The organism is Spirillospora sp. NPDC048823, assembly GCF_043198445.1.
GTDB lineage: Bacteria > Actinomycetota > Actinomycetes > Streptosporangiales > Streptosporangiaceae > Spirillospora.
Window position 1 is genome coordinate 110,701 of record NZ_JBICUT010000017.1, and the last position, 55,803, is coordinate 166,503.

General features: G+C 71.4%; 55 protein-coding genes (2 of these 55 cut by a window edge). 40 read left to right on the forward strand and 15 right to left on the reverse strand.

The genetic code is table 11. The features are described from left to right. The 4 genes from ACGFK0_RS31105 to ACGFK0_RS31120 form a co-directional block, all read left to right on the forward strand. Positions 1–1,062, forward strand: partial view of a DUF6801 domain-containing protein gene (locus ACGFK0_RS31105; RefSeq protein ID WP_392911299.1) — the 3' portion only. 285 nt of this gene lie to the left of the window's left edge; only the last 1,062 of its 1,347 coding nucleotides appear in the window; the start codon falls outside the window, past its left edge; its stop codon occupies positions 1,060–1,062. Between the two features lie 99 nt (positions 1,063–1,161). Then, on the forward strand, positions 1,162–2,307 hold the full coding sequence (locus ACGFK0_RS31110; protein ID WP_392911301.1) for a DUF6801 domain-containing protein: 1,146 nt from the start codon (positions 1,162–1,164) through the stop codon (positions 2,305–2,307). Next, positions 2,304–3,596, forward strand: coding sequence for a lipase family protein (locus tag ACGFK0_RS31115; protein WP_392911304.1), 1,293 nt, complete (start codon positions 2,304–2,306; stop codon positions 3,594–3,596). Before ACGFK0_RS31110 ends, ACGFK0_RS31115 begins: the two co-directional genes overlap by 4 nt. Positions 3,597–3,621: 25 nt before the next feature. Continuing rightward, positions 3,622–4,140: a hypothetical protein gene (locus tag ACGFK0_RS31120; protein WP_392911306.1), complete on the forward strand. Its 519-nt coding sequence runs from the start codon at positions 3,622–3,624 to the stop codon at positions 4,138–4,140. A gap of 20 nt (positions 4,141–4,160) precedes the next feature. Here the strand turns inward: ACGFK0_RS31120 and ACGFK0_RS31125 are convergent, their stop codons facing one another. Next, complete coding sequence (locus tag ACGFK0_RS31125) at positions 4,161–4,490, reverse strand: hypothetical protein (RefSeq protein ID WP_392911308.1); 330 nt, start codon at positions 4,488–4,490, stop codon at positions 4,161–4,163. Positions 4,491–4,710: 220 nt separating this feature from the next. Here ACGFK0_RS31125 and ACGFK0_RS31130 point away from each other — a divergent pair, with 220 nt between their 5' ends. The 13 genes from ACGFK0_RS31130 (at position 4,711) to ACGFK0_RS31190 (ending at position 17,133) form a co-directional block, all read left to right on the forward strand. Continuing rightward, positions 4,711–5,496, forward strand: a complete 786-nt coding sequence (locus ACGFK0_RS31130; RefSeq protein WP_392911310.1) for an MlaE family ABC transporter permease — start codon at positions 4,711–4,713, stop codon at positions 5,494–5,496. Positions 5,497–5,499: 3 nt separating this feature from the next. Then, positions 5,500–6,327, forward strand: a complete 828-nt coding sequence (locus ACGFK0_RS31135) for an MlaE family ABC transporter permease (RefSeq protein WP_392911312.1) — start codon at positions 5,500–5,502, stop codon at positions 6,325–6,327. Beyond that, positions 6,324–7,598 (forward strand): MCE family protein, encoded by a 1,275-nt coding sequence (locus tag ACGFK0_RS31140; protein ID WP_392911314.1) that lies wholly within the window; start codon positions 6,324–6,326, stop codon positions 7,596–7,598. The genes ACGFK0_RS31135 and ACGFK0_RS31140 overlap by 4 nt, the downstream gene beginning before the upstream one ends. After that, positions 7,595–8,635 (forward strand): MCE family protein, encoded by a 1,041-nt coding sequence (locus ACGFK0_RS31145; protein ID WP_392911316.1) that lies wholly within the window; start codon positions 7,595–7,597, stop codon positions 8,633–8,635. Before ACGFK0_RS31140 ends, ACGFK0_RS31145 begins: the two co-directional genes overlap by 4 nt. 92 nt (positions 8,636–8,727) lie before the next feature. Next, the gene (locus tag ACGFK0_RS31150; protein WP_392911318.1) at positions 8,728–9,732 is read left to right on the forward strand and encodes an MCE family protein; all 1,005 of its coding nucleotides are present in this window, start codon (positions 8,728–8,730) and stop codon (positions 9,730–9,732) included. Next, positions 9,732–10,727 carry an MCE family protein gene (locus ACGFK0_RS31155; protein ID WP_392911320.1) on the forward strand — a complete coding sequence of 332 codons (996 nt, stop codon included), beginning with the start codon at positions 9,732–9,734 and terminating at the stop codon, positions 10,725–10,727. The genes ACGFK0_RS31150 and ACGFK0_RS31155 overlap by 1 nt, the downstream gene beginning before the upstream one ends. Further along, a complete protein-coding gene (locus tag ACGFK0_RS31160; RefSeq protein WP_392911323.1) occupies positions 10,724–11,848 on the forward strand; it encodes an MlaD family protein in 1,125 nt (374 codons plus the stop codon). Before ACGFK0_RS31155 ends, ACGFK0_RS31160 begins: the two co-directional genes overlap by 4 nt. Continuing rightward, positions 11,848–13,113 carry an MCE family protein gene (locus ACGFK0_RS31165; RefSeq protein ID WP_392911325.1) on the forward strand — a complete coding sequence of 422 codons (1,266 nt, stop codon included), beginning with the start codon at positions 11,848–11,850 and terminating at the stop codon, positions 13,111–13,113. The genes ACGFK0_RS31160 and ACGFK0_RS31165 overlap by 1 nt, the downstream gene beginning before the upstream one ends. Next, positions 13,113–13,682 carry a hypothetical protein gene (locus tag ACGFK0_RS31170; protein ID WP_392911327.1) on the forward strand — a complete coding sequence of 190 codons (570 nt, stop codon included), beginning with the start codon at positions 13,113–13,115 and terminating at the stop codon, positions 13,680–13,682. The genes ACGFK0_RS31165 and ACGFK0_RS31170 overlap by 1 nt, the downstream gene beginning before the upstream one ends. Beyond that, entirely contained in the window at positions 13,679–14,185 is a 507-nt protein-coding gene (locus ACGFK0_RS31175) for a hypothetical protein (RefSeq protein ID WP_392911329.1), read from the forward strand. The genes ACGFK0_RS31170 and ACGFK0_RS31175 overlap by 4 nt, the downstream gene beginning before the upstream one ends. Positions 14,186–14,201: 16 nt before the next feature. Then, complete coding sequence (locus tag ACGFK0_RS31180; protein WP_392911331.1) at positions 14,202–14,711, forward strand: hypothetical protein; 510 nt, start codon at positions 14,202–14,204, stop codon at positions 14,709–14,711. 9 nt (positions 14,712–14,720) lie between these two features. Further along, entirely contained in the window at positions 14,721–15,314 is a 594-nt protein-coding gene (locus ACGFK0_RS31185) for a hypothetical protein (protein WP_392911333.1), read from the forward strand. Between the two features lie 118 nt (positions 15,315–15,432). Continuing rightward, the gene (locus tag ACGFK0_RS31190; protein WP_392911336.1) at positions 15,433–17,133 is read left to right on the forward strand and encodes a GMC oxidoreductase; all 1,701 of its coding nucleotides are present in this window, start codon (positions 15,433–15,435) and stop codon (positions 17,131–17,133) included. Positions 17,134–17,139: 6 nt separating this feature from the next. Here the strand turns inward: ACGFK0_RS31190 and ACGFK0_RS31195 are convergent, their stop codons facing one another. The 8 genes from ACGFK0_RS31195 to ACGFK0_RS31230 all read right to left on the reverse strand — a co-directional run bounded on the left by ACGFK0_RS31195 (position 17,140) and on the right by ACGFK0_RS31230 (position 23,493). Further along, positions 17,140–18,318 carry a hypothetical protein gene (locus tag ACGFK0_RS31195; RefSeq protein ID WP_392911338.1) on the reverse strand — a complete coding sequence of 393 codons (1,179 nt, stop codon included), beginning with the start codon at positions 18,316–18,318 and terminating at the stop codon, positions 17,140–17,142. 45 nt (positions 18,319–18,363) lie between these two features. Beyond that, on the reverse strand, positions 18,364–18,849 hold the full coding sequence (locus tag ACGFK0_RS31200) for a hypothetical protein (protein WP_392911340.1): 486 nt from the start codon (positions 18,847–18,849) through the stop codon (positions 18,364–18,366). Between the two features lie 15 nt (positions 18,850–18,864). After that, positions 18,865–19,344 carry a nitroreductase family deazaflavin-dependent oxidoreductase gene (locus ACGFK0_RS31205; RefSeq protein WP_392911342.1) on the reverse strand — a complete coding sequence of 160 codons (480 nt, stop codon included), beginning with the start codon at positions 19,342–19,344 and terminating at the stop codon, positions 18,865–18,867. Between the two features lie 98 nt (positions 19,345–19,442). After that, the gene (locus ACGFK0_RS31210; protein WP_392911345.1) at positions 19,443–20,036 is read right to left on the reverse strand and encodes a TetR/AcrR family transcriptional regulator; all 594 of its coding nucleotides are present in this window, start codon (positions 20,034–20,036) and stop codon (positions 19,443–19,445) included. Between the two features lie 255 nt (positions 20,037–20,291). Then, on the reverse strand, positions 20,292–21,053 hold the full coding sequence (locus ACGFK0_RS31215; protein ID WP_392911347.1) for a hypothetical protein: 762 nt from the start codon (positions 21,051–21,053) through the stop codon (positions 20,292–20,294). 10 nt (positions 21,054–21,063) lie between these two features. Continuing rightward, positions 21,064–22,110 carry a hypothetical protein gene (locus tag ACGFK0_RS31220; RefSeq protein ID WP_392911350.1) on the reverse strand — a complete coding sequence of 349 codons (1,047 nt, stop codon included), beginning with the start codon at positions 22,108–22,110 and terminating at the stop codon, positions 21,064–21,066. 391 nt (positions 22,111–22,501) lie between these two features. Further along, complete coding sequence (locus ACGFK0_RS31225; protein ID WP_392911352.1) at positions 22,502–22,783, reverse strand: DUF397 domain-containing protein; 282 nt, start codon at positions 22,781–22,783, stop codon at positions 22,502–22,504. Further along, entirely contained in the window at positions 22,684–23,493 is an 810-nt protein-coding gene (locus tag ACGFK0_RS31230) for a helix-turn-helix domain-containing protein (protein ID WP_392911354.1), read from the reverse strand. The genes ACGFK0_RS31225 and ACGFK0_RS31230 overlap by 100 nt, the downstream gene beginning before the upstream one ends. A 109-nt stretch (positions 23,494–23,602) precedes the next feature. Here ACGFK0_RS31230 and ACGFK0_RS31235 point away from each other — a divergent pair, with 109 nt between their 5' ends. From ACGFK0_RS31235 to ACGFK0_RS31250, 4 genes are all read left to right on the forward strand, one after another. Next, positions 23,603–24,052, forward strand: coding sequence for an ATP-binding protein (locus tag ACGFK0_RS31235; RefSeq protein WP_392911357.1), 450 nt, complete (start codon positions 23,603–23,605; stop codon positions 24,050–24,052). Further along, on the forward strand, positions 24,046–24,402 hold the full coding sequence (locus ACGFK0_RS31240; RefSeq protein WP_392911359.1) for a hypothetical protein: 357 nt from the start codon (positions 24,046–24,048) through the stop codon (positions 24,400–24,402). Before ACGFK0_RS31235 ends, ACGFK0_RS31240 begins: the two co-directional genes overlap by 7 nt. A gap of 296 nt (positions 24,403–24,698) precedes the next feature. Next, positions 24,699–25,007 (forward strand): DUF1778 domain-containing protein, encoded by a 309-nt coding sequence (locus ACGFK0_RS31245; RefSeq protein ID WP_392911361.1) that lies wholly within the window; start codon positions 24,699–24,701, stop codon positions 25,005–25,007. An 11-nt stretch (positions 25,008–25,018) separates the two neighbouring features. Further along, the gene (locus ACGFK0_RS31250) at positions 25,019–25,522 is read left to right on the forward strand and encodes a GNAT family N-acetyltransferase (protein WP_392911363.1); all 504 of its coding nucleotides are present in this window, start codon (positions 25,019–25,021) and stop codon (positions 25,520–25,522) included. On the opposite strand, the gene ACGFK0_RS31255 is transcribed toward ACGFK0_RS31250, so the two are convergent. Both ACGFK0_RS31255 and ACGFK0_RS31260 read right to left on the reverse strand, forming a co-directional pair. Beyond that, on the reverse strand, positions 25,458–26,897 hold the full coding sequence (locus ACGFK0_RS31255) for a hypothetical protein (RefSeq protein WP_392911365.1): 1,440 nt from the start codon (positions 26,895–26,897) through the stop codon (positions 25,458–25,460). The genes ACGFK0_RS31250 and ACGFK0_RS31255 overlap by 65 nt on opposite strands. A 63-nt stretch (positions 26,898–26,960) precedes the next feature. After that, positions 26,961–28,169, reverse strand: coding sequence for an Ig-like domain-containing protein (locus ACGFK0_RS31260; RefSeq protein WP_392911367.1), 1,209 nt, complete (start codon positions 28,167–28,169; stop codon positions 26,961–26,963). A 536-nt stretch (positions 28,170–28,705) separates the two neighbouring features. Here ACGFK0_RS31260 and ACGFK0_RS31265 point away from each other — a divergent pair. The 10 genes from ACGFK0_RS31265 to ACGFK0_RS31310 all read left to right on the forward strand — a co-directional run bounded on the left by ACGFK0_RS31265 (position 28,706) and on the right by ACGFK0_RS31310 (position 41,243). Beyond that, positions 28,706–30,160 (forward strand): sugar transferase, encoded by a 1,455-nt coding sequence (locus ACGFK0_RS31265; protein ID WP_392911369.1) that lies wholly within the window; start codon positions 28,706–28,708, stop codon positions 30,158–30,160. Between the two features lie 59 nt (positions 30,161–30,219). Next, complete coding sequence (locus ACGFK0_RS31270) at positions 30,220–31,551, forward strand: O-antigen ligase family protein (RefSeq protein ID WP_392911371.1); 1,332 nt, start codon at positions 30,220–30,222, stop codon at positions 31,549–31,551. Continuing rightward, positions 31,548–33,227: a lipid II flippase MurJ gene (locus ACGFK0_RS31275; protein WP_392911373.1), complete on the forward strand. Its 1,680-nt coding sequence runs from the start codon at positions 31,548–31,550 to the stop codon at positions 33,225–33,227. Before ACGFK0_RS31270 ends, ACGFK0_RS31275 begins: the two co-directional genes overlap by 4 nt. Then, complete coding sequence (locus ACGFK0_RS31280) at positions 33,199–33,891, forward strand: polysaccharide deacetylase family protein (RefSeq protein ID WP_392911375.1); 693 nt, start codon at positions 33,199–33,201, stop codon at positions 33,889–33,891. The genes ACGFK0_RS31275 and ACGFK0_RS31280 overlap by 29 nt, the downstream gene beginning before the upstream one ends. Further along, positions 33,888–35,021: a glycosyltransferase gene (locus tag ACGFK0_RS31285; protein ID WP_392911377.1), complete on the forward strand. Its 1,134-nt coding sequence runs from the start codon at positions 33,888–33,890 to the stop codon at positions 35,019–35,021. Before ACGFK0_RS31280 ends, ACGFK0_RS31285 begins: the two co-directional genes overlap by 4 nt. Next, a complete protein-coding gene (locus ACGFK0_RS31290) occupies positions 35,005–35,790 on the forward strand; it encodes a Wzz/FepE/Etk N-terminal domain-containing protein (RefSeq protein ID WP_392911379.1) in 786 nt (261 codons plus the stop codon). The genes ACGFK0_RS31285 and ACGFK0_RS31290 overlap by 17 nt, the downstream gene beginning before the upstream one ends. Beyond that, positions 35,787–36,926 (forward strand): GNAT family N-acetyltransferase, encoded by a 1,140-nt coding sequence (locus ACGFK0_RS31295; protein ID WP_392911381.1) that lies wholly within the window; start codon positions 35,787–35,789, stop codon positions 36,924–36,926. Before ACGFK0_RS31290 ends, ACGFK0_RS31295 begins: the two co-directional genes overlap by 4 nt. Continuing rightward, positions 36,919–38,214, forward strand: coding sequence for a glycosyltransferase (locus tag ACGFK0_RS31300; RefSeq protein WP_392911383.1), 1,296 nt, complete (start codon positions 36,919–36,921; stop codon positions 38,212–38,214). The genes ACGFK0_RS31295 and ACGFK0_RS31300 overlap by 8 nt, the downstream gene beginning before the upstream one ends. A 461-nt stretch (positions 38,215–38,675) precedes the next feature. Next, positions 38,676–39,965, forward strand: a complete 1,290-nt coding sequence (locus ACGFK0_RS31305; protein ID WP_392911385.1) for an ATP-grasp domain-containing protein — start codon at positions 38,676–38,678, stop codon at positions 39,963–39,965. Between the two features lie 27 nt (positions 39,966–39,992). Beyond that, positions 39,993–41,243: an NAD(P)-binding domain-containing protein gene (locus tag ACGFK0_RS31310; RefSeq protein WP_392911387.1), complete on the forward strand. Its 1,251-nt coding sequence runs from the start codon at positions 39,993–39,995 to the stop codon at positions 41,241–41,243. A gap of 73 nt (positions 41,244–41,316) precedes the next feature. Here ACGFK0_RS31310 and ACGFK0_RS31315 read toward each other — a convergent pair whose 3' ends face one another. Then, on the reverse strand, positions 41,317–41,565 hold the full coding sequence (locus tag ACGFK0_RS31315) for a hypothetical protein (RefSeq protein ID WP_392911389.1): 249 nt from the start codon (positions 41,563–41,565) through the stop codon (positions 41,317–41,319). 421 nt (positions 41,566–41,986) lie between these two features. On the opposite strand from ACGFK0_RS31315, the gene ACGFK0_RS31320 reads away from it, so the two are divergent. The 3 genes from ACGFK0_RS31320 to ACGFK0_RS31330 all read left to right on the forward strand — a co-directional run bounded on the left by ACGFK0_RS31320 (position 41,987) and on the right by ACGFK0_RS31330 (position 44,897). After that, positions 41,987–42,820 (forward strand): hypothetical protein, encoded by an 834-nt coding sequence (locus ACGFK0_RS31320; RefSeq protein WP_392911391.1) that lies wholly within the window; start codon positions 41,987–41,989, stop codon positions 42,818–42,820. A gap of 215 nt (positions 42,821–43,035) precedes the next feature. Beyond that, a complete protein-coding gene (locus ACGFK0_RS31325; protein ID WP_392911393.1) occupies positions 43,036–44,169 on the forward strand; it encodes a chaplin family protein in 1,134 nt (377 codons plus the stop codon). Between the two features lie 146 nt (positions 44,170–44,315). Further along, a complete protein-coding gene (locus ACGFK0_RS31330; RefSeq protein WP_392911396.1) occupies positions 44,316–44,897 on the forward strand; it encodes a class E sortase in 582 nt (193 codons plus the stop codon). A 50-nt stretch (positions 44,898–44,947) separates the two neighbouring features. Here the strand turns inward: ACGFK0_RS31330 and ACGFK0_RS31335 are convergent, their stop codons facing one another. Next, positions 44,948–45,943 (reverse strand): matrixin family metalloprotease, encoded by a 996-nt coding sequence (locus ACGFK0_RS31335; protein ID WP_392911398.1) that lies wholly within the window; start codon positions 45,941–45,943, stop codon positions 44,948–44,950. Between the two features lie 381 nt (positions 45,944–46,324). On the opposite strand from ACGFK0_RS31335, the gene ACGFK0_RS31340 reads away from it, so the two are divergent. The 6 genes from ACGFK0_RS31340 to ACGFK0_RS31365 all read left to right on the forward strand — a co-directional run bounded on the left by ACGFK0_RS31340 (position 46,325) and on the right by ACGFK0_RS31365 (position 54,625). After that, positions 46,325–47,320 carry a PRC and DUF2382 domain-containing protein gene (locus ACGFK0_RS31340; protein ID WP_392911400.1) on the forward strand — a complete coding sequence of 332 codons (996 nt, stop codon included), beginning with the start codon at positions 46,325–46,327 and terminating at the stop codon, positions 47,318–47,320. A gap of 471 nt (positions 47,321–47,791) precedes the next feature. Beyond that, a complete protein-coding gene (locus tag ACGFK0_RS31345; RefSeq protein WP_392911402.1) occupies positions 47,792–49,741 on the forward strand; it encodes a glycoside hydrolase family 3 protein in 1,950 nt (649 codons plus the stop codon). A gap of 157 nt (positions 49,742–49,898) precedes the next feature. Beyond that, positions 49,899–50,735, forward strand: a complete 837-nt coding sequence (locus ACGFK0_RS31350) for a patatin-like phospholipase family protein (protein ID WP_392911404.1) — start codon at positions 49,899–49,901, stop codon at positions 50,733–50,735. A 1-nt stretch (position 50,736) separates the two neighbouring features. After that, a complete protein-coding gene (locus ACGFK0_RS31355) occupies positions 50,737–51,711 on the forward strand; it encodes a 1-acyl-sn-glycerol-3-phosphate acyltransferase (protein WP_392911406.1) in 975 nt (324 codons plus the stop codon). Positions 51,712–51,715: 4 nt separating this feature from the next. Then, positions 51,716–52,129 (forward strand): RNA-binding S4 domain-containing protein, encoded by a 414-nt coding sequence (locus ACGFK0_RS31360; protein WP_392911408.1) that lies wholly within the window; start codon positions 51,716–51,718, stop codon positions 52,127–52,129. 987 nt (positions 52,130–53,116) lie between these two features. Continuing rightward, a complete protein-coding gene (locus ACGFK0_RS31365; protein ID WP_392911411.1) occupies positions 53,117–54,625 on the forward strand; it encodes a peptidoglycan recognition protein in 1,509 nt (502 codons plus the stop codon). 314 nt (positions 54,626–54,939) lie between these two features. On the opposite strand, the gene ACGFK0_RS31370 is transcribed toward ACGFK0_RS31365, so the two are convergent. Next, on the reverse strand, positions 54,940–55,662 hold the full coding sequence (locus tag ACGFK0_RS31370; RefSeq protein WP_392911413.1) for a class I SAM-dependent DNA methyltransferase: 723 nt from the start codon (positions 55,660–55,662) through the stop codon (positions 54,940–54,942). A 63-nt stretch (positions 55,663–55,725) separates the two neighbouring features. After that, positions 55,726–55,803, reverse strand: the 3' portion of a protein-coding gene (locus ACGFK0_RS31375) for an MmcQ/YjbR family DNA-binding protein (RefSeq protein WP_392911415.1). It continues 348 nt past the right edge of the window; 78 of the gene's 426 nt are visible here — the last part of the coding sequence; the start codon falls outside the window, past its right edge — the gene reads right to left on this strand; the stop codon is at positions 55,726–55,728.

Sequence of the window (55,803 nt, forward strand, 5' to 3'; positions counted from 1 at the left end):
GGTCTCCGCGCGGTGAAGGCCACCTCCATCGAGGGGACGGCGACGGCCGACGCGACGCTGTCGGTGCCCGAGATGTCCAACCTCCCGGTGGCCGTCGACGCGGTCATCGCGCAGACGGACATCCCGCAGGAGGCGGGCGCGGAGTGGGACCTGATCGCCACGGGCAGTGCCCCGCAGCTGGTCTTCACCCAGACCGGCCACGGCGAGATCTTCGTCGGGGACATGGTCCAGCGCATCAACCCGAAGAAGGCCGACGGCACCCCGGTGTGGGAGGGCGGCCAGAACGTCCAGTGCACCAAGGACCCGGGCCAGGACGACCCGTTCGCCACCTTCGAGATCACGGATGGGACGCCCACCCCGACCCCGACCCCCACCCCCACGCCGACCCCCACCCCGACGCCTACCCCCACCCCCACGCCTACCCCGACTCCCACTCCCACCCCGACTCCCACCCCCACCCCGACTCCGACGCCTACCCCCACCCCGACCCCCACCCCCACGCCGACTCCCACGCCCACCCCCACGCCCACCCCGACTCCCCCCGGCGGTGAGCACTACGAGTTCACCCTCGCCGGTGAGACCTTCGTGAAGGCGGCGAACGGCAAGGCGCCGCTGACGGGCTCCGTCGGCGCGGACCTCAACCTCAACACCGGCGAGGTCGCCGCGGACCTGCAGCTCGCCCCGACCAAGGGCAACTTCCAGGTCCTCGGGTTCCTGCCGGTGACCGCCGACATCGGGCTCGTCACCCAGGGCCCGACGACCGGCCTCTACAAGGACGGCCAGCTGACCACCAACAGCACGGTCATCACCAAGCTGTCGTCGTTCAGCGTGTTCGGCGCGATCCCGATCGGCGGCGGCGAGGAGTGCCAGACGGCCGAGCCGTCCAACATCCAGCTGCAGTCGGCCGCGGGTGAGTTCTTCGACCCGAACGCCGGCGGCGACATGAGCGGCACGTACTCGCTGTCCGACATCGAGAACTGCGGGCCGCTCACCGGCATCCTCAACCTCTTCACCGCCGGTGACGGCAACACCATCGACCTGACCCTCACGCCCAAGGCGTGACGGCGGCGATGAGCTGACGGTCAAAGAAACGCGGCCCCCGCCGTACCGCACATGCGGCGGGGGTCCGTCTCGCCCCTGGCAGCCCCGAGAGGTCGACACGTGAGAACGAAGAAGAGAACGGGCAGGGCCGGCGCGGCCCTCGCCGCGGGCGCCGCCATGCTGGCGTCGAGCCTCGCCGGCGTGGCGGGCGCGGGCCCGGCCGCCGCGGAGCCGGCAACCCTGGGGCTGGACTACCACTGCACGTTCCCGCTGCTCGGGCCGCAGCCGGTCCATGTGGAGCTGAGCGCGGACGTTCCCGGCGAGGTCGTCGTCGGCGAGTCGATGCCCGGGATCGTCGTCGACTCGGTGTCGACGGTGAACGCCGAGTCCGCTCGCGGCCTCACGGCGCTGTACGCGGTGACGCTGGAGGGGAACGCGCTCGCCGACGCGACCCTGACCGTGCCCGAGATGCCGGACGGCCTGCCCGTCGCGGTCGACTCCGTCCTGGAGAAGACGCCGATCCCCGCGTCCGGCGCGTTCGCGGTGAAGGGCAGGGGCCAGGCGCCCGGCCTGGTCTTCACCCAGGTGGGTCCCGCCGAGATCACCGTCGGGAACCTCGTGCTCACCCTGACCCCGAGGACGTCCGACGGCGGCGCGTCCGGACTCGGCACCTTCGAGTCCGAGTGCACCCAGGACCCCGGGCAGGACAACGTCCTCGCCGCCTGGGACATCGTGCCGGCCGGCGGGCCGGAGCCCACCGGGTACGCGTTCGCGCTGAAGGGCGCGTCCACGATCAAGGCTTCCGGCGGAGCCGTCCCGCTGACCGGGGCCCTGGACGCCGAACTCAGCGGAAACTCGATCACCGCCGACCTCACGCTCGACCCCTCCACCACCCAGATGCAGGTCTTCGGCTTCCTGCCCGTGACGGCCGACGTCGCGTTCGCCCCCGAAGGCGGGACGACCGGAACCTACGAGGACGGCGTGCTCACCACCACGTCCAAGGTGACCACCAGGCTGCCGGCGTTCAACGTGTTCGGCGTCATCCCGATCGGCGGCGGCGACGAATGCCGGACGTCCGAGCCGTCCGGCATCACGCTGACCTCCGCGCCCGGCTTCGACCCGGACACGGGCGGCACGCTCAGCGGCACCTATGACCTCTCGGCCCTCACCGGCTGCGGCGCGCTCACCGGCCTCCTCGGCGACTCCATCACGGGCCCGGACAACGAGATCAACGTGACGCTCACCAAGAAGGAGCAAGTGCGGTGACCCTCCACCTCCGCCGAGCCGTCAGTCGTCACCTCGCGGCGTGCCGCCCTCACCGGAGGCGGCATGAGGGCGACACGCCGCGACTCAACGGCGGGTTCCTCCTGTGCGTCGTCGCGGTCCTGCTGTCGCTGACCGCCGCACCCGCCTCCGCCGCGACGCCCGCCGGGGCGCCGGTCAGTGATCCCGGTCCCGCCGGGGACGCGTTCTACACTCCGCCGTCGCCGCTGCCCGCCGGGGCGCCCGGCGACGTCATCCGGGCGCGTCCGGCGAAGGCGGGGCCGCCCACCGCGCGGTCGCTCGCGAACGCGTGGCAGGTCATGTACCTGTCGACGAACGCGCTCGGCGAGCCCGTCGCGGTGACCGGGATCGTCCTCGTGCCGAAGAAGGCGGACGCGGCGCAGGCGCCGATCGTCGGCTTCGGGCCCGGGACCAGCGGGCCCGCGTTCCGCTGCGCGCCGTCCAGGTTCATCGACCAGGGCGCGTTCTACGAGCAGGCCGCGCTGAACGAGATGCTCGCGAAGGGCTACGCGGTCGCCGTCACCGACTACGAGGGCTACCACGAGAACCCCGCGACGACGTACGTGGTCGACTCGATGGGGTACGCGGTCATCGACGCCGTCCGCGCGGCGCAGCGGCTCCCCGACGCGGGCCTTTCGCAGGACGCGCGGGTCGCGTTCCGCGGCTACTCGCAGGGCGGCGCCGCCGCGATGTGGGCGGGCCAGAAGCAGCCCGGGTACGCGCCGGAGCTGAAGCTCGCCGGGGTCGTCGGCGGCGGGGTGCCGGCCGACCTCGCGTCCGTGGGCCTCCCGCTGGAGGGCCAGGATCCCTTCGGGTTCCTCCTCAACTCGATGATCGGCATGGACAACGCCTACCCCGAGCTGAACCTGGAGTCCCATCTCAACGACGCCGGCCGCGCCATGGTGAGCGACCTCGAGGGGAACGGCTGCACGCTGGAACTCCTGCTCGACCACCAGGGCAAGACGATCCCGGACTACTTCACCACCAGCCCGTTCGCGACGGAGGCGTGGCTGAACCGGGTCGCCCAGAACCAGCTCGGCACCGGCCCCGTCGCGGTCCCGGTGCTGCAGTACCACTCGACCGCCGACGAGATCGTCGCGTTCGGGCAGGCCGAGGATCTGCGCGAGAGCTACTGCGCGCTCGGTGTCCCCGTCACCTGGAAGACCTGGGACGGGATCGGCCACATCACGCTCGTCTACCGCGGCAACGAGGACGCGATGGCCTTCCTCTCGGACCGGTTCGCCGGGAAGCCCGCCGCCTCGAACTGCTGACCACCCCGTCGAAAAGGAGAAAAGAATGGTTCGGCGATTCATTGCCGGAGTGGCCCTCGCCTCGGTGGCCGCGTGCTCCGTGGCCGGATGCGGTTCGGAGGAGAAGAAGGAAAGCCCGGAGGTCGCGTGGGCGGGGAAGGCGTGCGGTGTCCTGACGAAGGGCGCCCCGCTGCAGGCGCCGAAGCTGGACAACGCCAGCGTGCTGAAGTCCAAGGCGTCCCTCCTCAAGCTCCTCGAAGGCATCTCGGATCGGATGCGGAAGCTCGAAATGGGGCTGACGGGGCTCGGCGCGCCGCCCGTCGACAATGGCGAGGCGGTGTTCAAGACCGCCATGAGCAATCTGATGAGCACGCATTCGACGGTCACCACCGCGTCCAGGAACCTGGAACGGGCGAAGGTGACCGACAAGAAGACGCTGCAGCGGGCGGTCGGCCAGATCGGGCAGGCGTTCGGGAAGTACAACACCTATCAGGGGCCCGAGCAGGACTTCCGCAAGAGCCCGGAGTTGAACGCGGCGTTCGACAAGGCCCCGGCATGCAAGTAGCGGGGGAGCCGGGCCCGCGGTCAGGACGAGGGCGCGCCGGAACGCCCGATGCAGGCCATGAGGGCCTTCTGCGTGCGCTCGTCCTGCGGGTCCGGCTTCCACGTGCGGACATCGTCGGGGACCTCGACGCCCTGCTTGCGCATGCAGGCGACGAAAGCGTTCACGACCTTGGACGGAACGGCCGAGGGCGTTCCGGGCGCCTCGCCGGGGCCCTCGCCGGTGGGCGGGGCGACGGGCGTGCTGCTCGCCGGCAGCGGAGCCGCCGTCGGCTCGGCGCCGCCGTCGCCGCCGCAGGCGGTGAGCGCCAACGCCGGGACGAGCAGCACGGCCGCCAGATGACGTCGGTTCATTGGGGGGCCTCCAGTGGTCGCGGGGGCCTCGACGATATCCAATGACCGCCCGCCGCGTCCCCCCTCTCGGGCTTTCCAGCGCGCACAATAATTGCGCGCGCCGGCCGAGAACATGTCATCGGCGGATAGAAAACGGCGCACCGTGCAATTAGCGGTGTCCCGCTTCTTGCGGCCAGAATTTACCGACCAGTAGCTTCGTGAATGGGAAGGGAGGTCAATCATGGTGGGTTCCGTTATCGGATATCCGCTTGGCGCGCTGCGCGAAACCGGCCGGATGTTCGCGCTCGGCGCCACCGTGCTCGGCATGATGTTCCGGCGGCCGGTCCAGTTCCGCGAGTTCGTCCAGCAGTTCTGGTTCATCGCCAGCGTGACGATCCTGCCGACCGCGCTCGTGTCGATCCCGTTCGGCGCGGTGACCTCGCTGCAGGTCGGCTCCCTCACCCAGCAGTTCGGCGCGCAGTCGTTCACCGGCGCCGCCAGCGTCCTGGTGGTGATCCAGCAGGCCAGCCCGATGATCGTGGCGCTGCTGGTGTCCGGGGTGGCGGGCTCCACGATCTGCGCCGACATCGGCGCCCGGACGATCCGCGAGGAACTGGACGCGATGGAGGTCCTCGGCGTCTCGCCGATCCAGCGGCTCGTCGTCCCCCGCGTCCTCGCCTGCGTCGCCGTCGCGGTCCTGCTGAACGGCCTGGTGTCGGTCGTCGGGGTCGCGGGCGGCTACTTCTTCAACGTCCTGCTGCAGGGCGGCACGCCCGGCGCGTACGTGGCGAGCTTCTCCGCCCTCGCCCAGCTCCCCGACATCTACGTCGGTGAGGCGAAGGCGCTGCTGTTCGGGTTCGTCGCCGGCGTCGTCGCCGCCCACCGGGGCCTGAACCCCAAGGGCGGGCCGAAGGGCGTCGGGGACGTGGTGAACCAGTCGGTCGTCATCACGTTCCTGCTGCTGTTCCTGCTCAACCTCGTGATCACCGGGATCTACCTCCAGGTCGTCCCGCCGAAGGGAGGCTGAGCGATGGCCGTGTTGCGTGCCGGGCCGAACCGCTGGTTCGCGTGGCTGGACCAGCCCGGCGACCAGGGCACCTTCTACGTCAAGGCGCTGCTGTGGACGCCGCGCGCCGCCCGCCGCTACCGCAAGGAGGTGCAGCGGCTGCTGGCCGAGGTCGCGTTCGGCAGCGGCGGCCTCGGCGTGATCGGCGGGACGATCGGGGTGATGGTCGCGATGACCCTCGCCACCGGCGTCGTCGTCGGCATGCAGGGCTACTCGGCGCTCCAGCAGATCGGGACGTCGGCGTTCACCGGGTTCGCGTCCGCCTACATCAACACCCGCGAGATCGCGCCGGTCGTGTCGGGGCTCGCGCTGTCGGCGACGGTCGGGGCCGGGTTCACCGCGCAACTCGGCGCGATGCGCATCAGCGACGAGGTGGACGCCCTGGAGGTGATGGGCATCCCGTCGCTGCCGTACCTGGTGACGACGCGGATCATCGCGGGCGCGGTCGCCATCGTCCCGCTGTACGCGATCGGGCTGCTGTGCGCGTACCTGGCGTCCCGGACGGTCACGGTCGTGGTCAACGGGCAGTCCGCCGGCACCTACGACCACTACTTCGCGCTGTTCCTGTCGCCCGTGGACGTCGTCCTGTCGTTCTTCAAGGTGCTGGTGTTCAGCGTGCTGGTGATCCTGTCGCACTGCTACTACGGCTACCGCGCGGCCGGCGGGCCGGCCGGGGTGGGCCAGGCCGTCGGCCGCGCGGTCCGCACGTCGATCGTGCTGATCAGCGTCAGCGACTTCTTCTTCAGCCTCGCCGTGTGGGGCACGAACACGACGGTGAAGGTGGCGGGATGAGCGCCCGGGACGGGATGCTGCGCAGGCGGCTCGCCGGGGTGGCGTTCCTGCTCGTCCCGGCGCTGCTGGTGTGGCTGTCGGTCGCCGTCTACAACAAGAGGTTCACCGAGGTCACCCGGGTGACGCTGGAGGCGGCGAGCGCGGGCGGCGAAATGCATCCGCACGCCGACGTGAAGCTGCGCGGTGTGGTGGTCGGCGAGGTCCGCGAGATCTCGTCCGACGGCGGTGTCGCGACGCTGGAGCTGGCGATCCAGCCGGACAAGGTGCGGCTCCTCCCGCGGAACGTGTCGGCGCAGCTCCTCCCGACGACGCTGTTCGGGCAGCGGTTCGTCGCGCTGATCCCGCCCGAGCGCCCGGCGGAGGCGCGGCTCACCGCCGGGAGCGTGATCAGCCAGGACCGGTCGGCCAACGCGATCGAACTCCAGCAGGTGATGGACAACCTGTATCCGCTGCTCACCGCCGTCCAGCCTGCCGAGCTTGCGGCCACCCTCACCGCCATGTCGCAGGCGCTGGACGGGCGCGGCACCGAACTCGGGCAGACGATGGTGGAGCTGGACGCCTACCTCAAGAAGATCAACCCGCACATGCCGGCGCTCAACCGCGACATCAAGCGGTTCGTGGAGGTCACCCGGCACTACGACGAGGCCGCGCCCGACATCATCCAGGCGCTGAACGACTTCGGCTACACCAGCCGGTCGATCGCCGCCCAGAAGAACGACCTCGCGATGCTGTACGCGTCGGTCACGGGCGCCTCGCAGAACCTGTCCGACTTCCTCCACGAGAACTCCGGCAACTTCATCCGGCTGACGGCGCGGTCACGCCCGACGCTCGAACTGCTGCAGAAGTACTCGCCGGAGTTTCCGTGCACGTTCCGCATGCTGACCGACTTCGTCCCGGTGATGGACGAGGTCCTCGGCAAGGGCACGAAGCGGCCCGGCCTGCACGTGAACGTGACCACGCTGCCGTCCAAGGGCCGGTACGTGCCCGGCCGGGACCGGCCGCGATACACCGACAAGAGCGGCCCGCACTGCTACCCGGCGGGCGGGGCCGCGGGTTTCGGCGAGCAGGCCGTGAGATCGGCGCCGCCGGACGCGGACACACCCGTCGCGGTCGCCCCGGGCGCGCTCGGCCTGCCCAACTCGCCGGAGGAGAACCGCCTCGTCAACGAGCTGCTCGCACCCGGCCTGCAGGAGGTCCCCGAGGCGCTGCCCGACTGGAGCGCCGTCCTCGCCGGCCCGGTCTTCCGGGGCACGGAGGTGAGGGTCGAATGAACCAGAAGGGCCTTACGGCGCCGCTCGTCAAGTCGGCCGCGTTCGTGGTGGTGACCGTGGTCGCCACCGCGATGCTGGCGCTCAGCATCACGCGGACGGGCGGCGGCGACACCGTCCCGTACAAGGCGCGGTTCACCGACGCGTCCGGGCTCCGCGAGGGCGACAGCGTCCGGATCGCGGGCGCCGAGGTCGGCCGGATCGCCGGCATCGAGGTCGTCGAGCACCGGGTCGCGCTCGTGTCGTTCTCCGTCGGACGCGGTCACCGCCTGCCCGCCACGTCCACCGCCACGATCAAGTACCTGAACCTGATCGGGCAGCGGTACGTCGAGCTGGAGCGCGGCACCGGCGCGACAGGGACGCTGAAGCCCGGCTCGACGATCCCCGTCGAGCGGACGACCCCCGCGCTCAACCTGACGCAGCTGTTCAACGGTTTCCAGCCGCTCTTCCAGGCGCTGTCGCCGAAGGACGTCAACCGGCTGGCCGGGTCGATCATCCAGGTGCTGCAGGGCGAGGGCGGCACGGTCGAGGGGCTGCTGTCCACGGTCGGGTCGCTCACCAGCGGGATCGCGGACAAGGACAAGGTCATCGGGCAGGTCATCGAGAACCTGAACGTCGTCCTGGACACCGTCAACGGGCGCGGCGACAACCTCGGAAACCTGATCTCCACGCTGCGCCGGCTCGTGTCCGGCCTGGCCGCCGACCGCACCGCGATCGGTTCGGCGATCGGGGCGCTGGACGATCTCGCCCGCACCACCACCGACCTGCTCAAGGACGGCCGCGAACCGCTCAAACGCGACATCGAGCAGCTCGGGCGGCTGTCGGAGAACCTGGCGGACGAGTCCCCGACGGTCGACTCGTTCCTGCGGCTGCTGCCCGTGAAGATGGCGGCGATCGGACGGATCGGCTCCTACGGGTCGTGGCTGAACCTCTACCTCTGCGAGGCCGACCTCAGCGGCGTCACCTACAAGCAGTACCCGGGCGAGAACAACCCGCCGCCCACCGGCATCCCCCTGACGGCGAAGAGGTGCGGCGAATGAGCAAGAACGCGCGAAGCGGTCCGGGGGGTGCCGGGAGGCGGCCCTCGACCGTCAGACGGCCCTCGACCGTCAGACGGCCGCGGCTGAAACCCGTGCGGGAACGGAACCCGGTCGCCGTCGCGGTCGTGTCGCTCACGCTGGTCATCACGGCGGGGCTGCTGGCGTTCAACGCCAAGAGCCTGCCGGTCATCGGCGGCGGCACCCGCTACACCGCCGACTTCAGCGAGGCCGCCGGGCTGCGTCCCGGCAACGAGGTCCGCGTCGCCGGGGTGAAGGTCGGCGAGGTCACCGGCGTCCGGCTGAACGGCGCGAAGGTCACCGTCGCGTTCCGCGTCCGCGACACCTGGATCGGGAACGCCAGCACGGCCGCGATCGCGATCAAGACGCTGCTCGGCGACAAGTTCCTCGCCGTCGACCCGCTCGGCGCGCACGACCAGGACCCGGACCGGCGGATCCCCCTCGACCGGACGACGTCCCCCTACGACGTGACGGAGGCGTTCCAGGACCTCGCCGGGACGGTCGGGCGGATCGACTCCGCGAAGCTCGCCGCGTCGCTCGACGCGATCTCCACGACGTTCTCCGGTACGGCGCCGAGGGTCCGCAAGGCCCTCGACGGCATCTCCGCGCTGTCGAAGACGGTCTCGTCGCGGGACGCGGAGCTGGCGCGGCTGCTCGCGGGCACCCGGCAGGTCAGCGGGACGATGGCGGACCAGAGCGCGAACGTCGAGGCGCTGCTGCGGGACGGGAACCTGCTGCTCGGCGAGATCCGGCGCCGCCGCGAGGCCGTCCACGCGCTGCTGACCGGGACGCAGGCGCTGTCCCGGCAGATCGTCGGGCTCGTCGACGACAACCAGGAGCAGCTCGACCCGACGCTCCGCGCGCTCGGCCGCGTCACCGACCTGCTGCAGAAGAACCAGGACAACCTCGACAGGGCGCTGAAGACGGCCGGCCCGTACACGCGGCTGCTGGGCAACGCGCTCGGCAACGGCCGCTGGATGGACGGGTACCTGTGCGGGCTCGTCCCGAAGGAGTACCTGCCGAAGGGCAGCACGCCGCCTGAGAAGGGCTGCATGCCGCAGAAGAAGGGCGGGCAGTGATGTTGCGCAGGCTGGGCGTGCCCCTCATCGCGGCCGGGGTCGCCGTCGTCGTGGCGGCCGCCGTCGCGCTGGTCGTGGCGCAGCGGCCGGACGGCACCCGGATCACCGTCTACTTCACCACCGCGGTCGGCGTCTACGCGGGCTCGGACGTGCGCGTCCTCGGCGTGAAGGTCGGCACGGTCGACTCCGTCCGCGCCGAGGGAACCCAGGTCAGGACGGTCATGACCGTCGACCACGGCGTGGATCTCCCGATCGGCGCGAAGGCGGTCGCGGTCGCGCCGAGCCTGGTCGCCGACCGGTACGTCCAGCTCACGCCCCCCTACACCGGCGGCCCGGCGATGACGAGCGGCACCGTGATCCCGGCCGAGCGGACGGCCACGCCGATCGAGCTGGACCAGGTCTACGACAGCGTCAAGAAGCTCGCGGCCGAACTCGGCCCGGACGGGCTCAACAAGGACGGTGCGCTGTCGCGCCTCCTCGAAACGGGGGCGGAGAACCTGCGGGGCAACGGCCGCGACATCCGCACCACGACGGAGCGGATGGCGCAGGCGGCGAAGACGCTGTCGGGTTCGCAGCAGGACCTGTTCGCCACGGTCCGCGGCCTGCAGACGTTCACGACCATGCTCAAGACCAACGACGGGCAGGTCAGGCTGGCGGAGCGGCAGCTCGCCGACGTGGCGGGGTTCCTCGCCGCAGACCGGCACGAACTGGACGCGGCGCTGAAGGCCCTCACCGTCGCGCTCGCGCGGGTCAGGGTCTTCATCCACGACAACCGGGCGCGGGTCTCCGCCAACGTCGGGAAACTCGCCGAGATCACCCAGCTGCTGGTGAAGCAGCGCCGGTCGCTGGCGGAGGCGCTGGACGTCCAGCCGCTCAACGCCACCAACATCCTGAACGCCTACGACCCGGAGACGCGGACGCTGATGGGACGGCAGAACCTCGGTGAACTGCGCCCGCCGCTGCCGGTCGCGGGCGCGCGAAGGGCGGCGCCATGATCGGCCGGCACCTGGCCTGTGCGGCGCTCGCCGGCGCGACCCTCGCCGGCTGCGGATTCTCCGGCGTCCAGAACCTTCCGCTGCCCGGCGGCGCCGACCTCGGCGACCACCCGTACACGGTGAAGGCGCGGTTCGCGAACGTGCTGAACCTCGTCCCGCAGTCGGCGGTGAAGGTCAACGACGTCGCCGTCGGGCGGGTCGTGGAGGTCGCGCTGCCGGAGGGCGGCTGGACGGCCGAGGTCACGATGAAGGTCAACGGCGACGTGAGGCTGCCCGCGGACGCCTACGCCGAACTCCGCCAGTCGAGCCTGCTGGGGGAGAAGTTCGTGCAGCTCAGCGACGGCCCGTCGACCGTCCCGCCGGGCGGTACCGAGCCGGGCGGAACAGGGCCGGGTGGAACAGGGCCGGGTGGAACCGGGCCGGGCGGTTCGCAGCCGCCCGCGAGCACCGGCACGCTCGCGGACGGCGCGGTGATCCCGCTGTCGCGGACGAACCGGAACCCGGAGGTCGAGGAGGTGTTCGGGGCGCTGTCGATGCTGCTGAACGGCGGCGGCGTCGCGCAGCTGCGCACCATCACCGTCGAGCTGAACCGGGCGCTGGGCGGCAACGAACCGGAGGTCCGGTCGCTGCTGGAGCAGGCACGGAAACTCATCGGCGACCTCGACGCGAACAAGAAGGGCATCACGGACGCGATCGACGGCCTGAACCGGCTGTCGGCGACGCTGCGCGGACGCAAGGAGCAGATCGGCATCGCGCTCGACGACCTCGAACCCGGCCTCGCGGTGCTGGCGGAGCAGCGGGGCGCGCTCGTCCGGATGCTGAACTCGCTGGACGATCTGTCGCGCGTCGCGGTCAGCACCGTCCAGAAGAGCAAGGACGACCTGATCGCCGACCTCCGCGCCCTCGAACCGACACTCCGGAAACTCTCCGACGCCGGAACCGACCTCCCGGACGCGCTGCAGGTGCTGCTGACGTATCCGTTCACCGATGCCGTCCTGCCCGCCGTGAAGGGCGACTACCTGAACGTGTACCTCCAGGTCACCGCACGTCCCGGCACCGAGATCATCCCGCCGATCGCGCCGCTGCCCCCGGCGGGCCCGGCCCGGACCCAGGAGGACTGATGCTCACCGTCGGCACCCGGATCAAGAACCTCGTCTTCGTCGTCATCGGCGCCCTCGCCATGGGCTACGTGGGGCTCAACTACGCCGACCTCGGCGGATACGTCGGATACCGCGACCACTACGTCGTCCAGGCCGACCTCGCCGAGGCCGGCGGGCTGGCGGAGAACGCCGACGTCACCTACCGGGGCACGTCGGTCGGACGCGTCGGGGAGCTGCGTCTCGCCGGCGACGGCGTCATCGCCGACCTGAAGATCAAGAAGTCGGCGCCGAGGGTCCCGGCGGCCACGCGGGCCGTCGTGGCGAACCGGTCGGCGCTCGGCGAGCAGTACATCGACCTGCGGCCCGCGACGAGCTCCGGCCCGTACCTGGCGGCCGGGTCGGTCATCCCGCGCGCCTCCACGACGACCCCGGCACCCGTGACGGACCTGCTGACCAGCGTCAACGACCTCGCCGCGTCCGTCCCGACCGACGCGCTGCGGGCCGTCATCGGCGAACTGGGGCAGGCGTTCGCCGGGCAGGGACCGAACCTGCAGGTCCTCCTGGACAGCACGCGGAGCCTCACCCGCGCCGCGAACGAGAACGCCGGCCCGACCACGTCGCTCATCGTCGACGCCGAGACCGTCCTGCGCACGCAGAACGAGGAGGCCGCCGCGCTGAAGTCGTTCGGACGGGACGCGCGGCTGTTGTCCGAGCAACTCCGGAAATCCGACCCGGCGTTCCGGGAACTGGTATCCACCGCGCCGGGCGCGGCGGGAGAGTTCCGGGCGCTGATACGCGACCTGGACCCGTCCCTCAGCGTGCTCATCGCCAACCTGCTGACGACGTCCGAGCTCATGGCGCCCCGGTCGGACGGGCTGGAGCAGCTCCTCGCCAAGCTGCCGGAGGCGGTCGCGGCAGGCCGGTCGGTCGTGCAGGACGGGAAGCTCGACTTCGGGATGGTCACCACGTTCTTCGAACCGACGAACTGCACGTCCGGTTACGGCGGGACGACGTACCGCAACGGCCTCGACACCTCGCCCGGCCCCGCGCTCAACACGGCCGCCCGCTGCGCGCTGCCGCCGTCCAGCGGCGTCAACGTGCGCGGCGCGGGCAACGCTCCGCGCGGCCCCGTCCCGGTTCCGGCGCGCCCCGGATCTGTGCTCGGCGGCGGCCCGTCCGTAACCGGGGCGGCCGACGCCGGGCTGCCCGGTGCGCTCGCCTTGCCGGATTTGCCGCCGGGCCCGTCCACCATGAGCGGGCTGCTCGGCGTCCAGGGAGGACGCTGATGGCCACGACCACTGAACGGGAAACACACCCGGCCGCCCGCGCGAAGCACCGGCGTCGTCCGCTGTTCGCCCGCTGGGGCCTGGTCGGGTGGGCCGCGATCCTCGCCGCCGTGCTGTTCCTCGGCTGGTCCGCCTGGACGGTGTGGCAGGACGACCCGTCCGCGCGGATGGTGCCCGAACAGACGCGCGACCTCGTCCTGCGGAGCGCCGGGCAGCAGATCGCGGCGCTCAACACGATGAACCCCGCCGAGGTGGACGCCGGTCTCCGCGCCTGGCTCGACGCGTCCACCGGCCCCCTGCACGACCAGCTCAAGCGGGACGAACCGCAGAACCGGACCACGATCGGAAAATCGCGCACCACCGCCGCGGCGACCGTGACCGGCGCCGCCGTCACGTCCCTCGACGTCCGCGCCGGGAAGGCGAAGGTCATCGCGTCCGTGCAGGTCGAGCTGACTCTCCACGGGGGCTCGCCCACCCTCCAGCGCAAGCGGTTCGAGGCCGGGACGACCCGCACCCCGTCCGGCTGGAGACTCGAGTCGCTCACCGCGATCCCGGTCGGTGCCCGATGAAGCGGCTGCTGATGCTCTACCGCCCGTTCACGGTCGCGCTCGCCCTCGCCTTGTCCGCGGCGGCACTGGGGCCGGCGGCGGAGGCGTTGCGCGACGACGAGAACCCGCGCGACCGCGCCGTCCTGGACGAGGTGGCCACCACCGAGGTGACCGGCGACGTGTCCACGGCCCTCGCGAAGGTGTTCACCTACGGGCCCGGCGGCCTCGCCGCCACCGAGCAGGCCGCCTCGCGGGAACTGTCCGGCTCCGCCCTCAGGCAGTACCGGCAGATCTTCGGGCAGGTGAAGAAGCAGGTCCCGGCCCAGCGCGTCACGCTGGCGACCCGCGTCGTCCGCGCCGGGGTGATCTCCCTGACCGGGGAGAAGGCCCGCCTCCTGGTGTTCCTCGACCAGACCGCCACCCGCGCCGGCGAGCCCGCCGGGACGCCCGCCGCCGCCCAGCTGATGGTGACCGCCCGCCGCGACCACGGCCACTGGACGATCACCGACCTGAAGTCCGTCTGACGCCGGAGGCCCGCCCATGACCGACGACACCGTCCAGCGGACGGCGACCGTGCTGCTCGTCCTCGCCGCGCTGTTCGCCGCGTGGGCCGGATGGTCCTGGTACACGGCCGCCCACGACGACGCCCACGCCTACTCGCGGACGCGCGACACGGTCCTGCAGGCCGGGGAGCAGGCCGTCCAGAACCTCAACACCCTCGACTACCGGAACCTCGGCCCCGGCCTGCAGACCTGGCAGGACTCCACCACCAGCGACCTCTACGAGGAGATCACCCGGGGCCGCGCCGCGTTCGAGGAGCAGGTCACGAAGGCGAAGACGGTCACCAGGGCGCGGGTCCTGGACGGCGCCGTCGCCGAACTGGACCGGCGCTCCGGCAAGGCCAGGGTGCTCGTCGCCGTCGAGATCACCCTCACCCCGCCGGAGGGCGACCCCGTCGTCAAGCAGAGCCGCCTCATCGGCGAGCTCACCCGGACCCCCGCCGGCTGGAAGCTCAGCGACCTCGGCCAGGCGCCGACCGGCACCATGTGAGGAGACGCCATGGCCGCACAGACCACACGCCGCACCGCCTGGCGGCGCGCCAACGCCGCCTGGTGGCGCGCCGGCGCCGCCCGATGGCGTGCGAACGCGGCATCTCCCATCGCGCTCGGCGTCGTCGCCGTCGTCCTCGCCACGTTCGGCGTCTGGGCGCTCCGGCAGGCGGACGCCGTGCGCGACGACCCGTCCGCCCGCAACACCGCCCTCACCGACGGCGCCGCCACCAGCGAGGTCAAGGGCGCCGTCGCCGACATGATCGGCAAGGTCTTCTCCTACAACTACACCGACCCGGCCCGTACCCGGGACGCCGCCCGCGCCGCACTGACCGGCGACGCCGTCCGCCAGTACGAGGCGATCTTCGGGAGGGTCCGCGCCGAGGCGCCCGAGGCGAAGACCGTCCTCAGCACCCGCGTCACCGACAGCGCCGTCACGTCCCTCCACGGCGGCCGCGCGGAGGTGCTCGTCTTCGCCGACCAGCGGACGACCCGCACCACCGACGGCACGAGCACGAACGCCCCCGCGATGCTCACCGTCACCGCCGTCCGCCGCGGCGGACAATGGAGGATCACCGCGCTCGACACTTTCGCCGACCGCTGACGGCACGTTGTCACATGGTTGATAAACGACCGGCCGAATCGTTGCTCCGGGCGCATGGCGCGCGACCGAAACAGAGGGCCACACTCAGGTGCTTCGCTCCCGACGAAGGTGGTGTGCGGTGACCGGTGACGCCTACGACTTCGACGTGATCGTGGTGGGCTCGGGGTTCGGCGGCAGCGTGTCGGCGCTGCGGCTGGCCGAGAAGGGCTACCGGGTCGCCGTCATCGAGGCGGGCCGCCGCTTCGACGAGAAGACCCTCCCGAAGACGTCCTGGCGGCTGCGCAAGTACGTGTGGGCGCCGCGCCTGGGGATGCGCGGGATCCAGCGCGTCCACCTCGTCGGCGGCAAGGCCGGTGTGCTGGTGCTGGCCGGCGCGGGCGTCGGCGGCGGCTCCCTGGTGTACGCCAACACCCTGTACGAGCCGCCGCGGCCGTTCTTCACCGACCGCCAGTGGGGCCACATCACCGACTGGCAGGACGAGCTGAAGCCGTACTACGACCAGGCCCGCCGGATGCTCGGCGTCACCGTCAACCCGCTCGTCACCCCCGCCGACGAGGCGATGAAACGCGTCGCGGACCGCATGGGCGTCGGCGACACCTACCACGCGACCCCGGTCGGCGTGTTCTTCGGCGACAAGCCCGGCGAGGACGCCGACGACCCGTACTTCGGCGGCGCCGGCCCCCGCCGGACGACCTGCACCGCCTGCGGATCCTGCATGATCGGCTGCAAGGTCGGCGCGAAGAACATGCTCACCAAGAACTACCTGTACCTGGCCGAACGCGCGGGCGTCGAGGTCGTCCCCGACACCACCGTCACGTCGCTGACGCCCCTGCCGTCCGGCGGCTACGAGGTCGCGACCGAGCACACCTCGCCGCTGCGGAAACGCCGGAGGAAACTCACCGCCGAACACGTCATCCTCGCCGCCGGAACCTACGGGACGCAGCGGCTCCTGCACCGGATGCGCGCCGCCGGCCGCCTCCCGGACCTGTCACCCCGGCTCGGTGAACTGACCCGCACCAACTCCGAGGCGCTCCTCGGCGTCGAGCGCATGACGGTGTGGCACCGCAAGAACGACGTCGACCACAGCACCGGCCTCGCCATCACCTCGTCCTTCCACCCGGACGAGAAGACCCACATCGAACCCACCCGCTACGGCGCCGGCAACAACGCGATGGGCGTCATCCGCACCCTCCTCGTCGACGGCGGCGGCCCACCCCGCTGGCTGAAGTTCCTCGGCCAGGCCGCCCGGCACCCCACCATCATCCTGCGCGGCCTCTCCCTCAAGGACTGGGCCAAGCGCACCGTCATCGCGCTCGTCATGCAGACCGCCGACAACTCCATCACCATCAACGAGAAGCGCGGCCGCCTCGGCCGCCGCAAGCTCGTCGCACGACAGGGCGATGGGGAACCCAACCCCACCTGGATCCCCGTCGCCCACGACGCCGTCCGGATGCTCGCCGAGGAACTCGACGCCACCCCCGGCGGCACCTGGTTCGACCTGTTCAACATCCCGACGACCGCGCATTTCATCGGCGGCTGCGTCATCGGGGAAACTCCGGAAACCGGCGTCATCGACCCGTACCACCGCGTCCACGGCCACCCGGGCCTGCACATCGTGGACGGCTCGGCGGTCACCGCGAACCTCGGCGTCAACCCGTCCCTGACCATCACCGCGCAGGCCGAACGCGCGATGGCCTACTGGCCCAACCGCGGCGAGAAGGATCTGCGCCCCGACGCCGGCTCACCGTACCTGCGCGTCGAACGGGTCATGCCCAACGCGCCCGCCGTCCCCGAGGGCGCCCCGGCCGCCCTCCGCTGACCGGGCTCAGTCCGCGTCGCCGGGTTGCTCGTCGTCCTCCTGGCGGGGACGCCGGGTGGCCTGGTGGACGCGGACGGCCAGCAGCGCACGGGCGAACCGGGCGGCCAGTTCACCGTCCATCAGCTCGGGGACCCCGCCGAGGGCGATCAGCCCGCCGGGCTTGGCGGTGACCGCGCCGGACTCGCCGACCGCGATCCCCCGGCCGTCGCCGAGTTCCTCGACGGCCGGCAGGTCCAGCGCCGACCGGATCGTGTCCTGCAGAGCGCGGACGGTGGCGGCGTCCCGGGTGATGCGGATCTCGGCGTCGTCCGCACGCGCCTCGGCCCGGTCGGCGCGGGCCCGCTCGATCTCGATGCGCGCGTCGGCCGTGTCGGCGAGCTGCTCGGCGCGGTCGGCGCGGCCGGCCTGCTCCACGGCGCGCGTCTTGGCGGTGTCGCGCTCGATCGTCAATCCCGCGATCTCACCCTGGACGACGCTCAGCTCCGCCCGCAGCCGCCGTTCGGTCTCCGCGGCGGCCTCCAGCCCGGAACGCGCCTCCGCCAGCTCGGACCGCGTCCCCGCGAGGTCGCTCCGCGCCGCGGCCAGCGCGGTCTGCTCGGCGGCCAGCCGCGCGGCCAGGTCGTCGCGTTCCTTCTCGGCGTCGGTACGCGCCTGGTGCTCACTGCTCCACGCCGCCTCGGCACGCTTGCGCAGCCCCTCGGCATGGGCGGCCTCGTTGGTCGAGGTTGCGCGGGCCTGCTGGGAGGCGCCCGCCTCCTTCCAGGCGTTCGCCTCACTCTCCTGCGCCGCCGCGATGCTCACCTTCGCGGCGGCCAGCCCCTTGTCGAGTTCCTCGCGGGCGTCGGCGGCCTCCTGGATCGCCAGGTCGGCGCGTGCCTCGGCCTTCCGCGTCCGCTCATCGGCGTCGGCGGTCTCCTGCCGTGCACCGCGCGCCTCGGCCAGTGCCTTCTCGGCGCCGTCGATGGCCTCGCGTACCTCGCCGTCCAGCCGCCCGCCCAACGCGGCGGCGGTCTCGGTGAGCTGACCCACCAGCGCGGCGAGCCGCTCGACGTCCTGCCCCAAGGCCCTGACCTTCGCGGCCCGCTCCTCGATCATGACCGCCTCCGGCGTCCCGTCGTCCTGGTCGACCGGCACCCGGAGAGGCGCCGTCATGATGTCGGCGGCAGGCTGCTGATCTTCGTGCACGGGAGCATCCTAGTGAAAACGCCCCGATTTGCACCGCTCGTCCCGTCATCGCGGCCACTCATGCACGATGCGCCCGGCACACCGCAGGAACGCCGACCGCAGCAGACCCTTCCCCCGCAGCCGCTCGAAGACCTCGAAGTAGCGGCGTTCAAGGTCGTCCCACCGGTCGAACTCCTCCCACCCCTCATCGGCCACACCGAACCCCCACCACAACTCGCCCCGCTCCGCGTCCGTCTGCCAGTTGCCCACCATCGGCCGCTTCCACCGATCCCGATGGACGGACCGGAGCAGGTCGACCGGCGCCTCCGCCGACTCCGGCACGAAGCACTGAAGACCGCCGCCGTGATCATTGAGGTACAGCCGCCCGCACCCGGTGCACTGCCACATGGACCGGCTCCACTCCCGCAGCCGCTCCTGGACATCCCCCTCGTGGACGTCATCCCAGTCCATATCGGAGACGAAACGGGCCTTGTACTGGAGGAAGTCCGTCTGATCCAGGATGAGCTCGCCGCACGAACACCGAATCTTCACCGACTCCTCCTGTGATTACGTGCGCTGCGTCGGGGTGAATCGCACGAACGGGATGTGCGTGCCCACCTCGCGGTAGTCGTCCACGCCGCCGTCGACGGCGAAACCCATGAGCTTGCACAGCCGGCGCGCGGCGGCCGGGTGGGCCGTCGCGTACCGGGCCATGATCTCGGCGCCCTCGCCGGTCTCGATCGGCGCGGCCGCCGCCTGGACGACCTTCCCGCCGACCTGGATGGTGACGTCCGGTGTAGCCATGACGTTGCGGTACCAGTCCGCACGCGGCCCGAACCCGGAGGCCGCCACGTATCCGTGTTCGTCGTACTGGACGACCTCGATGACGACCTGTCGTCGCAGGCCCGAGACGCGGCCGGTGTGGTTGAGCAGCATGACGCGGCGTCCCAGCAGCGGTCCGAGCCCCATGCGGTAGAGCCGGATGGGGAGCCGCCACAGCCTGCGGCGCAGCCCGGTCGGCGGCTCGGCCCTCTTCACGATCTCCATGTTCATTCCTTTCCTTGCGGGGCGAGAATGCTCGTCGCGCCGAACCGGCGGCGCAGCACGGACGCGAAGACCGATCCCGCCACCGCGGATGAGAACCCTCATCGGTCGTCCTCCAGCAGCTCGCCCACCGCGGACAGCGCCTCGCCGACGGGAAGGTCACCATCGATCATGTGGTGCAGCATCAGCCCGTCGATCGACGCGGCGATCAAGGTGGCCACCCCGGTCAGCCGCTCCGGCGGCCAGCCGGGACGCACCGCCCGCAGCCGGTCCGCGAGCTGCACGCGGGCCTGGCGAAGCCCGTCGCGCAGCACCGCGCCCAGGGCGGGATCGCGCGTGGCCCCCGCGATCAGCTCCGCGGCCAGCCGGGTCGTCCGCTCGTCACCCGGCGTCTCGGCGATCATGCGCCGCACCATCACCAGCGCCGACCGCTCGTCCGGGGCACTGAGAAGCCCGTCGACCAGCGGGTTCATGATGAGGTCGGTGGCCCGCCGGAAGATCGCCGCGTGCAGCCCGGCCAGGCCGCCGAAGTGATAGTGGATCAGCCCCGGGTTGGTGCCGGCCCGTCCGGCCACGGCCCGCGTGGTGACGCCGGGCCACCCGTCCTCCCCCAGGAGCGCGACACCGGCCTCCACCAGCTCCTCGCGCCGCCGGTCTCCACGAGCAGAATTTGGTCGATCGGCCAAGTTGGTCATACGGCCAAGATATCTCAAGGCGCGCACTCCCCGGTGGTGCCGGACCAACCTGTTGTGGGGTTCTACCCGCCGGCCGATCCGCCGAGCCGCAGCCGTTCCCCCGGCCGACACCGCCCCGGTTTCCTTCGGCTGGCACGCTCGGACGCTGTTCATCGTGGTCGTGACCGGCCTGGTTCGAATTCACCTGAGTGAGGACCAGAGCGAAGCCCCAGGCATGAGGACGGGGCGGCGCGTATAGCGAACGTGGCCGATATATCAATCCGGTCGTTGCAGTTCGGCGAGGAGTAGTTCGGCGACGAGTTCAACCGTCTCGTTGTCGATCTCGCGCCCCTCGGGAATCGCTCTGATTTTGCGAAGGGTCTCGGACTTCTGTTCAACGAACCATCGATGGGCGTGCAGAGTCGCATCCCGGGCTATCTGTGGCTCCGTCGAGCCGAGCTGGGCGCGTGTGATCGGACCCGCCTGAGAGTCGAGTGTTAGTCGAACGATATCGAGAAGATCCGTTCCTTCCTTGATACTGGGCCGGTTCATGACCGCCTGTAGCTTCATCGCGACCAATGGTCCCGGTAGTGCGACCCGGACCTGCACCGCATCACTCGTTGTACCACCTGCCACGTCGACGATCTGGATTCTCATTGATGTGGCCGATTTTGCTCCCCAAGCATGGGCCATTACGTGCAGGCGATCGTTCGGATCTGCTGGCAGCGGGTCCAACTCGTGCTCGGCGACTTCTAGGATGTCAACTCTCACCTCACCCGCCGATGTGGGGATCAGGACCCCCGCAGGCGCTTGTGACTGCGCACCAGACTCGAGGAGAACCTCCAACTGGGACTTCTCGTCGCCGGAGCGCAGGTGCACCGAGTCCAGATCACTGGTGACCCGGTATGCCTGACCGAGTCGACAGATGACCGCCAAGCCGCCCACGACCGTGACAGGCCTGCAGGTGCGCGCCTCTACCTCAGGGATCGCCCGCACGATAGCTGTCATTGACGTGCCAACGAGGTTGACGTCCGGCACGCATGGACCGTCACCAGACACGGCGCCAGGGCCTCGGAGGTTCCCATGTCTGGAGAATTTCGCTGCCGCGCCCGGGGTCGCCGGCCAAGTCGAGCGCGACGAACAAAGGGTTCGTCAGCGGCCAGTGCTCATCCGCCAGATTTCGGGCAGCGGGGTCGATGCGTCGGTCGCAGACCATTGGAACTGGAGCGACTTGGATGGTGGCCTGGCGTTGCGCCGAATCCGCTGCCCTGCCCAGGAGTTGGAGAGCCCTGCCCAGCACAACCGATGTCGGGACGTAGAAATCAGGGGGGTAGTCGCTACGCACCCCGACAGGAGCACCGTAATGGGCGGCAGCGAGGGTGTCTGTCATGGCCCACCCTGAACTCGATTCCACATCGTCCAGTCCCAGACGAAGTGCTGTGTTGACGGAACCGGCGCCTGGCACTGGCAGGGACGCCAGGGCCGCCTTCTTCCTGGGCCACAGGTCGGCGACCCGCCAGAACAGGTCTCGGGCGTTGACCATGCCTTGGGCGTCAATCAGTCCATCATCGCGGAGTGCTGCGAGGATGTCCGAGACGGTACTTGCAGATCGACCCAGTTCGCGCGCCATACGTCGCACGGTCGGTCGCTTGTCGGGATCAAGCAGGATCTTGCAGGCGACTTCGAGTCCGACTACCCCGGACAAGGCGCGATGGCGCCCAGGCCGCTTCCTCAACGGAAGAACAGCGGTGTCGACAAAAACGCCAGGGCCGGTCAGGTGGAGATGTCCTCGCAGGTCGAGCCATCCCCACCCATGCTGTCTCAGTAAGGCTCGCGCACTTTCGACGATCGTGTCCGCGACCAGGACCGGGAGAACGTCGGACCGCGTCAACTGAGCCTGCCATCGTGGAAGGCGCCGCGAGAGGTCTGCGGAAGTGACCGTCCGAGCACGCTTGAGTTCGACCCTCAGCGTTCGCCCCTGAAGATCAATGAGGATGTCGGAGCGCGTATCGCCTCGCACATGCTCTTCCACCGACTCCAAGCCGACCTCCCTGAGGGCGTCCGCGAAGACGTCCACCAATTCATCGTCGCGCATAGCCGCTATCCTAGTCGTTCGCTGTTCGGTGTGAAACGAACAGCGAACACCAGGACCATGGATGAGTGGGCTGGTCCAGCTGCTCCTGAGGAGGCGGTCCCCTGGGTCTGCTCAGATCCAGCAGTCGTCGGAGGTGACGGGCACGGCGGGCGGATCGGGGACTTCGCGTAGTCCTCGTCGAACCGGGCGGCGTTGTGCGGTACGAGGCCGGCAAGGCATGCGTCGCCCCCCGCCGCCGACGAGGCGGCTCCTTCGCGCAGCGTTCTGTCGCGCGAACCCCGACACGGTGCTGGGGGCAGGTGTTATGCGCAGTGGCCCGGCAACGCATGGGTACGCGCTCGTTCCCTAGTGTTTCGTCCCGCCCGGCCTGCGCCAGGCGGGTGAATTCGTCTCAGACGTTGAGTTCGTCTCGCTTGGCCTGACGGAGGAGGGTGGTGAAGGCGTGGGGGGTGAGGGTGAGGGCGCCGGTCTTGGGTGCCTTGCTGTCTCTGATGGCAACGCCCTCGGGGAGACCTGCCACCTCTACGCAGGCACCGCCGGTCTCGTCGCTGTGACTAGATTTCCGCCAAGTGATCATGTAATCAGACCTCGCATGTGTTCCACCAGCGTCCGGGACTGGTCCTCGGGGAGCGCAAGTGCCCCAATCTCGTCGTACTTTACGCTGAACTCGCATATTTCAGGCGGGCGTTCGACGAGCCTCCCCATACGTCCGGCCTCCATGTAGACGATCTCTGTCTCACGCGTGGTCATGATGAATAGCGATCCGCTCACCCCAGGCCATCCTGCTGAGACAGGCAGGACTCGCAGGCTGATGCGGTCGAGCCCCGATACCTGCAACAGGTGATCAAGCTGGCCGCGCATCACCTCGGGGCTTCCGACCTGCCACCACAGCACCGGTTGCGCGAGCACTATCCAGAGGCGAGGTGGGTTTGGCTCATGTAGGCGCTGCTGTCGTCTTATGCGGTCCTTGACGGCGGTTTCGATGTCGTCCACGACTCCGCCGCGCAGGAACAGCGCGCGGGCGTAGTCCTCGGTCTGGAGCAGTCCGGGTATCACATCGGAGCTGTAGTTCTTGATCGATGTGGCCGTCTGCTCGTACTGCAGGAAGGAGCCGACACGCGGGCGGTCGTGGCCTTCCTTGGCGTGTTCGGCGAGGGAGGTCAACAGGTGCGCGGTGTCCCATGCCTCGTCGAGCGGGGCGAGGTTCGCCACGGAGGGGCGGCGGCGCCCGGCCTCCCAGTTTGAAACATGTGAGCGGGACGCGCTGGCCACGTCACCCACCTGCTGGCACGTCCATCGGTGGTTCAGGCGGAGATTCCGCAGTTGAACTGCCACGAGGTCCCACAAAGAGGACCGTGGATCGAGCGAGTCGTGGCTTTCCATTGGTAGCTCCCGGGAGATCTCTTGTTTTCTGTGTGGTTGAAAGTGTGGCCAATGTAGAACGGCAATCGCAGTCTTGTCCCGGAAACGAGCAGGTGAAGGGGCAGGTGAGATGGGGATCAAAGCCGTTAATTCGGGCGAACTGGATATGTCTTGTCTGGCGGCTGGGACGACGTCGGGGCTGGTGCGGACGTTGGTGGAATTCCGGCTTGCCGAATGGGGGCTTCAGGAGATCGCCGGGGATGTGCTTCTGATCGCTGGGGAGCTTGTCGCCAATGCGGTGCAGAATGCGCGGGATCGGGTGATTCGGGTCAGGTTCACGCGGGAGGCCGGCGCGGTCGTGCTGGCGGTGTGGGACTCGTCCGATGAGATGCCGGTTGTTCGGCCGGTGGTGGAGATGACGCTGGACGATGTCGTCCCGGACGCTCGGGCGCTCGACGCTGACTACGACGACGGGACGGGCGGCTGGGGACTCCCGCTCGTCCAGGCGCTCTCGGCCGACTGCGGTGTGCGCAAGACCGAGCCGTCCGGCAAGTGGGTCTGGGCGGCGATCTCGTGCTGAGCGGGCGTCGGGTGGAGCAGTACGCGCTGTGGTGGCGGACATGGCGGGGGCGTCGCGTCGCCGTCCGATACCTGGAAGTGCTTGCGCTCGCGGTCAAGGCGCGCGGGTGGCGGTGCGTGAAGTTGTACGGGCGCGAGTTCCCCAGGCCGCTGCTCTGGGTCTACGCCAGTGGGGTCGCGGAGGACGTCGGGGTGGTGGTCTGTGTGCGAGCCGTCCCCGGTGAGATGTGGGCCTACCACGATGTCCAGCGCGGACGGGCCGGTTACCTCTTCCCCTGCGGCGATGCGAAGGCGGCTGCGGAGCAGGTCGATCTGCTCCTGAAGCACCGCATGTTCCCTTCCACCTGGTGACTCAGGTCATCAGGCGGCGGAGGCGGCGGGCGTTGCGGCGGATCGGGGACTCCTGCAGTGCCGTTTCCGCGAAGGCGAGCGCCGCTTCGGCGCCGGCCCGACGGTAGGTGTTTACGGAGCGGTGAGCCTGAAAAGGGCAGTGGTCATGGCTCAGGTGGTCCGCCACGTCATCGGACGAGGCCGTCCTGCTCCGGATGGCCACCGGCACCGTGTGCGTACATGGTACATACACCCCGGTTGCTCTGTACATACGTTGTGTGTACTCTGGGAACTCGATGGCTACGGAGGAGTGACCCATGTCCAGCCACGATGGCGATCCTGGGACGGATGCTCGGCACGCTCGGGAGACGCGGCTCAATCTCCGTGCGAGCGCACGGCAGGACACGCTCATCCGGATGGCCGCGCAGGCCACGAACAAGACAGTGACCGCCTTCGTCCTCGACAGTGCGAGCGCCGCAGCGGAGCAAGTGCTAGCGGACCGTCGCTGGTTCATGCTCGATGATGCGGCGTGGAACGCCTTTCAGGACGCCTTGGAGCGGCCGGCCATCGTCAAGCCGCGCCTGGCGGAACTCCTCTCCGAGGAGCCCGGCCTCTTCGAGGACTGACGGGCGACGACATGTTCTCGAAGATCAGTAAGTTGACGGCGCAGGACGACGTCGACGCTTTCGACTGCGGACAACCCGACCTTGACGACTGGCTGAAGAGGTTCGCGCTGGTCAACCAGAAGGCCGGGATGTCAACCGTGTTCGTCACCTCGTCCGAGGACGGGGTCGTGGGCTACTACGCGCTGGCGACAGGTGGTGTTGAAAGGGCGGACGCCCCAGGCCGAGTCGTCCGGGGCGTTCCGGCCCATCCCGTCCCGGTCATTCTGCTGACGCGGCTGGCCGTGCACTCCGGCGTCCAGGGCAAGGGGCTGGGCAGGGCGATGCTCAGGGACGCGCTGGTGCGAGTGGCGAACGCGGCCGAGGAGATCGGTGTGCGCGCCTTGTTGATCCATGCCAAGGACGACCGAGCCAAGGATTTCTACCTGCGGCATGCGGAGTTCGAGCCGTCGCCTACAGATCCGCTTCATCTGTTCCTGTTGTTGAAGGATCTGCGGAAGAATCTTGCTGCTCGGTGAAATGAAGGCTCGCTAGCCTTTCCATCCAGGGACCATTTTTGACGTCCTGTGACGCTTCGATGTCCGCCCCAAGGCGAATGATCCACCGGTGCATCGAGGTGGTCTCGATGTTCCAACCTTCAGCACCCCTCACCCAGAGGTAGGCCGTCCCTGTTTCGGGCTCCACATAAAGGGCCTCCGTGCACGTTTCAAGTGCTTGAGAGGTGTTTCCGAGGATGGCTTCGGCGAGCGCGAGATTGCACAGCGTCACCCGGGGGGATAGCTTTTCTCTCGCCAAGACGTCTTTGAACAGCGTTCGTGCTCTCTCGGGTTCATCCGGGAGGAGACAGAAAGCATAGTTCTGCTGCAACACAAGGTCGGATGGCTTGAGCCTGCGAGCACCATCCATGAGAGCGGCCGCCGCCCTACGCTGCCCCTCCATCAGGAGAGCCACGGCCTGGGTTGTCAGCGAACTCATCGTCGCCGGATCGATGGAGTCGCCATCGACCACGGCTCTCTCTGCGAGTTCGGCGGTGACTTCCTCTCGCGACAGCGTCCGTTCGTCCAGGACTTCGGTGGGGAGATCGGATTGCCAGGAGCCTTTGAGGAACGTGTATTCCTTCTTCAGTGACTCAAGTGACCACTGGCCGAGGTACGTTTCGGTGAACCTTTCGACGATCCACGTCCAGGACTCGGCCTCCTCGCCCACCGATGTCGGCGACGGAGCCTCCGGCCACCGCTCAGGCAGCCTCCAGCGAAGCAGGTCTTCGAGAGGGGCGGTTTCGAGCCAGGCGCTCAGACGCCGGGCACATCGCCCGAACAGGGCCGCCTCGATGTAATAGCCTGGGGAAACCGGCTCATCGCTACCGCGCTTGAAGAACGCCCGCCACTGAGTGAACTGCTCGGCGTTCCTTCGCGGCTCGTCGGAGCTTTCTAGAATCTCCAGCCAGCCGGAGATTGTCAGTTTTATGGTTTTCGCGACTCCTCGGCGCACGAGTTTTTCGGGATCGAGGCCGCGACACCCCAACGCCCCCAGGGCCGACGTGGCGTCGATGAACCGCCGCAGGTTGAAACTTCCGTCCTCGCGCAAGGGATGTGTTCGCGCGACCTTGACGACGACCTGGAGGAGTGACGAGGTGTGCCACAAGACGTCGGGTGTGAGACCGATCTCGCTGAGAAGCAGCTGACGGGCGTCGAAGGACTGGACCTTCAACTCGGAAGGGGCGCGACCGCGCCTGAGTAGGAACGCGAGCACGTCTCGGCACTCTTCTCGGCACGTGAACTCGCCGTCCCGTTCGACGGCGTATGGACAGTCGCGATGCCTGCTTGCGGGGTCACAGGCATCGATGTACCGCGCGAGTGAAACGATCTTCAGATCAGCGCTGGAGAAACCCATCGGACCATTCTGTCAAGGCGCCTATGACCTTTGGGGCAAAACGGTGCTCTCTCCGCGCGCGGGTTAGGCGGGGGTGGTTTTTGTTGGTTTGTTTAGGGCGCTGCCTTTTGCCCATTTGGTGAAGGGCAGTTGCCAGTAGCCCCAGCCGTTCGTCCAGGCCAGGTCGCGCTTGGTGCCGGTGATGGTGACGAGGTCGCCGCGGTAGGACCAGTTGAACAGCCATTTGGCGTCGTCGCCGGGGGAGCGGACGCAGCCGTGGCTGCAGTTGCGTCTGCCGAGGCAGGCGGGGTCGGCGGTGTTCTGGTGGATGTACTCGCCGCTGTTGGAGATGCGGGTCGCCCAGGGGACCTTCTCGTCGTACCAGCCGGGGTCGCCCTTCTTCTTGCCGGGCGGGCGCATGCGCTCCAGGCGGACGCGGTCCATGGTGAGGTGGACGCCGCTGGTGGTGAGCAAGTGGTCGACGCCGTCGGCCTGGACGTCGCCGCCGCTGCCGAGGCTGACGCCCCAGGTGCGGATGGTGCGGCCGTTCTTCTTGGCGACGAGCCGGTGGGTCTTGGCGTTGATGTTGATCGTGTGGGAGTCGCCGATCTTGAAGGTGCGGGCGGCGTCCTTGTCGCCGAAGACGTCGTCGCCGATCTTCAGGCCCGCGTAGTGGACGGTGACGGACACCTTCTGCCGGGGCTTCCAGGGACGCTTGGGCCGGAAGACCACGGACGGGAGGCCGTTGAACGACTCGCCGGCGGCGAGCCAGCGCCACGCGCCCTCCGTGGGGGTGGTCGAGGAGATCTCGATGCTGCGCTCGATGGCGGGCTTGGCCTTCTCCGGGACGGCCTTGTTGAACTGGATGAAGACCGGCATCCCGGTTCCGACCGTCTCGTTCTCGGACGGGACGACGTTGCTGATCCGGGTGGCCGCGGTGGCGCGGCTGGTGCGGAAGGCACTGGTCGCGGTGGTGGACTTGCCCTTGGGCGACGTCGCCGTCGCCGACACCTGGTAGGCGCCGCCGGGCTGAAGCGTCCATGTGGTGTGCCACTTGGTCTTGTCGGCGGAGAGAGTGCCGGGGACGTCGGCGCCCGCCAGTTTCACCGAGACCTGGCCGAGCGTGCCGCCCGAGGCGGTGACCGTCACGCCCTCGTCGGGGCGGGCCTTGCCGCCGCCGTCCGCCGGGGTGATCGTCACCTGGGGGGTGCCCTCGCCGGCGCTCTTCGCGGTCGTCCCGCCGCCGTCTCCGCCGCCGCCGCACGCCGTCGCCAGTCCCAGGACCAGCGTCATCACCAACGCCTTACCTCGCACCGTTCTCCCTCATCAGCCCGCCGGGCCCGCGTGACACGGGACGGCAACAGGTTCGCTCACGGAAACGGGCCGTAGTGCCGTCTCGCCCGGAGGTGGGACGGCCGGTCGGCGGCGTCCGATCACGTGTGGCGTCCATCGTCCCGCGAAGGTTCGGCCCGGGTGGGCGGTTTCCCGGATCTTTGGCGGTCCATCTCGGCCCCGTGAACGGAGCCGGCCCGGACGGTGGGGGCCGCACTCCAGGACGCGGCGCAGGAAATATGACCCAATCGGGCGAAAGAGAAAAGGCTGTGATTAAAGGTCGGCGATTGCCCTGTGCTTTGGCTTTGAGCGCGCGTTCTTTGGGGCGTTCTCGCAGGTGGGGTGACCTGCCCTGATCTTCTCTTCAAGATTATGGAGGGGGCGGTTAAAAGCGGCGATCCGTGCCGGGGCGCGCTGCGATGCTGGGCCGTGGCCGCCCGCGACGGCACCGCAAAGTCACCCCCCGGCTGAAGTTCTTGTCTGTGAAGGGACGCGCGATGAGAGCCCAGGGGCTGAGTCCCTCCATCGACTCCGGTGCGGTCCCGGCCGATCTCGCGTCGGGTGAGGCGGTGGCCGTCCTCGCGCCGGTCGCCCCGCGCCGCCGGGGCGCGGCGGGGGCGCGGATCCCCGCCGTCCTGTACCCGGTGTTCCTCGCCGTGCTGGACGGCTGGGTGATGGCCGCCGCCGTCGCCGCCCTGCGGTCCGTACCGGGCGGCGTCCTGCCCGGCGCGGCGGCCGCGGCCGTGGTCGCGTGCAACGCGGCGGGCGGGCTGTACCGGACGCGCCGCAACCCGTCGCTGCTCGCCGACGCGCCGCCGCTCCTCACCCGGACGATGATCGTCGGCGCGCTCGCGGTGATGCTGCACCCCGGGCCGCCGCACGGCGCGGTGGTCGCGTGGCTGTGGATCACGGCGGCGGCCGGGACGGCGTCGCTCGGCGTCCGCGTGTTCGTGAACGCGGCGACGAGGACGTACCGCCGGCGGTCCCGGCCGCGTCCGGCGCTGGTCGTCGGGACGGGCGGGACGGCCGGGCACATGGTCGGCATCCTGCGGGAGCGGGCCGAGTTCGGGCTCGCCGCGGTCGGGCAGGTGGCCGGCGGCGCCGCGGCCGGCCGCCCGGCGGCGACGCCCGTCCTCGGGGAGACCTCCGACCTGCCCGCGCTCGTCGAGGAGCACGGCGTCCACACGCTGATCGTGGTCGCCGAGGACGTCGACCCCGGTCACCTGGACGCCGTGCTGCGCATCTCGTTCGGGCTTCCCTGCGAGACGCTGCTCGTCCAGCCGCCGTCGGACGTCGTCCCGGTGGCGGCGGCGACGCGGGAGTACCTGGCCGGGCTGCCGTGCGCGCGGGTCGACTGGCGGCTGCGGGAGCCGGCGGCCCGGTACGCCAAACGGCTGCTCGACCTCGTCGTGGGCTCCCTGATCCTGTTCCTGGTGCTGCCGGTGCTGGCGCTGTGCGCGGTGGCGGTGCGGGCGGAGGGCGGTCCGGGCGTGCTGTTCCGGCAGCGGCGGATCGGCCTCGGCGGCGAGGAGTTCGTCCTGCTGAAGTTCCGGACGCTGAAGCCCGCGGACGAGCAGGAGTCCGACACCCGCTGGACGGTCAAGGACGACGAGCGCATGGGACGCGTCGGACGGTTCCTGAGGGCGACCTCCCTGGACGAGCTTCCGCAGCTGTGGAACGTCATCCGCGGCGATATGAGCCTCGTCGGCCCGCGCCCGGAGCGCCCCCATTTCGTCGAGCAGTTCTCCCGCACCTGCCCCGGATACATGCTGCGGCACCGGGTCCCGGTCGGGATGACGGGCTGGGCGCAGATCCACGGTTTCCGGGGCGACACGTCCATCGAGCTGCGCGCCAGGCTCGACAACCACTACATCGACCACTGGTCGTTCGCCGGCGATCTGAAGATCCTGCTGCTGACCGTCCGGGCGTTGCTGTGCAAGGACGCCGGATGACCGCTGACCCGCCCCCCTTCCCGTGGCCCTCGGCGGCCAGTGCGGTGAAGGCGGCCACGGTGAGCCTCAGGCGGCCGAGCTGGCTGGTCGCCGTGGCCGTCGTGAGCATCGGGATCCCGGCGGGCTCGGAGGCGTTCGGCCACGGCGTGCGGGTCACCATCGGGGACGTCGCCAGCGTCGTGCTGATCCTGGTCGCCGTGTTCCTGCTGGTCACCGGGCATGTCGAGATGCCGCGTGCGGCGCTGTCCACGTTCGGACCGCTGGTGGCGGGGCTCGGGATCAGCACGGTGTGTTCGCCCGACATCGGGTCCAGCCTGCCCGGGTTCGTGCGGACCGCGCAGATCTTCGTGCTGGTGCCGCTGGCCGTCGTCCTGCTCGTCCGGGACCGCCGCGACCTCGCGATCGTGTGCTCGTCGTTGCTCGCGCTCGGGCTCGTGGAGGCCGTGTACGGGATCTGGCAGTCGGTCACCGGGAACGGCGCGTCCATGGGCGGGGAGAACATCCGCGCGGTCGGCACGTTCGGCGCGGTCGACGTGATGGCCATGTCGATCGTGGTCGGGATCGCGTTCCTCATCCTGACCGCGTTCGCGTTGTCGGCGCCCGGACGGGGGCTCGCCGCCCTCGCGTCCGCGCTCGCCGGGCTCTGCGTGCTGGCCGTCGCGCTGGCGCTCGCGCTCAGCCGCGGGACGTGGATCGCGCTCGGCGCCGCCGCCGTCCTCACCCTGATGATCTTCAACCGGTGGACGGCGGTGAAGGTGCTGGCCTGCTGCTGCGCGCTGCTGCTGCTGACGCTCGCCGGTGCGGGCGGCGGGGCGCAGGCCGTCGTCGAGCGCTCCAAGTCGATGGCCGCCTCGATCAGCCACCCCGACCAGTCGGTGGAGGACCGTTACAACCTGTGGGCCGCGGCCCTGCGGATCTGGCAGGACCACCCCGTCACCGGTGTCGGCGTGAAGAACTTCCCCGCCTACCGCGACGCCTACGCCGGGATCGAACTGTCGTCGGGCAGCGAGACCGCCGACCCCGTCAACGGGTACGTCCGGCAGCCGCTGCTGTCGCCGCACAACGAGTACCTGCTGTTCCTGTCCGAGCAGGGCGTCGTGGGGTTCGCCGGGTTCGCCGCCCTGTTCGCCATGATCCTCGCCGGGTTGTGGAAGCGCCGCCGCGTCCGCGACCCGTTCTGGCTCGCGAGCGTCGCGCTGACGACGTTCCTGCTGGTCAACTTCGTGTACGCCGATCTGGGCGGGCCGACCTGCGCGCTCATCGCCGTCGTCCTCGGGATCGTGGCGTGCCGGGCCTTCGAGGACGTCCCGTCCGGCCAGGCCGTGCCCGGGGACGCCGTGCCCGGGGACGCCGCTTCCGGTCGTGCCGTGCCGGAGGAGGCGCGGACATGACCTCGGTGGGACGTGCCGCCGCGCTGTCGGGCGTGCTGATCGGCGCCGGCACCGGGCTCGGCTTCGTCCGCGACCTGGTCATGGCGCACCTGTTCGGCGCGAGCGCCGGCACGGACGCGTTCCTCGTCGCGTGGACGATCCCCGAGACCGTGTCGCCGCTCCTCATCGAGGACGCCATGGCGCTGCTGATGGTCCCGGTCGTCACGCGGCTGCTCGCGCGCGGGGACGGCCCGCGCGCGCTCGTCGGAACGACCCTTCCCCGCATGCTTCTCGGCCTGTCCGCGGGCACGCTCACCCTCGTCGCCGCCGCGCCCCTCGTGGTGGACGTCCTCGCCCCCGGCCTCACCGAGCGCGGCCCCGCCATCATGTGCGTCCGGCTGACGGCGGTCACCGTCGTGACGTTCGGCGTCGCGGGGTTCATGAGCGCGACGCTGCGCGCCCACCACCGGTTCGGGCCGCCCGCCGCGATCTACCTCGCCTACAACGCGGGCATCCTCGCGCTGATCGCGGGCCTGTCCGGGGTCGTCGGCATCACCAGCGCCGCGATCGGCGTCGCCTGCGGGAGCGTCCTGATGGTCGCCGTCCAGGCCCCCGCCTTCGTCCGCTGCCTCCGCGAGTCCCCGGCCCCGCCCGCCCCCCGCGTCCGTGACGTCGACCTGCGGCTCGGGCTCGCCGCCGTCGCGCCCATCGTCGTCTACACCGTGACGCGGCAGGCGCAGGTGTTCGTCGAACGCTACTTCGGATCCGAACTCGCCGCCGGGTCGATCTCGCACCTCAACTACGCGCAGAAGGTCGCGCAGGTGCCGATGGTCCTGTCGCTGCTGATCGTGACGGTGACGTTCCCGAGGCTCGCCCGCGCGTCGGCGGACGGGGACACCGGGCAGGTCGCCCGCCGCATCCGGCAGGACCTCGCCGTCGCGAGCGCCATGGTGCTGGCCGCGACCGCGTTCCTCGTCGCGTTCGCGCCCGCCGTCATCAAGCTGCTGTTCGAGCACGGCGAGTTCACGTCCGCCGACACGCGGAGCACCGCGTCCATCCTGCGCGTCTACGCGCTCGGGCTGTGGGGGCAGTCGGCGGTCGGCCTGGCCGCCCGCGCGTTCTTCGCGCAGAAGCGGCCGACGTGGCGTCCCGCCGTCGTCCTCGCCGTGGGCCTCGCCGTCACCGCCGCGATCGGCGGCGCGTTCGCCGCGTCCGCCGGGACGCTCGCGCTGGCCGCCGCGAACGCCGCCGGGATCACGCTCGCCGCCGTCCTGCTGCTGGCGGGGCTGCGGCCGGGTGTCGCGCCCGTCGCGCTGCGGCGGATCGCCGCGGACGTCGCCCGGCTCGTGCTCGCCGCGTCCGGTGCCTGCGCGGCCGGCCTGGTCGCGGCCGGCGCGCTCGGCGCCGGGACGCCCGCGATCGTCCAGCTCGCCGCCGGCGGCGTCGTCACCGCCGCGGCCTTCGCCGTCCTGACCGTCCTGGCGGGACCCGACCTCGTCGCTTCATGGATCGCCGTGGGGCCGCTCGGCGCGTCCGGACGCCGCGGCCGTACCGAATCGGGGGAGAGCAGTGAGCCAGCCGACCGAACCGACACACCTGACCGAACCGGCCCACCCGGCCCACCCGACGGACGCGGAGAAGGAGATCCGGCCGACGCCGCTGGTGCTGATGTACCACTCGGTCGACCACTTCCGTGAGGATCCGCACCTGGTGACGGTGTCGCCCGCGCGGTTCGAGCGCCAGATGACGTGGCTGCGGGCGCGCGGACTGCGCGGCGCCGGCATGGCCGAGCTGCTCGACGCGCACGCCGCCGGCCGCGCGGACGGCCTCGTCGGCCTGACGTTCGACGACGGGTACGCCGACTTCGCGACCAGGGCCGTCCCGGTCCTGCTGCGGTACGGGTTCGGTGCGACGGCGTTCATCGTGTCCGGGCGGATAGGCACCCACAACACGTGGGACGACGGACCGCGCAAGCCCCTCATGACGGCCGAGCAGATCAAGGCCGTCGCCGGCGCGGGCATCGAGATCGGTTCGCACGGCAGGCACCACGTGTCGCTGCCCGCAACGGACGACACCGAGCTTCGCGAGGAGCTGGAGGAAAGCCGCGCCGGCCTGGAGGACCTCGTCGGGGGCCCCGTCACCGGCTTCGCCTACCCGTACGGGCACGCCACGGCCCGCGAGATCGAGGCGGTCCGCGCCGCCGGCTACGACTACGCGTGCGACATCAAGCCCGGCGAGCCGGGACGGCACGCGCTGCCCCGCGCCTACATCGGCGACCGGGACGGGCCGCTGCGGATGCGCGCCAAGCTCCTCCGCCACGAGCTCTTCCACCACCACGGGCCCCGCCGGAGCCGCGTGTGACCCGAGTCCTGCACGTCATCACCGGGCTGGAGCACGGCGGCGCGGAACGCCAGCTCGCCCTCCTGCTGCGCCACCTGCCCGTCTCCTGCGAGGTCGCGACGCTCACCCGGACGGGAACGCTGGGCGCCCAGATCAGGGGCGCGGGCGTCCCCGTCCACGAGATCGGCATGCGCGGCAACCGGGACGTCGCGGCGCTGCCCCGCCTCGCGCGGCTGATCCGCCGGGGACGCTACGACGTCGTCCACACGCACCTGTACCGCGCGTGCGTCTACGGCCGCATCGCCGCCCGCATGGCCGGGACCCCCCGCGTCATCGCCACCGAGCACTCACTGGGCGACGGCCACATCGAGGGACGCGCCACGACGCGCGGCGTCCGGGCGCTGTACCGGGCGACCGAGCGGCTCGGGTCGGCGACCGTCGCGGTGTCGCCGACCGTCGCGGCCCGCCTGCGCGGCTGGGGTGTCCGGCCCGGCCGGATCGTCATGATCCCGAACGGCGTCGACGCCGCCGCGTTCGCGTTCGACGCCGCGCGCCGCGCCTCGACGCGCCGCCGCCTCGGCATCCTCCCGGACGAGCCGATCGTCGGCGCCGTCGGGCGGCTCGTCCCCACCAAGCGGTTCGACCTGCTGATCGAGGCGATCGCGCCGCTGGACGGCGTCCGGCTGCTGCTGGTCGGGGCGGGCCCGGAGCGGGGGCACCTCGAACGGCTGACGCGCGACCTCGGCGCCGCCGGGCGGGTGATCTTCGCCGGGGGGACGTCGGACGTCGCGGGCGCCCTCGCGGCGATGGACGTGCTCGCCGCACCGTCCGTCCAGGAGGCGTTCGGCCTCGGCGTGCTGGAGGCGCTGGCCGCCGGGCTCCCCGTCCTCTACACGACCTGCCCGGCCATCGACGACCGCCCGCCCGGCGAGGCGCCGCACGCCCTGCGGCTGCCCACCGACGCGCGGGCCTGGAGCACCGAACTCGAACGCCTCACGCGGGGAACGCGGGAGCGGACGCCGGTGCCGCCGGTCGTCGGCCACTACGCCATCGCCGAGCAGGCCGCCGAACTCGCCCGGCTCTACAAGGACGAGCCGTCCCTCTGCGGGGTCATTCCGACACGAGAAAGGGCTCATGATGCCGCAACGTGAAGCCGACCGGAGACCGAGAAGGAAACAGGTCCGGCCGCCCGGCGTGCGCGTGCGCCGCCGGCGCGGGCTACGCGGTGTGCTCGCCGCGGCCGCCGGCCGGGTGCGCCGTTCGCTCGCCGGGCTGCTCAGACGGTTCGGGCTGTCCATCGCGTTCGTCCTGGCCGGGTTCCTCGGCGGGCTCGGATACGCGATGTTCGCGCCCGCCACCTACACCGCCGCCGCGTTCGTGCTGGTCGTGGAGGAGGGGAAGGCCGGGCAGGCGGGTCCCGCGGCGGTGAGCTTCGCCCAGGCGTACGGGCGGCTCGCCCCGCTGCCGGAGACCCTCGAACACTCCACGCTCCCGCTGCCGAAGGCCGCGCCGGGCTCCACCCGCGAGCACGTCCAGGCGTCGACGTCGCCGGACACGCCGCTGATCAGGCTGGCCGGCGTCGGCCGGACGCCGCGGGACGCGGCCGCGTTCGCCAACGCCGCAGCCGACGCGCTCGTCCGGTACGGGACCGCGCACCGCGACGACACCGGGGTGCGCGTCGCGCTGATGACGCTCGCGGCGCCGCCGGCCACGCCGTCGTCGCCGAACCTGCCGCTGGGCGTCGCCGTCGGCACCGCGTCCGGTGTCCTGCTCGCCGGGCTCAGCGCCGCCGTCGTCAGCGGCCGGCGCGGCCGGGCCGACACCGCCCGGCGCCGCCCGGGCACCGCCGCCCCGGCCCCGGGCCCGGTCCCGGACGCCGCCCGACCGGTGCGCGCCGAACGTGCGGGGGTGGGGACGTGAGCCTGTCCGGCCTCGCGCGCGGGGACGTCGCGCCTCACGCGGCCGCCCCGTCCGCCGCCGAGTGGTCGGTGGAGGTGCACCGGGAGGAGCAGGCGCTCGTCGCCCTCGCCGGCGAACTGCGCGACCTGTACGACCGCAGCCCCGCCGCGACGCCCTTCCAGACGTACGAGTGGCTCAAGGCGTGGTGGGGCTGGTACGGGACGAGCGGCAGGCTCCGCCTCGCCCTGGTCCGGTGCCGCGGCCGGCTCGTCGCGGCGGCCCCGCTGATGGCGGCGGTCCGGCACGGGTTCCCGGTGCTGGTCCCGCTGGCGGCGGAGCAGAGCGACTTCACCGACTTCCTGCTCGACCCCGTGTACGCCGACGGCGCCGTCCGGCATCTCACCCGGGCCCTGCTGGACGAGCACGGATGGTGCGCGCTCGACCTCCGCGAGGTCCGTACCGGGTCGGCGGCGCACCAGGTGGCCCGGCAGTGGCCGCGCCGGACGTGGCGGATGCCGTCGTCGGTGTGCCTGGAACTGCCCGCCGCCGGCATCGACGACGTCCTCGGGCGGCTGCCGCGCCGCACCGCCGGGAAGATGCGAGCGAAACTCCGCAAGATCGACGTTCGCGGCATCACGGTCGAGTCCGTCCCGGCGGAGGGCGCCTCGGACGCCGTCCACGCCCTGCTGGAACTGCACGCCAGGCAGTGGCAGGGCCGCCCGATCAACCCCGAGCACACCCGGGAGCGGTTCCGGCGCCACCTGGCTGAGGCCGCGGCCGGGATGGTCCGCGACGGACGCGCGGCCGTCCTGCAGTACCGGTGGGACGAGCGGCTCGTCGCCAGCGACCTCGTCCTCATCGGCCACCGCCACGTCGGCGCCTACCTGTACGGGGCCATTCCCGACCTGCGCGGCTGCGTGGACGTCTCGCTGATGCTGCTGCGCGAGGACCTCGCCATCGCCCGGGACCGCCACCGGCAGGGCGTCAGCCTGCTGCGCGGCGACGAGCCGTACAAGCTGAAGTGGCGGCCGACGCCCGTCCAGAACCAGCGGATCATCCTCGGGCGGACCGCCTCCGCCGCCGCGTTCGCCGGCCTGGCCCGGACCCGCGCGCACCTGTCGGCCCGGCGGCACCGATGGCGGGGAGGCCATGACTGAGGCCGCGTCCATGGGCGAGTCCATCGGCGCGGCGGTGGGCGGGGACCTCACGCCGGTCCGGGTGCTGCACGTCAGCCAGCCGAACGCGGGCGGAGTCGCCGTCTACGTCGGGCAGGCGGCCGGTGACCAGCGCAGACGCGGCTGGGAGGTGGCGGTCGCCTGCCCACCGGGCGGTGACCTGCCCGCCCGGTGCGCGGCGGCGGGCGTGCCCTGGTTCAACTGGCCCGCCGGACGCGCTCCCGGTCCCCGGACGCTGCTGGAGTCCCTCAGCCTCCGCCGCCTGGTGCGGAGTTTCGCACCCGACGTCGTCCACCTGCACTCGTCGAAGGCGGGGCTGGCGGGACGGCTGCCGTGCCGGCCGTGCGGCACGCCCACGATCTTCCAACCGCACGGCTGGTCATGGCTCGCCGCGACCGGCAGGCAGGCCGCCGTCAGCCGCCGCTGGGAGCGGATCGCGGCCCGCTGGAGCGACGCGCTGATCTGCGTCGGGACCGGTGAGGTGCGCGAGGGGATGCGCGCCGGTGTGCGCGGCCCCTACCGGCTCGTCCGCAACGGTGTGGACCGGCGCCGGTTCAGGCCCGCCGACGGCGCCGCCCGGCTGGCCGCGCGCCTGCGCCTCGGCCTGCCCGCGGCGGTGCCCCTCGCCGTGTGCATCGGGCGCCTGACCCGGCAGAAAGGGCAGGACGTCCTGGTCGCGGCATGGCCGGGCGTCACCGAGCGGTGCCCGCCGGCCCGCCTCGCCATCGTGGGGGACGGCGAGGACCTGGACGCGCTGAGCCGCGAACCCGTGCCGGGCGTCCTGTTCGTCCCGGCCGTGCGGGATCCCCGCGACTGGCTGTCGGCGTCGGACGTCATCGTGCTGCCGTCCCGGTGGGAGGGGCTGCCGCTGACCGCGCTGGAGGCGCTCGCCACGGGACGTCCCCTCGTCGGGACGGACGTTCCCGGCATCGCCGAGGTCGTCGGTCCCGGGGTCGGCGCCCTCGTGCCGGTGGACGATCCCGCCGCGCTGGCCGAGGAGGTCGCGGGGCGGCTCCTCGTTCCCGGGACCGCCGAGCGGGAGGGACGGGAGGCGGCCGCCGCGTCCGCCGCCTACGACATCTCCCGGACGGTGGCGCTGCTGGCGGCCGTCACCCGCGCCGCCGCCGGGCTGGGCGCCACGCCCGTGGAGGCCCTGGCCGACGTGCGGGCCGTCGCCGCCGGTGGTGGGGGCGGTGGCGAGGTCGTCGGCGCCTCCGGTGTCCGCGTTGCCGGGGGCGGGGCCGCCACGCCGCCGAACAGGTCGCGGTAGACGCCGGAGGAGCGCGGGTTGCGGCCGCACGCCCAGACGCCGTGCGGGCAGTAGTCCGTGATCGACTGGTAAACGACATCGTGCGACATGATCCAGTCGTGCATTCCCTGGATATATTCCACCGCTGGAACCGCCCGACCCGGGCGACGCCCTCCGCACCAGAACCTAGAAATGCCCCCAAGGGAACATATTTCCGTGATTCCGCACCGCCTGGGGCTGCGTCTATGTCGCCAATGTCGACATGGTGAGCGCGAGTGGCAGCATGACGGACACGGCCAGAACAGGAAGGAGCGGGCAGAGCGGAATCGGCGTTTTCCGCCGGTGCCGTGACGACCGCCCGGCGGAATGGATATCGGCAGCTCGCATGCGTATCGTATGCCCTGGGCGTACGCCGCCGAACAAATATACCGGGCGGGATGACGCCAAAATTTACAATCCGCTGGAATGGGTCCGCTGAACGCATGTTCGTTGATACGAAGGTCCCGTCGAGGACTCACCTGGATTCCGGTCTTCCCGTCCTGCTGCTGCGCACCGACCGCAACGTCTTCCATCACGGGACGCTCGGCGCGATCAGAAGCCTCGGACGCGCCGGGGTCCCGGTGCACGCCATCCTGGAGGGGCGCGGCAATCCCGCGTCCCGCTCCCGCTACCTTTTCCGCGGGCATCCGTGGGCGCCGCCCGCCGAGCGGCCGGCCGCGCTGCTGAGCCACCTGCGGGTGATCGGGGAGCGGGTCGGCGGGCCGGCGCTGCTCGTCCCGCTGGACGACGCCGGAGCGATCTTCGTCGCCGAGCACGCGGACGCGCTGACGCCCCACTTCGTCTTCCCCCACCAGGACCCGGACGTCCCCCGGCGCGTCGCCGACAAGGCGCTGCTGCTGGAAGCGTGCGCCCGGTACGGCATCACGTGCCCGCCGAGCCGGACGCCCGCGTCCGCCCACGATGTGGACGAGGCCGCCGGTGAGTTCGGCCTTCCCCTGATCGCCAAGTGGGCGCGGCCGTGGCGGCTCGGCCCCGGCATGCGGAGCACCGCGGTGGTGTACACCCTCGGCGAGTTGCACCGGCTGTTCGCCGCCACCCGCGACCGCGACCCGGACGGCGACGCGGGCCCCCTCATCCTGCAGCGGCGCATCGCGACCTCCGACGGCGACTGGTTCTTCCAGGGCTACTTCGACGAGAGCTTCCACTGCCTGTTCGGCGCGACCGGCCGCAAGCACCTCGCGCATCCGCCACAGGCCGGGCACACGGTCGCGGGGGAGTGGGTCGCCAACCCCGAACTCCACCGGCTCGCCGTCCGGATCGTCCGGCTGCTGGGCTGCCGCGGGCTCGTCGATCTCGACTTCCGGCACGACGCCGACGACGGCGTCTACCACCTGCTGGACTTCAACCCGCGGATCGGCGCGCAGTTCCGGCTGTTCGCCGACCGGGACGGCCTCGACCTCGCCCACGTCCTGCACCTGCACCAGTCGGGCCGCCGCGTCCCGGACGCGCGTCCCGCGTTCGGCCGCAACCTGCTGGTGGAGAACCACTACCTCCAGGGGTCCGCAGGCCGGCGAATGCGCGCGGGAACCCTCCGCCCGCTGCGCGCGGCACCGCGCCCGCTCCGCGAGACGCTCCGCCCGCTCCGCGAGACGCTCCGCCCGCTCCGCGAGGCCGACGAGTTCGCCTGGTACGCCGGCGACGATCTGCCGCCGTTCCTCGCGATGGGACGGCAGAGCGTGCTCCGCGCGGTCGAGCGGCTCCGCACCAGGTAACACGACACTCACAGGGGGGAACGAACAATGAGCGACTCGGCCAGTGACGTCGTCATCGCCGGCGCCGGGCCCTACGGCCTGTCGACGGCCGCCCATCTGCAGAACCTCGGGCTCAACGTCAGGATCATCGGAGAACCGATGCGGTTCTGGGCGGAGAACATGCCGGAGGGCATGTTCCTGAAGTCCGAGCCGTTCGCCTCCGGCCTGGGGGCGCCGATCAGGGGCATGTCCTTCACCGAACGCCACCCGGACTGGCGGGTGGGGCAGCCGATCCCGCTGGAGACGTTCGTGACCTACGGGCGCTGGTTCGCCTCCGTCGCGATCCCGGGCACCGAGGAAGCGCAGGTCGTGAGCGTCGACCGGGCCGGCCCCGGCGGGTACCTCGTCACGCTGTCCACGGGCGAGACGATCGCGGCGCGCACGGTCGTCGTCGCCGTCGGCGTCGGGCCGTTCGCGCACATCCCGGACGAACTGGCGGGCCTGCCGTCCTGGCTCGTCTCGCACAGCAGCGCCCACCGCGACCTCGGCCTGTTCGCCGGCAAGGAGGTCGCCGTGGTCGGTGCAGGGCAGTCCGCGCTGGAGACCGCGGTGCTGCTGGCCGACGCGGGCGCGTCGCCGCACGTCCTCGCCCGCACCCGCGAACTCGACTGGAACACGGTGCCCGAGGAGCGGCGGTCCCTGTGGACGAGGGCGCGCGGCGGCCCCCGGTCCGGGCTCGGCACCGGCTACCGGACGTGGCTGTGGGCCGAATGCCCCGGGCTCGTCCGCCACCTGCCGGAGAAGACGCGGCTGCGGATCGTCCGCGAGACGCTCCCGCCCGCCGGCGCGTGGTGGCTGCGCGACCGGCTGGACGAGCGCGTCCGCGTCTCGACGGGCCGGCACCTCGGCAAGGTCGCCGAGCGGGACGACGGCGTCGCCCTCACCACCACCGACCGCACCGGCCGCCGCCTGGTGACGGAGGTGGAGCACGTCATCGCCGCGACCGGGTTCGTCCCGGACGTGGAGCGGCTCACGATGCTCTCGCCCGACCTGCGCGCCCGCGTCACCACCCGGCTGGGGGCGCCGGTGCTCAGCCGGGACTTCGAGGCGTCGGCGCCGGGCCTGTACTTCGCGGGCCTCGCCGCGGCGCCCACGTTCGGCCCGGTCATGCGGTTCGTGCACGGCGCGGACTTCGCGGCGCGGCGGATCGCGCACCACATCATCCGGCGGACGCCCCGCGTGCGGCCGCCCTCCGGCCGCCTGGAGACCGTCCCGGAGCCGGACATGCGCACGCGGTGAAGGATCCTCCTCCGGCCGGCGGGCGCACCGACGGTGCCCGCCGGTCTCCTCGGCTCGGCGCCCTGACGGGACGTCAACGCCAGGGCGGGTGCGCCCTGCGGCGTGCGCGTTCGGCGCGGGCTTGGGCGGACGTCCACTCCCAGCGGGAGTACAGCGTCCAGGCACCGGCCAGGACCCGCCTCGAACGAGTGCCCTGAGCAGCGGGAACGCTGGGGACGACGATGAGGCGGACGTCGGTGCGGGTGACGAGCCGGCGGCTGCGGCGGCTGCGGCGATGGCGCGCCGGCCACAGGTGCGCGAGCACGGGCGAGTGGTCGGGCATCGGCACGCTCCTCGGGCGGGCGGCCGCTGTGACCGTCCGCTCACCGAATGTAGCGTACGGGATACCGTTCGCCATGCTTCTCCCGAACTCCGCATGAATGCCGACCGCCCGCGCCCGCGCCCGGCGGTCCGGAACCGGGCAGAACTTCAAAGCCCGACAAAGGAGTCATCGTGCGGCCGGAATCCCGCCCGCGGTAAAACGGGAATTCATGCGCCGGTAAATGATCCGAAGACACGCCGGACGACAGAACAATGGCTTCTTGATCACGTGTTTCACGGTGCTACGTTCGAGCCCGGCCGGACCAGATCCGGACGCCGACGCGAGGAGAGAACCGGCAGTGCAGCCCGCACCGATCCAGCGCGGGGCGATAAGCCCCCAGGGTCGGCCGCGGCGTGCCCTCGTCCCGGTTCTCGTGCGCCTGATGGCCATCGCCGGATTCGCGTTCGCGGGCTGGCTCGCCCTGTCCGCACTGAGCGAATCCGCATCCGCGTCCGCGGCACAGCGGCCGACGCATCCGGACAGCACGATCCGGACCGGCCCCTGGGAGCACGATCTTCGCGATGTGCCCGGACGTGTGCGCGAGATCGGCGACCGTCCGCTGCGGCATGCCGGCTCCTGGGAGGGTGACCTCCGTGACGTGCCGGACCGTGTGCAGGAGATCGGGGATCACCCCGTGCGGTTCCTTCAGGCGCGGCGGCATGACGTGTTCGAGCGCAAGGACCGGACCGTCCGGCAGGTGAGGGAGCTGGCCGACGCGGCCGGCGTCCCGCGCGTGCGGCTGCCCCGCGTCCGGCAGGACGCACCCCTCGTGGACGGTCTCGTCCACGACATCGCGGGGCCGCGGCCGGTCCTGGACAAGGGGCTGCTGCCCGACGCCGGGGAGCAGCCGGCGGCGGAGGACGAGGCGCAGGCGGGCAACGAGGCACAGGCAGACGACGAGGCGGCGGCGCCCGGCTCCGGCACGGCCGCCCGCAGCGGTCATTCGCCGCCCACGCCCGACGCCTTCGCGGGGGACCGGAAGCCGGGCCACTGCCGGGGATGCCAGGGGAACGGGCACCTTCCCGGTCCCGTGCTGCCCTCGGGGCAGGACAACCCGCGGAGCGGCGGCAACGGCGGCCATCCGTTCTCACCGGTCGCCGACCTTCGCGGCGGCCGGTACCCGGCGGCGCCGTCCGCCGTGGAGTCCGGCACCTTCCACCGCACGGCGCTGACCGACCTGTCCGCGCCCGGCGGCCCGTCGGTCGTCCCGGACTAGCAACCCCCGGCCGGCCGGATCGGCCGGTCCCCGGACGGCCCGCGCGATTTGAGGCGCGCCGCCCGTCCCCGATCACCGAAGTGATCGCTTCCCATCTGACCTTCTCCATCGGCAACGGCCTCGCCCGGCCGCTGCGAGCTGCGCTCACCCGGACGGTGCCGCGCAGCGATCACCACCGATTCACCGAATCGCGAAACAGGACAGGAGCAACACAAATGCGCATGTGGGCAAGGAACACCGGCCGCGCCGCCCTGGTGGCCGCGGGCGCCGTCGCCGTCGGAGCCGCCTTCGGCTCCGGCGCGGTCGCGAGCGCCGACACGACGTCCGGCAACTTCAGCGTGCTGGGCGGCAACCAGCTGGAGACCCCGATCTCCATCCCGATCGAGGCGAGCGGCAACGCCGCCGCCGCGCTGGGGGCGTCGCAGGCCCAGTCGAAGGGCGGGGCCGCGGTCGAGGGCGCCCGGCACGGCGGCGGCGACGGCATGCAGACCTCCGGCAACTTCTCGATCGGCGGTGGCAACCAGATCAAGGCGCCGATCAGCATTCCGGTGGACGTCTGCGGCAACGCCATCGCGATCATCGGGCTCAGCAAGGCCCAGTGCAAGGGCGGTGCCAGCGTCTCGTCCGGTGGGAAGGGCTCCCACTACGACTCGGGCCAGGGCTACCGGAGCTACGGCTGGGGTGACGACGGCGGCTGGGGCGGCAACGGCGGCGGCGGGGGCATGCAGACCTCCGGGAACTTCAGCATCCTGGGCGGAAACCAGGTGTACGCGCCGATCAGCGTCCCCGTGAACGTGTGCGGCAACGCCGCCTCGGTGCTCGGGGCCGCGCAGGCGCAGTGCAAGGGCGGCGCGTCCGTCGAGCGCAGTGCCACCAGGGACCCGAAGATGAAGACCTCCGGGAACTTCAGCATCCTGGGCGGAAACCAGGTGTACGCGCCGATAAGCATCCCGGTGAACGTGTGCGGCAACGCCGTCGCCGTCCTGGGCCTGGCGCAGGCGCAGTGCAAGGGCGGCGCATCGGTCGGGGACGGGCCCGACGAGCTGCCGCCCACCATGCGGACACCGAAGAAGGAGAAGGTCTACAAGCCGTCCAAGAAGAGGCCCGCCGCCGGGAAGAAGAAGCTGCCGTCGACGATGCGGGCCAACGGCTCCCGCATGGCGCGGTCGGCCCCCGACTACCGGAGCGCGGACGGCCTGCCCGCCGTGCAGGGATTCGTGGACTCGCTCAAGCGGTCCGCGCCGGTGACGGTGCCGGGCGTGGACGTCAAGCCGGGGCACATCGGCCCGAAGCTGCCGACGGACGGGGGCCTGCCGGTCAAGGTCGGCTCCCCGGTCCTGAACTCCTGAAGACATCGAATCGGCGCGGGTGACGATCCGCGGCCGATGAGGTGAGGCAAAGGGGGCGGCAGACGTGCCGCCCCCTTTGCCGTCAGCGGGGATTTCCCGCCGGCCGGACTTCCCGCCGGCGGAATTCAGACCGATGGAGGTGAACCATGCTCGATCGCAAGTCCCTCGCCGCCGCGGCCCTGGCCGCGTGCTGCGGCCTGCCGGTCCTCGGCGTCCCGCAGGCGCAGGCGGAGACGCACGCGCAGGCGGAGACGGCGGCCGCGTCCGCTCGGGCCGCCGCTCCCGCCCGGCCGAAGAAGGGTGCGGTGATCGCGCGCATCCGGATCAAGCGGATGGGCTTGAAGGTGAAGGTCAGGGAAGGCGTCGGCGGCTCGGTGCTGCGGCGTGCCGTCGGGCATTATCCGAGGACGGCCCTGCCGGGACACGAGGGCAACACGGTGCTGCTCGGCCACCGGACGACCCATCTCGCCCCGTTCAACCAGCTCGACAGGATGCGGCGCGGCGACCGGATCGTCCTGTGGGTCGGCAGGACGGCCTATGTCTACAAGGCGCGGAGCATGCACGTCATCAAGCCGAGGGACCGGAGCGTCCTGGAGCCGGTGCCCTTCAAGCGGCGCAGCGCGCCCGACGGCGAGTACATCACGCTGATCACCTGCACCCCGAAGGGGTCGGACCGGCGCCGGCTCGTCGTCATCGGCACGCTTCACCACAAGAAGCGCATCCGCTGACCCTGATCGTGATGGCCGGACGCTGGACGGCGCGCGCCGACCGCCGCCGCTCAGCGTCCGCCGTAGAGGGCGATCAGACCGTCGTAGTCGCCCTTGCCGAGGGTGGCGGGGCCGTTGTCGCACGACCCGATGGACGGCGCCATCGTGAGGCCGGAGTGGTCGGCCCCTTCGACGTGGGCGAGGCCGAGGACATGCCCCGCCTCATGCGTCGCGACCGCCTCGACCGAGTAGCTTCCGGGTGAGCACGTCCCGCCCGACCACCACTTCTTTCCTTCCTCCTGCAGGGCCATGTCGGTCTCGACCGTCGTCCTGTCCCGGAACCAGATGCAGGTCGCCGCGAGGACGTTGGTCTCCGTGCCGGTCATGGGAAGCCAGCCGAACGTGTTGACCCGGTTCCGGGTCCCGCAGGCGGCCTTCCCGGTGATGTTCGGGGCGCTGCCCGATCGTCCCGCGTAGCCCTGGCCGATGTCCGGCCGCGGCGTGAACCGGCCGCCGCCGCATTCGGTGCGGGCGTCGACCATGTTGGAGATGCCCCGGGTGATGCCGGTCATGGGCAGCCCGTTCGTCCCCGGGTGGTAGCGCCACTGGACCGTGGAGCCCTTCGGCCACCTGCTGGGTTCGAGGCGGTGCACGCCGTCCTCGCAGGGATCCAGCGGCGCACGGGATCCTCGCGGCCTGCCCTCGGGCACCCGCCCGCCCCGCGTGGTGATGGTGATCTCGCCCGCGCGTCCGTCGACCTCGATGCGCAGTTCGGCGCCGCCGGTGGTGCGCAGCGCGTGCGCGACCAGCGAGGTCCCGTCGGCCGGGACGGTCGCGGTGAGCCCGTTCGCGCCGCGCACGGCCCGGCCGCGCAGGTCGCAGTCGGCGATCTTGACCCGCTGCGGCATCGCGCGGGCGGACAGGGTGCCGCCGGGCTTGCACCAGGCGGGAGAGCGCCCGGCCGCCACGGCGGTCCCGGTCCCGGCCCCGGCCGTGCACGCGAGGGCTGAGGCGACCGCCACCGCCGCCACCGCCGCCGGCCGGGACGCGCGTGAGAATCCGTGCATAGCAGTTCTCCGATGTGTGGGAACGTCCTTTCGCAGTGTTGCGCGCTCCGCGGAAAAGGAAACCGCCGCTTTCTAAAATGATCACCATCATGGGCCTTGCGTCGTCCGCAAATGGGGTGCGACGGATATGTGCCGCTGGAAAATGCCGGAGATGTCTCGCGGAGGCGGGGGTAAGTCTTCGGTAAATCGTTCACCACAATCGTGTAAACGGGTTTATCGACACCCTATTCGGAAACTCAGCAGGTAATCCGGCAACTCGGGATCAACAGAACAAGGACGCCGGTGTCGCCGACGTCCGACCGAGATTCACCGCTACCGAGTGGCGGGCTCCCCCGCCTCCCCCAACTCCTCGCCGTCCGGCAGCGTTTCACGGAAGCGGAGGTGTTCAACGTGCAGGCGCAGACGCAGGTGCGGGAACTGATGGGCATGAGCGTGACCGACACCAACGGGACGAAGGTCGGCACGATCAAGCAGGTGTACCTCAACGACGACTCCGGGGCGCCGGAGTGGGTGACGGTGCACACCGGATGGTTCGGGATGAGGGAGAGCTTCGTCCCCCTGTCCGGGGGACGCAAGAACCAGGACATGCTGCAGGTCCCGTACGACAAGGAGACCATCAAGGGCGCTCCGAACGTGGACGCGGACGAGCACCTGTCGCATGCCCAGATCGTGGACCTGTACCGGCACTACGGCGTCCGTCCCCCGGGCGGCCGCCGCACGGGCGAGACGGGCACCGCAGAGCAGGGGACGACGGGCGACCGCCGCTTGACCGGCACCGAGGCCAAGGCCGAGCGCAAGGACGAGGGCAAGGCGGGCACGCAGGGCGCCGCAGGGAAGGCCGGCGCGGCCGGCGCCGCGGGCGCCGCGGGCGCCGCGGGCGCCGCCGGGATGGCCGTACGTCCCGAGAAGGGCAAGCAGGAGCGGCAGGCCATGCCGCCGCAGTCGGCGCGCGAGGGCGCGGAGGCCCCGATGACCGAGATCACGCGGTCGGAGGAGCGGATGCGCATCGGCACCGAACGGCACGAGGCGGGCCACGTCCGTGTGCACAAGTGGGTCGAGACCGAGATGGTCGAGCGCACGATCCCCGTCTCGCACGAGGAGCTCAGGATCGACCGCGAGCCGATCACGGGCGGCGAGCCGAGCCCGGAGGTGTCGCTCTCCGAGGACGACCTGGAGATCATCCTCTACGAGGAGCGCCCGGTCATCGCCAAGGAGACCGTCCCGGTCGAGCGCATCCGGGTCCGCACCGAGCAGGTGCAGGACGAGCAGACGGTCCGCGGCGAACTCCGCAAGGAGCGCGTCGAGGTCACGCGCGACGAGGAGACCGGGACCGGGCGGGAGACCGGCCGCGGAGGCCGCGGCGACCTGCCGAAGTAGCCTCTCGCCGCACCGGAGACGCACCGGATCACGACGCGCCCGGCCGAGTCGCCCACCCGCCGACCGGCCGGGCGCCCGGCCGCCCGATGCCGGGCGCGGCCGGGAACGCGGCCGAGTGTGGCCACGGTGCCGGATGGTGCCGGACGGGGCCGCCGCCCGCCCGCGTGCGGGGCGCCCCGGCGGGCGGCCGGAAAAGGCTGGATGATCTTCCACCCCGTCTGACCAGCGCCGTCCGCGGAACTGACGGAACGTGTGGAGTCGATCACCGTCAACCCCCCTTTTCACGGTTTCCACGGGCCGCGGGCATCAATATTTAGGTTTCTTGACAGATAAGCGGGAGCAGTAGAGGTTCCTGGGTGACGACGTCACCGGTGCAGGGGTCATGGCCGTCCGGGCGAGCCATGACCCCGGGCCCCGGCGCGCGGTCCGCCGGTCCGCGCGGCGTCCTCGAAGAGACCCAGGAGGGACGACTTGCGACACCCCCACAGACGCGTCATCAGCTCCCGGATCGGGCGGTCACTGGTCGCGCTCGCGACCATCGCCGCCCTCCCGTCGGCCATCGCGGCGCAACCCGCGCTGGCCGCCGCTCCCCAGGCACCCCCGGACGACGCCCCCTACCTGAACCAGCGGCTCCCCGTCTCCAAGCGGGTCGGCGACCTGCTCGGCCGCATGACCCTGGAGGAGAAGGTCGGCCAGATGACGCAGGCCGAACGCGGCGCCATCGACGGGGACCGCGACCAGATCACGGAACTGGCGCTCGGCTCCGTGCTGTCGGGCGGCGGTTCCGTGCCGGCCGACAACACCCCCGAGGGCTGGGCGGACATGGTGGACGCCTACCAGTCGAAGGCGCTCGCCACCCGGTTGAAGATCCCGCTGCTGTACGGGATCGACTCCGTGCACGGCCACAACAACCTCGTCGGCGCGACCGTGTTCCCGCACAACATCGCGATGGGCGCGACCCGCAACCCCGACCTGGTCCGCCGGCAGCAGCAGATCACGGCCACGGAGACCAGGGCGACCGGGCCGCAATGGATATTCGGGCCGTGCATCTGCGTCGTCCGTGACATGCGCTGGGGCCGTGCCTACGAGGCCTACGGCGAGGACCCGAGGCTCGTCATCGAGATGGAGACCGGCATCGAGGGTTTCCAAGGCCGCCACAAGCGGGACCTGAAGAGCCCCAGGCACGTCCTGGCGACGGCCAAGCACTACGCCGGTGACGGCGACACGGTGTTCGGCTCGTCCACCACCGGGACCTACACCATCGACCAGGGCGTCACGGTCACCGACCGCCGGGCGTTCGCGAAGATCGACCTGTCGCCGTACGCCGTGGCCGTGCAGAAGTACGACGTCGGCAGCATCATGCCGTCGTTCTCCAGCGTGGACTGGAAGGAGGACGGCGTCGGCAACCCCGTCAAGATGCACGCGCACAAGGAGCTGCTGACCGACGTCCTCAAGAAGAAGATCGGCTTCGACGGCTTCCTCATCAGCGACTGGGCGGCCATCCAGCAGATCCCCGGCGACTACGCCACCCAGGTCCGGACGTCCGTCAACGCCGGCGTCGACATGTTCATGGAGCCCTACAGCGCCCCGCAGTTCGTCGAGACGCTGCTCGCCGAGGTCCGCGCGGGACGCGTGCGGGAGTCGCGCGTCGACGACGCCGTCAGCCGCATCCTGACAGCCAAGTTCGAACTCGGCCTGTTCGAGAAGCCGTACACCGACCGCAGGCACGCCGGCACGATCGGCTCCCCGGCGCACCGCGCGGTCGCCCGGCAGGCCGTCGCCGAGTCGCAGGTCCTGCTGAAGAACTCCGGCCGCGCGCTGCCGCTGAGGCGCAACGAGGAGATCTACGTCGCGGGCACCAACGCCGACGACATCGGCAACCAGGCCGGCGGCTGGACGGTCACGTGGCAGGGGCAGTCCGGCGACATCATCCCCGGCACGACGATCCTGGAGGGCATCAAGCAGAACTCCGGGCACGTCACCTACAGCGAGGACGCGTCCGCGCCGATGTCGGGCAGTGACGTCGGCATCGTCGTGATCGGCGAGACGCCCTACGCCGAGGGCGTCGGCGATGTCGGCAACGGGCACACGCTGAACCTGTCCGACGCCGACAAGGCCAACATCGACAAGGTGTGCGGCGCGATCGAGACCTGCGTCGTCCTCGACGTCGCGGGCCGGCCGCAGATCGTCACCGACCGGCTTCCGGACATGGACGCGTTCGTCATGTCCTGGCTGCCCGGCAGTGAGGGCGCGGGCGTCTCCGACGTCCTGTTCGGCAAGCGTCCGTTCAAGGGCCGCCTCCCGGTGAGCTGGCCCCGCAGCGAGGACCAGGAACCCGTCAACGTCGGCGACCGGAACTACGACCCGCTGTTCCCCTACGGCCACGGTCTGCGGACCCGCCGCGGCCACCACCGCCACTGAGCCACGCCCATCCGGATGACGGGCCGGCCGCCCACCACCCAAGGCGGCCGGCCCGCTTCCTTCGCCGGATCACGCAGATCACGTGGAAACGCCGGGTTCACGCCGTTTACCGCCGGTTTCGCTGGAGAGGCTGCCCTCAGCGTTCGAAGGAGGGCGGGTGGATCGTGAGCCGCGGGTCGCGTTCGTGCTCGGAGGCGGTGGCGTGCTCGGCGCGCACGAGGTCGGCATGTTGCGGGCGCTGCAGGAGCACGGCGTCCACCCCGACGTCGTCGTGGGGACGTCGATCGGTGCGCTGAACGGCGCGTTCGTCGCCGCCGACCCGGGCACGGCGGTCGAGCGGCTCACCGGCCTGTGGGCGGACGACTCCGTCCGCGACGTGTTCGGCGCCCGCGTCTGGGCGCGGCTGTGGACGCTCGCCCGCTCCGGTACCCACCTGCACTCGAACGAGCCGCTGCGCCGGATGCTCGGCGAACTGCTGCCCGTCGAGACGTTCGAGGAACTGGCCGTCCCGTTCCAGTGCGTCGCCGCCGGGATCGAGACGGCGATGGCGCACTGGTTCACCGGCGGGCCGCTCATCCCGGCGGTGCTGGCCTCGTCCGCCGCGCCGGGGCTGCTCCCGCCCGTCCGGATCGGGGACCGGCACTACTTCGACGGCGGTCTCGTGCACAGCATCCCGGTCGGCCGCGCCGTCATGCTCGGCGCCACCACCATCTACGTCCTGCACGTCGGGCGCATCGAGCGCGACCTGGCGCCGCCGCGCCGGCCGTGGGAGGTCGGCATGGTCGCGTTCGAGATCGCGCGGCGGCACCGCTTCTTCGAGGAGATGTCGAGCCTGCCGGACGGTCTGGACGTGCACGTCCTCCCCGCGGGCGGCAGACCGCAGAAGGCCGGGGTCGACCTCGCCCAGATGCGGTACCGGAACCTGTCGGGAATCCGCGCTCACATCGAGCGCGCCTACCAGGCATCCTTGGAGTACCTCGAAGAACGAGCGTGAGATGCTTCCTCCCCCCTTCGTCCGCCGCCTCCTCCTCACTCCGCTGCTGTTCGTCCTCACCGTGCTGGTCGTCGTGGTGTTCCCGGTCGCCTACCCGCTGGCGATCGTCCTGGGACGCGACCGCAGACGCGTCGCCCGGCTGCTGTGGTTCACGCTGGCGTGGGGGACGCGGGAGTCGGTCGCCGTCGTGGAATGCGGATGGCTGTGGTGCCGGCGCCGGGCCCGCGACGACCGGCACTACGACATCATCCGCCGCTACGTCGCCGGCCTGTACGCGGTCGCGGAGCGGCGCCTGGGCCTCCGCGTGGAGATCGAGGGCGAAACCGAGACCGGGACGGCGGGCGAGGACCGCCCGCTGATCGTCCTCAGCCGGCACGCGGGCCCAGGCGACGCGCTCCTCCTCGTCCACCATCTGCTCGCCGACTACCGGCGGCGGCCCCGCGTGGTCATGAAGGCGCAGCTCCAACTCGACCCCTGCATCGACATCGCGGCGAACCGCATGCCGAACGTGTTCGTCACGCCCGGCGGCCGCGCCATCGACGACATCGGCCGCCTCGCCTCCGGCCTCGGCCCCCGCGACGCCCTCGTCATCTTCCCCGAGGGCGGCAACTTCACCCCGGAACGGCGGCGGCGCGCGATCCGGCGGCTGGCCCGGCTCCGCCGCGCCGACGAGGCGGAACGCGCGACCCGGATGCGGAACCTGATGCCGCCGCGGCCCGGCGGGGTACTGGCCGCCCTCGACTTCGCCCCGTCCGCCGACGTCGTGTTCGTCGCGCACATCGGCCTCGACCACATGACCACCGCGGGCGACATCTGGCGGCGCGTCCCGCTCACCGGCGTCGTCCACGCCCACTGGTGGCGGATCCCCGCCGAGGACGTCCCCGCCGACCGCGACGCCCGCACCGACTGGCTGTACACGCAGTGGGAACGCGCCGACGCCTGGATCACCGCCAACCGGGCACCCGCGCCGGAGTGACATCATGGAACACATGGGCGACGAGGGGACGGTGCGGGTCGATCTGTGGCTCTGGTCCGTGCGCCTGCTGAAGACCCGCTCAATGGCGACCACCGCCTGCCGCGCGGGCCACGTCCGCGTGAACGACGAGCGGGCCAAACCGTCCACCGCGGTGAAGCCCGGTGACGAGATCCGGCTCCGCCACGACGGACGGGAGCGGATCGTCGTCGTCCAGAAGATCATCCGCAAGCGGGTCGGGGCGCCCGCCGCCGCCGAATGCCTCATCGACAAGAGCCCGCCCCCGCCGCCGCGCGAGGCGCTGATCCCGGTCGGCCGCCGCGAACGCGGAGCGGGCCGTCCCACCAAACGCGACCGGCGCGAGCTGGAACGCGTCCTGGACCGCTACCGCACCCTCAACAACCCGCCCGAAACGGACTGACCGCGCGGCCCAGAGCGGCTCACCGCAGACCTCGGCCACGCCCCGCCGGGCGGACCCGCAGATCACGACCGCAGACGACACGGGACGGCCCTGTCCGGCGGGTCAGCTCGTCCCGGACGGGGCCTTGCTCAGGTCCACGACGCAGAAGACGTTGCCCGGCGAGCCGGACCGGGCCTTCCGGGCCGACCGCGGCGCGGAGGGCGACCCGTCAAGGCGGAGGAGGCCCGCTCCGCGGGCGCGCCGGTCGCGGCCGCCGCCAGTCGCGACTTGCCGGCCCCGCCGGGGCCGAGGAGCGTCACCAGCCGCGCCCGGCCGGCGGCGGACTCGATCTCCGCCAGCTCCGCGCCACGTCCGACGAACGAGGTGCGCGCGGCGGGCACCCCGGCCACCGTCCCGGCCTCCCCGTCAGCATCCGCCAATGATTCCGCACCCCGCGCGGAGCCCGGACGGATCCACAGGACTCCGAAGCAGCATCGCCGCGCGAGGCCCCGTTCGGCCCACCCCCTGGTGGCCGGCCGCCGTGACCCGCGGCCTGGTGCACCTTTATGGCACCCGGCGCGCGAAACCCTGACCCCTGGCCCTTTCGAGGCCGACGACGAGAATCGCCACGAACACGCTCCAGGTATTAATGGCAACGGAATGTATCCAAAGATGGTGTGGCTGCTCGGCAGAGCCGATTTCAGCGAAGTTGAGCAGATTTCTTTGGCCCACTTCTCGCGGCCGATTGACCGCGAAAGCCAATACCATTCGACTCGCGGGTGCAAGCCTCCTTCTTTAGACAGCGTCAGACGCCGGCGACGTGTCACACTCCCGAGCACGACATGACTCTGACCTCGGATTATGTGCGATCCCCTAAGGGGGGAGCTGTAGCGGCGGTGGTCCGCGCCGATGGCCGGAGCCCGCGTTTCCGGCGGACGAATCTGTTAATGTCCTCGCCATCGTTTTCCGGGGGGAAAATTTTAGTCGGGCATCGTTGGAGGTTTTGTCGTGTTCGGAAGTACCCGGGGCCGCGTGGCCGTGCTGTCCACCGCGGGGGCGGTGGCCGTGGCGGGGGCCGTGACCTACGGAATGGCGCGTCCCGCGGAAACATCGTCCTCACCCGCCTCGAACATGGCGCCCGTCAAGGGCGAAGTGCGCACCATCGCACTGCACGGGCAGGGAAAGGCCCCCTGGGCGAAAGGACGTCCGGCCGCGGGGATTCCCGGCACCGGGACCGAGTCGTTCAGCATGCTCGGCATCACCTGGGAAGCGGTACGCGCCGACCTGAAGGGCGCGGTGGCGATCAGGACCCGCTCCGCCGGCACCGGTGCCTGGTCGCCGTGGCAGAAGCTGGAAACGGACGGCGGTGACGCCCCCGACTCCCGTTCGCCGGAGAGTTCCGGATCGCGCGGCGGCACCACGCCGCTATGGGTCGGGCCGTCCGACGGCGTCGAAGTGCGGGTTTTGGGCCGCGCCGGCAGCGAGCTCCCCGACGGGTTGCGGGTCGACCTGGTCGACCCGGGAGGCAAGGGGCGCGGCCGTCCTACGCACGCCGGCCCGAAGAAGACCCACACCAAGGGCCCGCACGGCCCGACGGGCACCGCGACGCCCACCGCGACGCCCGACGACCCGTCGCCCACCGGCTCCGAGACGCCCACCGCCTCGCCGAGCCCGACGTCCAGCCCCTCCGCTCCGAGCGAGACGCCCACTCCCACGCCGACCGCCTCCGAGCCCATCGCATCCGCGTCGCCCGCTCCGGAGACCCCCACGCCGAGCCGGACACCCAGCCCGACACCGACCGCCGCGGAACCCACCGCCTCGGCCACACCGACGGCGTCGCAGTCCCCGAGCCCGACGACGTCTCCGAGCGCGCCCGCGCCCCCGTCGCCCAGCCCGACCGAGACCACCGCGGACCCGGCTCCGCGTCCGGCGATCACCTCCCGTGCCCACTGGGGTGCGGACGAGTCGCTGGTGAAGGAGGCGCCCGACTACGACCAGTCCGTCAAGGCCGTGTTCGTCCACCACACCGACACCGGCAACGCCTACACCTGCGACCAGTCACCGCAGGTGATCCGGTCGATCTTCACCTACCACGTCACGAGCCTCGGCTGGAACGACATCGGGTACAACTTCCTGGTCGACAAGTGCGGCACCCTGTTCGAGGGACGGGCCGGCGGGGTGGAGCGGCCCGTGCACGGCGCCCACACTTACGGGTTCAACACCGACACCACCGGCGTGGCCGTGCTCGGCACCCACATCAGCGTGGCCCCCGCCCAAGCGGTCCTGGACACCGTCGCCAAGGTCTCGGCATGGAAGCTCGGCATCGTCGGCCAGAACCCGGCCGGCAAGGTCACCCTGACCTCCCAGGCACCGGACGGCGCCGGCAAGTACCCCTACGGCAGCCAGGTCGCCTTCAACGCCATCTCCGGACACCGCGACGGCTTCGCCACCGAATGCCCCGGCGAGGCCCTGTACGCCAAATTGCCCACGATCCGCACCGCGGCATCCGGCCTGTAACGGGCTCTCATCTGCCGGGCGAGCCCGGTCGCCTCGTCTGCCCAGGCAAGCGCGAGACGACCGGGCGGTGCCATGGCCCGACGCGCCGGTGGATCTCCAGGCCCGCGGCAGGCGGTGCCGCCCGGGGCCTTCGGGGGAGCGTTCACGGCCGGGCGGTGGTGTCGGCGTAGAAGCCGTTCCGCAGCGCCGTGAACGGTGTGCCCGCTTTCGACAGGTGGCGCGCGCCCTGCTGGCCGAATGGCTGGATCGAACCGGCCCCACCCGGGCCGCCCCCGGCTGAGACCGCGATCGGGTGCCGTCCGACGGCGTCCGCGTCAGTCGGGGGTGCCGGCTTTGCGCGCGAGGATGAGACGGCCGCGCGGACTGCCGTCCTCGCGTCGCCCCAGGGCCTTCAAGGGGACCGTCGTCACGGTGAATCCGGCTGCCGCCAGGTCGTCGCGGACCGCGTTGAGCGGGCAGGTGCGGTAGTACATGACGAACGGGGGACGCCACACCGCGTTCCTGACCCGCATGGCCAGGTCGAATCCGAGCAGCGCCCAGTACCAGGCGGACGTGGGGGGCGGCGGCGCCCCGATCGGGAAGGCGAAGAGCCCGCCGGGACGCAGCGCGCGGTGCACCCCGGCGAAGAGCGCGGGCCGTTCGGCGGGCAGCAGGTGCCCGAGCGCCCCGAAGCTGACGGCGAGGTCGAAGGCCTCGGTGAAGGGCAGCGCCCGGACGTCGGCCCGTACCCATTCGGCGTCCGGATGTGCTTCGCGCGCCTGTGCGAGCATGCCGCCGCTGAAGTCGACGCCCGTGACCCGTCCTCGGCACAGCGGCCGGAGGACCCGCATGCCCGCGCCGGTGCCGCAGCACACGTCCAGCCCCTCGCCGAACGGCCCGAGTGGACGCAGCGCGTCGGCGGTCGCGTCAAGGACGCGGTCGGGGGTGCGGAAGGGCGTGTGATCGAATTTGGGTGCGAGCAGGTCGTAGCCGCGCTCGACCGAGGACAGCGACTGGATCGCCAGCTCGCGCAGAGACGGGCCTTGAGACGAGAACACGGGCCAAGGGTACTTCTCGACGTCGGCCCGTCCGCCGGCTCCGGGTTCGTGGCGGGACGGTGATCACGTCGGGGGATGGGCGTCGAGCCAGGCGGCGGCCCGGCGGGCTGACGCGCGCGACAACCACGCGTCCTGAACTAT

Coding starts and splice junctions, on each gene's coding strand:
- ACGFK0_RS31120 (WP_392911306.1), top strand. CDS start 3,622: ATGGTTCGGCGATTCATTGCCGGAGTGGCCCTCGCCTCGGTGGCCGCG.
- ACGFK0_RS31125 (WP_392911308.1), bottom strand. CDS start 4,490: ATGAACCGACGTCATCTGGCGGCCGTGCTGCTCGTCCCGGCGTTGGCG.
- ACGFK0_RS31130 (WP_392911310.1), top strand. CDS start 4,711: ATGGTGGGTTCCGTTATCGGATATCCGCTTGGCGCGCTGCGCGAAACC.
- ACGFK0_RS31135 (WP_392911312.1), top strand. CDS start 5,500: ATGGCCGTGTTGCGTGCCGGGCCGAACCGCTGGTTCGCGTGGCTGGAC.
- ACGFK0_RS31140 (WP_392911314.1), top strand. CDS start 6,324: ATGAGCGCCCGGGACGGGATGCTGCGCAGGCGGCTCGCCGGGGTGGCG.
- ACGFK0_RS31145 (WP_392911316.1), top strand. CDS start 7,595: ATGAACCAGAAGGGCCTTACGGCGCCGCTCGTCAAGTCGGCCGCGTTC.
- ACGFK0_RS31155 (WP_392911320.1), top strand. CDS start 9,732: ATGTTGCGCAGGCTGGGCGTGCCCCTCATCGCGGCCGGGGTCGCCGTC.
- ACGFK0_RS31160 (WP_392911323.1), top strand. CDS start 10,724: ATGATCGGCCGGCACCTGGCCTGTGCGGCGCTCGCCGGCGCGACCCTC.
- ACGFK0_RS31165 (WP_392911325.1), top strand. CDS start 11,848: ATGCTCACCGTCGGCACCCGGATCAAGAACCTCGTCTTCGTCGTCATC.
- ACGFK0_RS31170 (WP_392911327.1), top strand. CDS start 13,113: ATGGCCACGACCACTGAACGGGAAACACACCCGGCCGCCCGCGCGAAG.
- ACGFK0_RS31175 (WP_392911329.1), top strand. CDS start 13,679: ATGAAGCGGCTGCTGATGCTCTACCGCCCGTTCACGGTCGCGCTCGCC.
- ACGFK0_RS31180 (WP_392911331.1), top strand. CDS start 14,202: ATGACCGACGACACCGTCCAGCGGACGGCGACCGTGCTGCTCGTCCTC.
- ACGFK0_RS31185 (WP_392911333.1), top strand. CDS start 14,721: ATGGCCGCACAGACCACACGCCGCACCGCCTGGCGGCGCGCCAACGCC.
- ACGFK0_RS31205 (WP_392911342.1), bottom strand. CDS start 19,344: ATGGAGATCGTGAAGAGGGCCGAGCCGCCGACCGGGCTGCGCCGCAGG.
- ACGFK0_RS31210 (WP_392911345.1), bottom strand. CDS start 20,036: ATGACCAACTTGGCCGATCGACCAAATTCTGCTCGTGGAGACCGGCGG.
- ACGFK0_RS31220 (WP_392911350.1), bottom strand. CDS start 22,110: ATGCGCGACGATGAATTGGTGGACGTCTTCGCGGACGCCCTCAGGGAG.
- ACGFK0_RS31225 (WP_392911352.1), bottom strand. CDS start 22,783: ATGCGAGTTCAGCGTAAAGTACGACGAGATTGGGGCACTTGCGCTCCC.
- ACGFK0_RS31230 (WP_392911354.1), bottom strand. CDS start 23,493: ATGGAAAGCCACGACTCGCTCGATCCACGGTCCTCTTTGTGGGACCTC.
- ACGFK0_RS31235 (WP_392911357.1), top strand. CDS start 23,603: ATGGGGATCAAAGCCGTTAATTCGGGCGAACTGGATATGTCTTGTCTG.
- ACGFK0_RS31245 (WP_392911361.1), top strand. CDS start 24,699: ATGTCCAGCCACGATGGCGATCCTGGGACGGATGCTCGGCACGCTCGG.
- ACGFK0_RS31250 (WP_392911363.1), top strand. CDS start 25,019: ATGTTCTCGAAGATCAGTAAGTTGACGGCGCAGGACGACGTCGACGCT.
- ACGFK0_RS31255 (WP_392911365.1), bottom strand. CDS start 26,897: ATGGGTTTCTCCAGCGCTGATCTGAAGATCGTTTCACTCGCGCGGTAC.
- ACGFK0_RS31260 (WP_392911367.1), bottom strand. CDS start 28,169: ATGACGCTGGTCCTGGGACTGGCGACGGCGTGCGGCGGCGGCGGAGAC.
- ACGFK0_RS31265 (WP_392911369.1), top strand. CDS start 28,706: ATGAGAGCCCAGGGGCTGAGTCCCTCCATCGACTCCGGTGCGGTCCCG.
- ACGFK0_RS31275 (WP_392911373.1), top strand. CDS start 31,548: ATGACCTCGGTGGGACGTGCCGCCGCGCTGTCGGGCGTGCTGATCGGC.
- ACGFK0_RS31280 (WP_392911375.1), top strand. CDS start 33,199: ATGTACCACTCGGTCGACCACTTCCGTGAGGATCCGCACCTGGTGACG.
- ACGFK0_RS31290 (WP_392911379.1), top strand. CDS start 35,005: ATGATGCCGCAACGTGAAGCCGACCGGAGACCGAGAAGGAAACAGGTC.
- ACGFK0_RS31300 (WP_392911383.1), top strand. CDS start 36,919: ATGACTGAGGCCGCGTCCATGGGCGAGTCCATCGGCGCGGCGGTGGGC.
- ACGFK0_RS31305 (WP_392911385.1), top strand. CDS start 38,676: ATGTTCGTTGATACGAAGGTCCCGTCGAGGACTCACCTGGATTCCGGT.
- ACGFK0_RS31310 (WP_392911387.1), top strand. CDS start 39,993: ATGAGCGACTCGGCCAGTGACGTCGTCATCGCCGGCGCCGGGCCCTAC.
- ACGFK0_RS31315 (WP_392911389.1), bottom strand. CDS start 41,565: ATGCCCGACCACTCGCCCGTGCTCGCGCACCTGTGGCCGGCGCGCCAT.
- ACGFK0_RS31320 (WP_392911391.1), top strand. CDS start 41,987: ATGGCCATCGCCGGATTCGCGTTCGCGGGCTGGCTCGCCCTGTCCGCA.
- ACGFK0_RS31325 (WP_392911393.1), top strand. CDS start 43,036: ATGCGCATGTGGGCAAGGAACACCGGCCGCGCCGCCCTGGTGGCCGCG.
- ACGFK0_RS31330 (WP_392911396.1), top strand. CDS start 44,316: ATGCTCGATCGCAAGTCCCTCGCCGCCGCGGCCCTGGCCGCGTGCTGC.
- ACGFK0_RS31335 (WP_392911398.1), bottom strand. CDS start 45,943: ATGCACGGATTCTCACGCGCGTCCCGGCCGGCGGCGGTGGCGGCGGTG.
- ACGFK0_RS31355 (WP_392911406.1), top strand. CDS start 50,737: ATGCTTCCTCCCCCCTTCGTCCGCCGCCTCCTCCTCACTCCGCTGCTG.
- ACGFK0_RS31360 (WP_392911408.1), top strand. CDS start 51,716: ATGGAACACATGGGCGACGAGGGGACGGTGCGGGTCGATCTGTGGCTC.